Raw genomic sequence first — 54065 nt, forward strand, 5'->3', positions numbered from 1 at the left:
CCACTGCTCCACTACCACCATATTTGCCTGACAGATAGTCTTCGACGACGGCTCGCTTAAATTGCGCGCTGTGCTTGCTCATAAAAAACACCCCAAGTCGTTGGACGGTTGTCCAACTTTTGGGGTGCAGTTCACTCGACGAGCGGGTTTTTTTACGCCCTCGCGTATGAATTCGCATGACCGTCGTGCGAATTTGCAGCATGCGGCTTCGCTACAATCGACGCGTTTCCCACGAGGACGACATCGGCGCGAGCGGCCTGTACCCCGGCCCTCGCACGCACGAATCACATAAAGGAGAAGAATCATGGAGATGCAAGGCAATGTCTTTCTGATTACCGGCGGCGCGTCGGGACTCGGCGCGGCAACGGCGCGGGTGATCGCGGCGCAAGGCGGCAAGGTCGTGCTCGCCGACATGAACGAAGCGGCGGGCGAAGCGCTCGCGAAAGAGCTGTCCGGCGCGTTCGTCAAATGCGACGTGAGCCAGGAAAGCGATGGTCAGCGCGCCGTCGATACCGCGTCGAGCCTCGGCACGTTGCGCGGTCTCGTGAACTGCGCGGGCATCGCGCCGGCGGCGAAGACGGTCGGTCGCGACGGTCCGCATGCGCTCGACCTGTTCTCGAAAGTCGTTGCGGTCAACCTCATCGGCACCTTCAACATGATCCGGCTCGCGGCCGCCGTGATGTCGAAGAACGAAACCAACGATGCGGGCGAGCGCGGCGTGATAGTGAACACGGCGTCGGTCGCGGCATATGACGGGCAGATCGGCCAGGCGGCCTATGCGGCGTCCAAGAGCGGCGTGGCGGGCATGACGCTGCCGATCGCGCGCGATCTGAGCAAGAGCGGCATCCGCGTGATGACGATCGCGCCGGGGCTGTTCGAAACGCCGATGCTGCTCGGCATGCCGAAGGAAGTGCAGGACGCGCTCGGCGCGATGGTGCCGTTCCCGCCGCGTCTCGGAAAGCCGGACGAATACGCCATGCTCGTCAAGCAGATCTTCGATAACCCGATGCTCAATGGCGAAGTGATCCGTCTCGACGGCGCGATCCGCATGCAGCCGAAATGACGCTTCGGATGTGAAAACGGCGGGCTTCTTTCGAAGTCCGCCGTCCGCGTTCAGTCGCCGTTGTGCTGCGTGCGCTGCCGCAGCTCATGCAGCTCGGTTTCGACGACCGTCGCGTCCTCGGCATCCGGGCGCATCTCGATGTAACGCTGCAAATCTTCGAGCGCCGGCCGCAGATAATCCAGACGCGCATACGCGAAGCCACGATCGCGTACTTCCTCGATGCTGTTCGGCAATGCGATCACGAGCCGCTGCTGAACCGCGAGCAGACGCTGCCAGCGTTCCGTCTGCAAGTAGACGCCCTTCAGATTCCGCAGCATGCGCGCGACGATCTCGCGCCGCGTCGCGGGTTGCAACAGCACGCGCAGCGCGCTGCCGATCGATTCGCCCACGCGCTGCACATACGGCTCCAGCATCTCGACCATCTGCGCTTCGGAAAGCGTCTGACCGGTAGTCGGATCGAGCATCAGATCGTGGCCCGGCGTGGCGACGCGCAGCAGGAAATGCCCCGGAAACGACACGCCGCGCACCGGCAATCCGAGTTGCTCGGCCATTTCCAGATAGACCACCGCGAGCGAAATCGGAATGCCGCGACGCCGGCGCAGCACCACGTTCAGATGGCTGTTGTCGGGATCGTAGTAATCGTTGAGATTGCTGGAAAAACCCAGCTCGCGAAAGAAGTATCGATTGAGCGCATCGACTTTCTGCTTGACGCTTGCGTCCTCGGGCATGCGGCGGCGGGCGCGCACGACGAGTTCGTCGATCTCCGCGAGCGCGGCCTGCATGTCGAGATCGGGATACGCGTCCTGCGCGAGCGACAAAGCCGCTTCCGTGAGCGGAAGGCTGTCGTCATCCGCCATCAGCGAAGAAAAGTAGTCGAGGATACGCGTTGTCGTCATCAAAGCGTGCGTCTCTTGAAATAGGCGTACTTGAAGCCCATCGCGGACAGAATACCGAAATATAGCGCGGCGAACACGACGAGACTCGCGCCGAGCAGCGCGATGCGCAGGAACGGCGTCGCGCGCATGCCGATCCAGTCGAAATTGATCGTCACCCAATGCATCGCGCCCGCAAGAATCAGGCACGCGCCGATCAGTTGCACGAAAAAGCGCAGCCAGCCCGGCGACGGCTGGTAGATCTTGCGGCGGCGCAGGCCCGCGAACAACAGGAGCGCGTTGGCGAGCGCACCGAGGCCGATCGAGAGCGTCAGACCCGCATGCGAAAAAATCGGCACGAAGATGTAGTTGCTCACCTGCGTCATGATCAGCACGAAGACCGCGATCTTCACCGGCGTCTTGATGTCCTGCTTCGCATAGAAACCCGGCGCGAGAATCTTGATGAGGATGAGCCCGATCAGCCCGATCCCGTACGCCGCCAGCGCGCGGCCGACCATCACGACGGAATGGCTGTCGAACTTGCCATAGTGAAAGAGCGTCGCGGTGAGCGGCTCGGCGAAGAAGAAGAGCGCGATCGCGCTCGGCGCGGCCAGCAGGAACGTGATGCGCAGGCCCCAGTCGAGCAGCGCGGAGTATTCGTCGTTGTCGGCGTCGACGTGCGCTTTCGAGAGGCTCGGCAGCAGGATCGTGCCCAGCGCCGCGCCCAGCAGCGCGGTGGGAAATTCCATCAGGCGGTCGGCGTAGTTGATCCACGACACGGCGCCCGCCCCGATGTTCGACGCGATATTCGTGTTAATGATGAGGCTCAACTGCCCGACCGACACCGCGAACATGGCCGGGACCATCTTCAGCAGCACCCGCTTGACGCCCGGATGGGCGAGCGCGCGCCTGAAGTTCAACCCGACGCGCGGCGTCATGTCGATCTTCTTCAGGCCGGGCAGTTGCACGAGCAATTGCAGAACGCCGCCGACGATCACCGCGTAGGCGAGCGCGTAGACCGGCACCTTCAAATGCGGCGCCACGAACACCGCCGCGAAAATAAACGCGACGTTCAAGAGCACGGGGGCGAACGCGGGTAGCGAAAACTGCTTGTACGTGTTGAGCACGCCGGAGGCGAGCGTCGTCATCGAAATGAGGACGATGTACGGAAACATGATGCGCGTCATCTCGACGGCAAGCGTGTATCCGATGCCTTCGTGCCGGAGCCCGGACGCAACCGCATAGACGACCCAGCTCGCGCCCGCCATGCCGGCCAGCGACAGCACGACGAGAAACCACGTGAGCACGGTCGACATCGCGTCGACGAGCGCCTTGGTCGGATCGTGGCCCTTGCTGTTCTTGAACTCGGCAAGGATCGGGACGAACGCCTGCGCGAACGCACCTTCCGCGGAGAGGCGCCTCAGCAGGTTGGGGATGCGGAACGCGACATAGAACGCGTCGGTATAGAGACTGGCGCCGAAAGCTCGGGCGATCAGCGTTTCGCGGATCAGGCCGGTCACGCGCGACAGCAGCGTGAAGCCGCTGACCGTCAGGAGGGCTCGGAATAGATTCATGGGGCGCTTATTATACGGGCCACGTGCGGCGCGCCCATCAGACTGCGCTTGCTGCTGGCGGCCAATGGCGAAGGATTGACCAATTGCATCAAATCGCCCGGCGGCGGCGCAATCCACGCCGCGCTTGTCACGTCTCATATTCCCTTGCTATAATTTCCGGTTTCGAAGCTCCAAAAATCTGTTGGATTGCGTAGCTTCGCGTCTTTTCCGGCCCTGGCCGGCGATGTTTTAGAGGTTCTCGGGCAATCGTTCCCGGGATTTCAGATCAAAAGGCAGCGCGCTCGAGTGCCCGCGTCAGGGCTTTTCAAGGCCTTCGTCGGCCGCGCGCGCCGGACAAGTAACAGCAGAAACAGGACAAGGAAACCGTCATGGCAAATTCCGCTCAAGCTCGCAAGCGCGCCCGTCAGGCCGCCAAAGCAAACTCGCACAACTCGGCGCTGCGCTCGAAGTTCCGCACGGCCATCAAGGCAGTTCGCAAGGCTATCGACGCCGGCGATCAGGCCAAGGCCGCCGAAGTGTTCAAGTCGTCGGTCAAGACGATGGACATCATCGCGGACAAGAAGATCGTCCACAAGAACAAGGCCGCTCGCCACAAGAGCCGCCTGGCTGCAGCCATCAAGGGCCTGCAGGCCCCCGCTGCCCAGTAATTCCGGCTCGCTTCTGGCGGGCGCTCTCCGGTCATCATGAGTTTTCGTTGACGGAGCGTTCGCCGAAGCAGCTTCCTGTTTCCGCTGCGCAGTAACGAAAAAGCCCGCTTCGGCGGGCTTTTTTGCGTCTGCTCATACTTCGATGTTTCAGGGCTGTTGCTGCTGAGTCTGCGTGCCGTGATGCGGCGGCAGCTCGCACGCCTCGGTCACGAGCAGGTCATTGTCCTTTGCGAAGTTCAGCACGAAGTCGAAGGCCATCGGCTCGATGTCGCGCAGGCGCGAATCGACGATCACGACCTTGATGTCGCCGATCATCGTCGGACGCACGTAGATGGAATATTGCAGACGGGCGTTGGGCCCTTTCGCCTTGGGGCCGAATCCCGACATCACACCGCACAGGCGCTCGGACCAGTCGCTCGGCCGAAACTTCCTCCCGTTCTTGGTGATGCCCTGTATGAAGTATTCGGTAGGAGATGTTTCAGCCATGTAGAAATACCTTTTGACGGCCGGTGACGCGCACCGGGACGCACATGCCTGACGCAGGGAACCGCAATGGCAGGCGCAGGAAGCGCGCCGGGCGGTTTCGCGCGAGTCGATTCCGTTGGAACCGTCCGCGCCCGCGGCAAGAATGGCGGACTCGACAGCACTGGGCCATCCACCGCGAAATCGAAACGCGCAAAGTTACGCCGACCGGATTCTTGGAACCCTTCGCCGCAGATGCGCGTGAAACGGTGCTGAATGTTGCAGAACTGTTGAAACGAGCGAGCGCAATTATACAGCAGCGACCTCTTTTCCGCAGCGCACACAGACATCGGGCGCGTCCATTAGGGGCACTACGAAGTCATGGGTACGGCTTGCGCGCTCGCCATCGTCCTTTTGCCCAGCCTCGTCAAACATCGCAAAATCCTTTATGCTCAAATGCGATACCACTCACGACGGCGGCGCCGTCCGGCCCTGACGCCTGTTGGCGAAGCGGCCGGTTCGAAGCCGCCGCTTGCGTTTCATGACCGCCAAAAAAATTCGCCACTATCTTCAGTTCAAGGATTTTTCGCTCGACGACTACGAGTACGTGCTCGAACGCGCGCGCATCCTGAAGCGCAAGTTCAAGAACTACGAGACCTATCATCCCCTGCACGACCGCACGCTCGCGATGATCTTCGAGAAGAGTTCGACGCGCACGCGTCTCTCCTTCGAAGCGGGCATTTTCCAGCTCGGCGGCCACGCTGTCTTCATGAACACGCGCGACACGCAACTCGGCCGCGGCGAGCCGATCGAGGATTCGGCGCAGGTCATCTCGCGCATGGTCGACATCATCATGATCCGCACGTTCGGCCAGGACATCATCCAGCGCTTCGCCGAAAGCTCGCGGGTGCCGGTCATCAACGGGCTGACGAACGAATATCACCCGTGTCAGGTGCTCGCTGACATCTTCACGTTTTACGAGCATCGCGGTCCGATTCACGGCAAGACTGTCGCGTGGGTCGGCGACGCGAACAACATGCTCTACACATGGATCGAGGCCGCGCACATCCTCGGCTTCAAGTTGCGTCTCGCGACGCCGCTGGGCTACAAGCTCGATCCCGCGCTCGTCGCCGAGGAAAGTAAGCCGTTTTACGAAGAGTTCGACGATCCGAACGAAGCGTGTGCGGGCGCCGATCTCGTCACGACGGACGTCTGGACGAGCATGGGCTTCGAAGCCGAGAACGACGCGCGCATGAAGGCGTTCGCCGACTATTGCGTCGATGCGGAAATGATGGCGCGTGCCAATCCCGACGCGCTCTTCATGCACTGCCTGCCCGCGCATCGCGGCGAGGAAGTGAGCGCGGAAGTGATCGACGGCCCGCAGAGCGTGGTCTGGGACGAGGCGGAGAACCGTCTTCACGTCCAGAAGGCGCTGATGGAGTATCTCCTGCTCGGCAAGCTCAATCACTGAGCGGATACCGGGCAAAATTGGCGCCATCGATGATGAGCCGCGACGCCCGAAATGACGGAAGCGCGGCTTTTTTGCTTTAAAAAAGCGTTTTTTCCGCGCACTTCGATCACACGCAGGAAAAGGTCAACGGCTGGGTGCGCTGGAAGCTCTACGAGGGCAGCGTGTCGGTCGTCTCGCGCGATTCGAAGGAAACGCTGTTCGACAAGACCATCGCCCCTGCGCATGCGCATCGCGGAAAACGCACGCCACAAGCGCAGCGCGTAATTCGCCGGTCGCTGAATGTGAAAAAACCGCCGCACTTTCGTCCGGCGGTTTTGTCTGCGCATCGGGAATCAAAGGCAGACCGGTTCCATCTCCAGATCGACGCCGAAGCGCGCGAGCACATCGCGCTTGATGGCTTCGGCGAGTTCCAGCACTTGCGCGCCCGTCGCGCCGCCGCGATTCACGAGAACGAGCGCCTGACGGTCATGCACCGCAGCCCCGCCGATGCCGCGCCCTTTCCAGCCGCATTGGTCGATCAGCCAGCCCGCCGCGAGTTTCACTTGTCCGTCCGCCTGGCTGTATGAAACGACGCCGGGTTCGCGCTGTTTCAGCGTCTCGAATGCCGTCGCGCTCACGACGGGATTCTTAAAGAAGCTGCCCGCATTGCCGAGCACGGTCCAATCGGGCAGCTTGGCGCGGCGCACGGCGACGACCGCATCGAAAATAGCCTTTGCATCCGGTTTCGCCGCGGCTTCGAGCGCGCGCGCGACATCGGCATAGTCGGCGCGCGGCGTCCACGCTTTCGGCAACCTGAATACCACCGACGTGATCATGAAGCGCCCGCGCCCTGCCCGCTTGAAGAAGCTGTCGCGATAACCGAAGGCGCACGCGGCGCGATCGAAGTCCGCACGTTCGCCGCTCGCGAGTTCGACCGCGCTGAGCCGCTCGAAGCGCTCGCCCATTTCGAGCCCGTAAGCGCCGATGTTCTGAATCGGCGCCGCGCCGACCGTGCCCGGAATCAACGCGAGGTTTTCGAGGCCCGGCATGCCGTGTGCCAGCGTCCAGGCGACGAACCCATGCCAGTTCTCGCCCGCGCCGGCTTCGACGAGCCACGCATCGTCGTCTTCGCCGATCAAGCGTTTCCCGGTGATGCCGACGATCAGCGCGACGCCGTCGAAATCGCGCGTCAGCACGATATTGCTGCCGCCGCCGAGCACGAGTTGCGGCATGTTCGCGATGCGAGGATCGGTGGCGAGCGCGACGGCCGCGTCGACGGAATCGATGTGCATCGCATGACGCGCGCGCGCATCGAAGCCGAACGTGTTGTGGACGAGCAGAGAGAAATCGGAGAGAAGCTGGAGCGACATGAGCGAGGCGCGTCGGTAGAATGACGACAGGTCCGTGATTATAGCGATTGCGCGAGCCGCGCTTCCGCAGCGCGCTCGCCTCAATGAAGGAGAAAGACAGATGCCATCGTTTGACGTCGTCAGCGAAGCAAACATGATCGAAGTAAAGAACGCGATCGAGCAGTCGAACAAGGAAATCTCGACGCGCTTCGACTTTAAAGGCTCGGATTCACGCGTCGAGCAAAAGGAGCGCGAACTCACGCTCTACGCCGACGACGATTTCAAGCTCGGCCAGGTGAAGGACGTTCTGCTGAACAAGCTCGCCAAGCGCGGCGTCGACGTGCGTTTTCTCGACTACGGCAAGCAGGAGAAAATCGGCGGCGACAAGCTGAAGCAAGTCGTCACGGTAAAGAAAGGCGTGTCGGGCGATCTGGCGAAAAAAATCGTCAAGATCGTGAAGGACAGCAAGATCAAGGTTCAGGCGAGCATTCAGGGCGATGCCGTGCGCGTGCAAGGCACGAAGCGCGACGACCTGCAGAGCGCCATCGCGCTGCTGAAGAAGGAAGTCACGGACGCGCCGCTCGACTTCAACAACTTCCGCGACTGATTCGTTGCCGCGTAAGAAGTGAAAAAGCCGTTCCGGTTCGCGCCGGAACGGCTTTTTGCTTATTCGGGCGCTTGCGCCGCTTCCTTCTTTTCACCGATGCGGCTTTCCTTCCCCGCCAGCAACTTCGAGACATTGGCGCGATGCCGCCAGATGAGCAGCAGGCTCATTGCGAGGACGGCGAGCGAGATGCGGCTCGGTCCGAACAGGAATACCTGAAAGAACGGCGCGAACACGGCCGCGACGAGCGCCGCCAGCGACGAATAGCGGAAGAAGAACGCGATGATCAGCCAGGTGAGCAGCGTCGCGATACCGAGCGCCGGATGGATCGCGAGCAGCACGCCGGCCGCCGTCGCGACGCCCTTGCCGCCCTGAAATCGGAAGAAAACCGGGTATAGATGCCCGAGGAAAACCGCGATGGCCGCGAGCGCCGTGGCCGTGTTGATGCCGGCGCTGTCCCAGCCGAAGCTCGCACCGAAGTTCGCGACGATCCACACGGGCAGCCAGCCCTTGAACGCGTCGCCGATCAACGTAAGGATCGCGGCCTTCTTGTTGCCGGTGCGCAGCACATTGGTCGCGCCGGGATTGCCCGAGCCGTACGAGCGAGGATCGGCCAGTCCCATCGCGTGACTCACGACGACGGCGAATGAAATCGAGCCGATCAAATAGGACACGACGGCGACGATCAGAAAAATCATGGTGTCTTTTCAGTTGTGGCGAGAGCGGAACGCATTCTAATCGACGCTCGCGCACTGCACGGGCTTTGCGTCGAGCAATTCGGTCAGAACGGACGGCTTCAGGCTCACGAGATAGCCGCGCCGCCCGCCGTTCAGGTAGATCCGGTCGAGCTCCAGAATGCTCGATTCGACGTACACCGGCATCGCTTTCTTCGTGCCGAACGGCGACGTGCCGCCCACGAGGAAACCCGAATGCCGGTTCGCCACTTCCGGCTTGCACGGCTCGATGCGCTTCGCGCCCGTTTGCCGCGCGAGGTTCTTCGTGGACACGGTGCGGTCGCCGTGCATGAGGACGATGAGCGGCTTCGCGTGCTCGTCCTCCATCACGAGCGTCTTGACGACGCGATGCTCGTCCACGCCCAGTTGCCGCGCGGATTCCTCCGTGCCGCCGTGCTCGACGTAATCGTAGGGATGCTCGCCGAACTCGACCTTGTGACGGCGCAGAAATTGGGTCGCAGGCGTTTCGGACACATGTTTGGCTTTCGACATGGACGCATTGTAGCGGCGTGTTTCCCGCCTCACCATTGGCCATTCGGCCGAGTGTTCAGCAGCGTGCCGCCGTGGCACGATCGTTCGACAATGAAGCGATTTATCCGCGCGGATGATGCTCGCGATGCAGCTTCTGCAAACGCTCGCGCGCGACGTGCGTGTAGATTTGCGTCGTCGAGATGTCCGAGTGGCCGAGCAGCAATTGCACGACGCGCAAATCCGCGCCGTGATTGAGCAGATGCGTCGCGAACGCGTGACGCAGCGTGTGCGGCGAGAGCGGCGCATGCACACCGCCCTTCAACGCATGGCGCTTGATGATGTTCCAGAACTGCTGACGCGTCATGCCTTCGCCGCGCGCGGTCACGAAAAGCGCATCGGCGGAACGCGCGCCGAGCAGCGCCGCACGCGCTTCGCGCAGATAGCGTTCGAGCCAGGCGTGCGCCGTCTCGCCGAACGGGATCAGGCGCTCCTTCGAGCCTTTGCCCATCACGCGCACGACACCTTCGTTCAAGCCGACCTCGACCGTTTTCAGCGTCACGAGTTCGGTCACGCGCAGACCGCTCGCGTACATCAGCTCGAGCATCGTGCGATCGCGCAGGCCGAGCGGAGTCTCGACGTCGGGCGCGCCGAGCAGCGCTTCGACTTGCGCCTCGTTGAGCGTCGAAGGAAAGCGCGGAGGCTGCTTGGCCGAACGGAGCTTCAGCGTCGGATCGGAGGACACGCGGTGCTCGCGCAGCGCCCACGCGTAGTAGCGTCGAAAGACGGACAGGCGCCGGTTCGCGGACGTCGCCTTGTCGCCGCGGCGCGCGGCCATGTAGCCGTTCATGTCGGCTTCGGTGACGGCATCGATCGATGCGCCGCGCGTCGTGCCGAGCCATTCGGCGAACAGCTTGAGATCGCGCCGGTACGCTTCGAGCGAGTTTTTCGCGAGCCCGTGTTCGAGCCAGAGCGCATCGCAAAAGAGATCGATCGCGCCCTGACTCGCGGTCAGTTCCGGTTTTTGTATTGCTTCGGTCGTTGCGCTCGTCATGCGATCCGTACACCTTCATGCGCCAGCAGCCAGCGCTTCACGTTGCGATAAAAACCGTCGCCGGGATGATGCGCGAAGCCGCCGATCCCGCCCGATGCCACTACCCGGTGGCACGGTATCACGATCGGCAGCGGATTGGAGCCGCACGCCTGCCCTACCGCGCGAGGCACGCTGCCGATCTCGCGCGCGAGCTGGCCGTAGGTCCAGACATGCCCGGCCGAGATGGCGCTGATGCCCTGCCACACACGCTGCTGAAACACGGTGCCGCGGATCGCGAGCGGCAGGTCGAAATGCATCGACGGCGTGTCGAAGTAGCGGCGGATCTGCGCGGCGGCTTCCTGGGCGAGCGGCGTTCGCGGCTCGATGATGTCGACATCGCCGGGCAGATACACGATCTCGCGCACCGACTGCGCATCGGCGCGAATGCCCACTTTGCCGAACGGCGCGTCGATCACGGCATCGAACGAAATGCTCGTCATGATTGCTCCAGTGCCCACCGAACGTGTTCGCGGACGAGTTCGGACGGATCGTCCTCACGCGCCTCCAATGCGTCGACGATTGCCTGGCGTTCGCCCGCATCCAGCCCGGACGCGCGCAACGCATTGCCCATCGCGACCGCGATGTTGCGCAGCCAGCGCTCATGCCCGATGCGCCGGATCGCGCTGCCCTGCATGCGCGTGTCGAAATCCGCGGCGCTCCATGCAAACAGTTCGACGAGCGTCGCGCGATCGAGCCCATGCCGCACGTCGAAATCCGCGACGGGCGCGGCCTGCGCGAACTTGTTCCACGGACACACGAGCTGGCAGTCGTCGCAGCCATAGACGCGATTGCCGATCAGCGGACGCATGTCTTCGGGGATGCTGCCGTGCAGTTCGATCGTCAGATACGAGATGCAGCGCCGCGCATCCACGCGATACGGCGCGACGATCGCGCCCGTCGGACATGCGCCGATGCAGCGCGTGCACTGCCCGCAATGCGCGCCCTCGCGCTCGGGATGCGGATCGACGGGCAACGGGACATCGACGAAGATCTCGCCGAGAAAGAAAAGCGAGCCGGCATCGCGATCGAGCAGCAGCGTATGCTTGCCGCGCCAGCCGTTGCCCGCCTGCTGCGCGAGCGCGACTTCCAGCACCGGCGCGGAATCCGTGAACGCGCGATGCCCGAACGGCCCGATTTCCTTCTCGATGCGCTCGGCCAGTTGCTGAAGGCGATTGCGCATGACCTTGTGATAGTCGCGGCCGCGCGCATAGATGGAGACCATCGCCTGCGATGGCTTCGCGAGCCTCGACCATTCGATCGCGCGCCAGTCGTTCTTCTGACCATCGGCTGTCGCGACACTTTCATCGCCGGTTTTCGCGAGCGTTTGCGCCGGCAGATAGGCCATGCGCACGGTGATGACGCGTCGCGTTCCGGCCACAAGCTCGGCCGGTCTTGCGCGTTTCATCCCATGTATGGCCATATAATTCATTTCGCCGTGATAGCCTGCTTCGAGCCAATCAGTGAGGCCTTTCTCGGCATCCGCCAGGTCGATATCGCTGATGCCGACCGCACCGAACCCCAGCTCGCGCCCCCACACCTTGATGCGTTGCGCGAGTTCCGCCAGCGCGTTTTCATCGATATCGAAAACGCGAGGCTCTGAAACAGATTCAGCGGCAGCGTCGCAGGACGCGGTCGTGACTTCAACGGAATGTTCCGGCAATCGGTTCATCACGACATTTTACGAGCAATGCCCGAAAGCCCCGCACGAACGACGCAAGACCTTCCTCCCGCGCTTCTCGAACGCCGCTTCGACCTGCGCGACGAAGCCGCGACGCTCGCTTTCGGAGAACGCTTCGCGCACGCCATCGACACCACGCGCCTCTTTGCATCGCGGACTTCGTCTGAACGATTCCACGGTCTGCAGGTCCAGTTGATCGGGGACCTGGGCGCGGGCAAGACCACGCTCGTGCGCGCCACACTGCGCGCGCTCGGCCACGCCGGCCGCGTGAAGAGCCCGACCTATACGCTCGTCGAACCGTACTCGCTCGTCATCGAAAGCGGCCCGCTCGACGTTTATCACTTCGATCTCTATCGCTTCGCCGATCCGGCCGAATGGGCCGATGCCGGCTTCCGCGAATATTTCGATGCGGGCGCGCTGTGCCTCGTCGAGTGGCCGCAACAGGCGGGCGGCCTGCTCGGTGTGCCGGACCTCGTGTTCCAGCTATCGCTGCCGGGCGAGCACGGCTCGCCGTGCAATTCGAACGAAGAAGAAGGCCGCGTGCTGACCGCGCGGGCGTTCAGCGAAACAGGAAAGTCATGTCTCGAAAGATGTTGATCAAGCCATTTCATTCGATCGAAGCTGCGGCCCACGCGCCGCACAACTGGCGCCGCCGCCAGGTGCTGCGCGCAGGCGCCTCGACGCTCGCGCTCGCGCTCGTCGGACCGAAGCTCGCGCACGCAAGCAGCGTGCTCGGCGTGCGTGTATGGCCCGCGCGCGATTACACCCGTGTGACGATCGAATCGGACCAGCCGCTCCAGAACGCCAACCAGCTCTTGCAGGGACCGGACCGGCTCGTCGTCGATCTCTCCGGCATCGACCTCGATCAGTCGCTGCGGGATCTCGTCTCAAAGATCACGCCGAACGATCCGCAGATTCAGGCAGTGCGCATCGGGCAGTATCAGCCGCATGTCGTGCGCATGGTGTTCGACCTGAAAGGATCGGTGAAGCCGCAGGTGTTCACCCTGGGTCCCATCGGCAGCTATAAATACCGGCTCGTGTTCGACCTGTATCCGGCCGTCGCGCCCGATCCATTAATGGAACTGCTCGCCCAGACCGAGCGCAAGCAGGAGGCGCTCGACCGCGCGAATCCCAATCCGTCCGCGCCGCCGCCCGCCACGCTCGCCGGCCCGGCCACGCCGCAGAAACCGACGACGCCCGATTCCACCGACGAGTTCTTCCAGAAGTACGCGCAGAACGATGCGCCGGCAGGAACCGCACCGTCCGCGCCGCTCGCGCCGCCCGCGCCGAAGCCCGCCGCCAAGCCGCGCGTTCCGTCGCCGCCGGTCATCGCCCAGAAGGACGACGACAACGATCAATACACTTTCTCGGCGCCCAAGCAGGGCACCGGCACGACGCGCCTGCTCACGGTCGCGATCGATCCGGGTCACGGCGGCGAGGACCCCGGCGCGATCGGCGGCCAGGGCACGTACGAGAAGCACATTGCGCTCGACATCGCGAAGAAGCTGCGCGCGAAGATCGACGCCCAGCCCAACATGCGCGCGATGATGACCCGCGACGCCGACTTCTTCGTGCCGCTCAACGTGCGCGTGCAGAAGGCGCAGCGCGTCTCTGCCGACCTGTTCGTGTCGATTCACGCGGATGCGTTCACCTCACCGGACGCCCGCGGCTCGTCCGTGTTCGCGTTGTCGGAGCATGGCGCGTCGAGCGCGGCCGCGCGCTGGATGGCGGCCAAGGAGAACTCGTCGGATCAGGTCGGCGGCATCAACGTGAAGTCGCAGGACGCGAGCGTCAACCGCGCGCTCTTCGACATGTCGACGACCGCGCAGATCCGCGACTCGATGCGCTATGGCAGCTTCGTGCTGAATGAGATCGGCGGCATCAACAAGTTGCACAAGGGCTCGGTCGAACAGGCCGGTTTCGCCGTGCTGAAGGCGCCGGACATTCCGTCGATCCTGGTCGAGACCGCGTTCATCAGCAACCCGGACGAGGAAACGCGCCTGAACGACGACGCCTATCGCGACAAGATGGCCAACGCGATCATGAAGGGCATCAAGCGCTACTTCGCGGCGAATCCGCCGCTCGCGAAGAGCCGCATGACGTAAGGCGCGTGCCCTGCTCCGTTCAGCGCGCCGGCAAGAGTCGCTGGACGAGCCGGGCGCCGAACACGTTCACCACCAGTCCCGCCATCACGAGCGCCGCGCCGACCACTTGCGCGGCGCTCAGCCCCTCGCCGAGAAACACCGCGGCCGACGCGAGCCCGATCACCGGAACGAGCAGCGAAAACGGCGCAACGCTTCCCGCCGGGTAGCGCGCGAGCAACTTCCCCCACAGGCTGTAACCGACGATCGTCGCGATGAACGCGAGGTAGAGAATCGCGAACACGGAAACGAGCGGGATGGACGCGAGACTCGCCTCGATACGCGCCGGCCCTTCGAAGATCAGCGAGAGCGCGAGGAACGGCAGCGGCGGAATCAGGCTGCCCCACACGACGAGCGATAGCAGATCGACCTTGCCCATGCGCTTCGTCGCGACATTGCCGAGCGCCCACATCGCGGAAGCGGCGAGCGTGAAGAGAAAACCGGCGAGAGTCATCGCCTGGCCACCGCGCATGCCGATCAGCGCGAGCCCCGCCGCCGCGATCACGAGTCCGGCGACGTTCGCCGCGCGGATGCGCTCGCCGAGAAACATCGACGCGAAAATGAGCGTGAAAAACGCCTGCGCCTGTAAGACGAGCGACGCGAGTCCCGCCGGCATCCCCACATACATGCCGTAGAAGAGCAGTGCGAATTGCCCGAGGGAAATGGTGAGGCTGTAGGCGAACAGCCAGCGCAGCGGTATTTGCGGGCGTTTTACGAAGACCACCGGCACGGCGGCGAGCGCGAAGCGCAGCGCGCCGAGCAGCATCGGCGGCACACCGTGCAAGCCAAGTTTGATGACGACGAAATTGACGCCCCACGCGACAATGACCACCGATGCGATCAGCAAATCCTTAGGCGACATCACCCTTCCCCCGTCTCATGTGCGTCGTTGGCGAGCCGTAAAGTGTAGCGGAGCGTGTGGCGGCAGGCTTGTCAAAAGCTGCGCGGCGCGACGAAGGACGCAAAAAAGCGCCCGCGCCGGGCAAACGGCGCGAGCGCTTTCCTCGGAGTGTCGGAACGGGTCCTTACTTGCTCTGCCCTGTTTCCGTCCCAGAGTCATTGCCGGTTTCCGCGGCGGGCGTTTTTTTGGTCGACGTATGCGCCGACTGCTTGTGCATCTTGTGCTTCTTATGTGTCGTGGGGGCCGCCGAATTGTCGGTGGCCGCGCCAGCGGTATCGTTGCCCATCGCCGCCGACGAATTGCCCGACGAAGTTTGCGCGAATGCACCTGTCGCGGCGGTGGCGGTGAGAAGACCCGTGGTAATGGCGATCAACAGTTTGTTCTTGCTCATGGCGAAGCTCCTATCGAGGTTGCGGAAGTTGCGTGAAGCCGCACGCGTACTGAAAAGCGCGGCGACGTAAAAAACGAGAGCCTCGGCGGCACGTCTGCGCCGCGCGGCATCGGCCGGTAGAATCGACTCAGACACGCGCCATTCCGGCGCGCGATCTTCCCATCGGAACCTGCCATGCCTTCGCCGATCCGCGCATTGCTCAAGCCCCACGAACACGACGTCGGCGGCCTCATGGTGCGGCGCGTCCTGCCCGCGCTCGCGGCGCGCACCGTCGGACCCTTCATTTTTTTCGACCACATCGGTCCCGCAACGCTCGTGCCCGGCAAGGGACTCGATGTGCGCCCGCATCCGCATATCGGACTGGCGACGGTCACGTATCTGTTCGACGGCGCGATCATGCATCGCGACAGCGTCGGTTCGGTTCAGAAGATCGTGCCCGGCGACGTGAACTGGATGACCGCGGGCCGCGGCATCGTCCATTCCGAACGCACGCCCGATGAAGAACGCGCCTCCGGCCAGACGATGCACGGCATCCAGACGTGGGTCGCGATGCCGGTGGCGAGCGAGGACATCGAGCCTGCCTTCGAGCATCACGCGGCGTCCGCGCTGCCGCAAATCGAGCGCGACGGCGTCACGCTGCGCGTGATCGCGGGCACGGCGTTCGGCGCAAAAGCGCCCACTCGCACGTTCTCGCCGACGCTCTATGTCGCCGCGCAGTTCGCGGCCGGCAGCGCGATCACGCTCGACACCGAGCACGAGGAACGCGGCGTCTATCTCGTGAGCGGCGATTTGTCGATCGACGCCGAATCGCTGCCCGAACAGCAGATGGCCGTGCTCACGCCGGGCGCGGATGTGAAGCTGCACAGCAGGAGCGGCGCGGTCGCGATGCTGCTCGGCGGCGCGCTGCTCGACGGCTCGCGCTTCATCGAATGGAACTTCGTGTCCAGCTCGCGCGAGAAGATCGACGCGGCCAAGCTCGCATGGAGCGAGCAGCGCATGGGCCACGTGCCCGGCGAGACCGAGTTCATTCCGCTGCCGCCACAGCGCCGGGAAAATCGCGCGCCCGAGGCATGAGGCCTGCGTGCGCGCTTGAGAGTCACGCGGATCGTCCCTAACTGATTGGGATAGACCGCAAGCATTAGGAGAAAACGCATGGATACGACCCTCGCCACCTTCGAGCACGACGTCATCAACGCGTCGATGCTCGCGCCCGTTCTCGTTGATTTCTGGGCGCCCTGGTGCGGCCCGTGCAAGACACTCGGGCCGATGCTGGAGAAACTCGAAGCCGAAGCCGCGGGAAAGTGGAAGCTCGTCAAGGTGAACGTCGACGAAAATCAGGAGCTCGCCGCGCACTTTCAGGTGCGCAGTATTCCGCACGTGGTCGCGTTCGCGGAGGGCCGCCCGGTCGATCAGTTCATCGGCGTTCTGCCGGAAGGCCAGTTGCGTGCATTCCTCGACCGGCTCGTGCCTGAAGGCGCCGACGCCGAGCGTCACGCCGCGCAAACTGCATGGGCCGCGGGCAGGCGCAAGGAAGCGATCGACACGATCAAGGCCGCGCTCGCGCTCGATCCCGGTTACGACGACGCACGCCTCGACCTGATCGAATGGCTGATCGCGGAACGCCGCATCGACGAGGCGAAGGAAGAGGACAAGCTGCTATCGCCGAAGACGACGCAAGGCATCGATGCACGTTACAACGCGCTGAAGACCGAACTCGACGCCACCGATGCAGCAGCGGATCTGCCGCCCGCCGACGCGCTCATCGACGCGGTCAACGCGAACCCCGACGATCTCGAAGCACGCTTCGCGCTCGCCAATCGCCTGATCGCGGGCCGCGATTACGGCGGGGCGCTGGAGCATCTGCTCGCGATCGTCGTGCGCGATCGTGCCTTCATGGACGATGTCGGCCGCAAGACGATGCTTTCGGTGTTCGAGCTCGCCGCGAATCAGCCGGATCTCGTGTCGCAATGGCGGCGCAAGCTGAGCGCGGCGATCAACTGATCGTCGGCTTCAACGAAGAACGGCCAGCTATTAAAGCTGGCCGTTTTTCGTTTCAGGCCGCGCGCTTCGCCAGATCGCGCAGCACATGCGCGGCGGCCGCGAAGCCGAAGCTCGCCGTCACGCAGACGCTCGATCCGAAGCCCGCGCAATTGAGACCGACCGGCCCGGAATAGCCCGCGCCGGTTTCGAGATGCTCGGCGCCTTCGCTGATATCGCACGCGGGCGCTTCCGGATAGATCAGCGGTTCGTCCGAATACACCGCGCTCACCTTGAAACGCGCCTTCGGTCCCCGCGGAAAACCGTGCAGCTTGCGCAACTGGCCGCGTACTTTGGACAACAGCGGGTCCTGAATGGTGAGCGCGAGATCGTCGATGCGAATGCGCGTCGGGTCCAGTTGCCCGCCCGCGCCGCCGACGGTGATGAGCGCCTGCCTGCGCGCCACGCACCACGCGATGAGCGCGGTTTTGGTGCGCACGCTGTCGATCGCATCGACGACATAGTCGAAGCCGCTGCCGAGCGTCGCGTCGAAATTGCCGGGCTCGACGAAGTCCTCGATCTGCCGCACGTCGCAAGCCGGATCGATCAGCTTGATGCGCTCGGCCATAGCCGTGACTTTCGCCTTGCCGTAGTTGCCGTCGAGCGCGTGAATCTGCCGATTCGTGTTGCTTTCGGCGACATTGTCGAGATCGATCAGCGTCAGCTTTCCGACAGCACTGCGCGCGAGCGCCTCGGCGACCCACGAGCCGACGCCGCCGATGCCGATCACCGCGACATGCGCCCTTTCGAACGCGGCGAGCGCGGGCGCGCCGTACAGACGCGCGATGCCGCCGAAGCGTCGGTCGCGGTCGGCGACGTATGCGGCGGTCGGTGTGAGAGCAGTTTCGGTTGAAGCGTTCATGGCGTGCGTCGATAAGGCCGGGTACGTTGAAAGCAAGCTAAAAGCTCGCAAAATGCGGCGCCCGTTGTGCGGCGTCAATCAAGGCTTACAGGCGGCTGTCGAGTGCGCAAACCTGTGCGCTCGATCATGCAAAATGCGGGCGAATTGCGTATTCTGCCTTATCGAAACCTTGGACGTGATAGCTGCAAGCGCCGCACCCGCCGGCACGCAACAGGTCCAGGGGTTAATCAGGGCAAGATCGTTTCACCTTGGCTATACTGACCCGACTGTAGCGCTTGCATAAAAATGACGACTCTCGCAGACCTTCGCAAAAATTATTCGCGCGGCGCGCTCGATGCCACCGACGTCGACCCGAACCCGGTGAACCAGTTTCACACCTGGTTCGCCCAGGCGCTCGATGCGAAACTGCCCGAACCGAATGCCATGACACTTGCGACCGTCGATTCGCAAGGTCGTCCATCCGCCCGCATCGTGCTCATCAAGGGCGCCGATGAGCGCGGATTTGTTTTTTTTACCAATTACGATAGCCGCAAGGGCCGCGAGATCGCCGCCAATCCCGCGGCGAGCCTGCTGTTCCACTGGATCGAGCTCGAGCGCCAAGTGCGCATCGAGGGCCGCGTCGAAAAGACGAGCGATGAGGAGAGCGATGCGTATTACGCGTCGCGTCCGCTCGGCTCGCGCATCGGCGCGTGGGCATCGGATCAGAGCCAGCCGCTCGAAAGCCGCGAAGCGCTGGAAGCGCGCGAACGCGAGATGGTCGCCAGATACGGCGACGCGCCGCCGCGCCCGCCGCACTGGGGCGGCTATCGCCTCGTGCCCGATACCATCGAATTCTGGCAGGGACGCCCGTCGCGCCTTCACGATCGCATCGTCTATACGCGTGATGACGCGGGCGCGCCGTGGCGAATCATGAGACTCGCGCCGTAACGCGAGCACTGGCAGCAACCGAGATCGCAACGGCAACGAACATGAAGGCGGGAGCCTTCCCTTGATTTTCTTTAGCGCGGAGAAACAAGCATGTTCTGGGAGAAGAAGCTGACGCAGTGGGTTGAGGAAGTGCGCGACCGGGCCAATTTGCCTGCGCGGCTCGTGCTCTGGGATGGCCAGCAGCACGATTTCGGCCAGTTCGCCGCTCCTCGGGTGACGCTGCACGTGAAGAGCGCGACCGCGCTGCCTTATCTGCTCGAACCGAGTCTCGACAATCTCGGCGAAGCCTACGTCAAGGGCAAGATCGATATCGAGGGCAAGCTGTCCGACATCATCAACATCGGCTATTCGCTCGCGAAGAACACGGTGACGAGCGCAAGCAAGCTCGCCCGCGTGCGGCGCTACTTCAATCACTCGAAGACGTCGGACAAGAAGGCCATTCAGTACCACTACGATGTGTCGAACGAGTTTTACGCACTGTGGCTCGACAAGAACATGGTCTATTCGTGCGCGTACTTCGAGAACGGCGACGAAGACATCGACACCGCGCAGCTCAAGAAAATCGACCACATCCTCACGAAGATTCAGCTTCAGCCGGGTCATCGTCTGCTCGATATCGGCTGCGGCTGGGGCGCGCTCGTGATCCGCGCGGCGCAGAAGTTCGGCGCGAAATGCGTAGGTGTCACGCTCTCCGAGAACCAGTTCAAGCTCGCGACCGAGCGCGTCAAGGCGGCGGGGCTCGAAGATCGAATCGAGATTCGCCTGCAGGACTATCGCGACATCCCGGGGCAGTTCGACCGCATTACGAGCGTCGGCATGTTCGAGCATGTCGGGCGCAAGAATCTTGCGGGATACTTCGCGAGAATCCGCGATCTGCTCGTCGATGACGGCATCGCGATGAATCACGGCATCACGTCGTCTGATGCCGACAGCGGCGAGACTTCGCTCGGCGGCGGCGAATTCATCGACAAATACGTGTTCCCCGACGGCGAGCTGCCGCACATCAGCCTCGCGCTCGAAAGCATGCAGCGCGGCGGGCTGGAAGCGATCGACGTCGAAAGCCTGCGGCGGCACTACGCGCATACGCTCGACATCTGGGCCGACAGGTTCGAGGAAAACGCGGAGAAAGCGAAGAAGCTCGTCGACGATGAGCACTTCCGCATCTGGCGCGTGTACCTCGCGGGCTGCGCGTATGCGTTCGAGAACGACGACGTGTCGATCTATCAGGTGATCTGCCGCAAGGCGGGGCGAAGCGCGAAGACGCTGCCGTGGTCGCGGCGGTATATCTACGAGAAGGCGCTCTGAACCGCGAATCAATGCATATCGAAGCGGGGGAGCCGGAAGATCAGTTCGATCTTTTCGGCGTGCCTGCAAACGCTGCTTCGGCGGAGCCTGCGGAGGCACGAAAGCCGCCAAAGCCGTGCGGCGTGCTGCCCGCGCCCTTGCAGCCCGAACTCGAAGCCCTCGCGAAGCGCCTGCCGGATGCAATCCATCTCGGCACATCGACATGGTCGTTTCCGGGATGGCGCGGCATCGTCTATGGCGACGAGTACTCGAACACGAAGCTTTCCCGCGACGGTCTCAGCGCCTACGGCGCGCATCCGCTCCTGAAAAGCGTGTCGATCGACCGCTCGTTCTACGCGCCGCTGTCGCTCGCTGAATACGCGCGCTACGCATCGCAGGTGCCGGCGCACTTCCGCTTCATCGTCAAGGCGCCCGCCTCCGTCACCGATGCCTTCATCCGCGGGGAGCGCGGCACGCCGGACGCGGAAAACCCTGCGTTTCTGAACGCGCAGATTGCCATCGATGAATTCGTGACGCCATGCATCGGCGGTCTCGGCGCGAAAGCAGGCGCGCTCGTGTTCCAGTTCTCGCCGCTGCCCGAAGCGATGATCGTCGATCCGGCCAGTTTCATCGAACGGCTATCGGCGTTTCTGCAAGCGCTGCCGCCGCTCGAAGGCGAGTCTTGCTACGCGGTCGAGATCCGCGACGCGGTCATGCTCACGCCACGCTTCATCCGCGCGCTGCGCGAGGCGAACGTGCGCTACTGCATCGGCGTGCATGCGCGCATGCCGGACGTGCGCCGTCAGGCGAAGGCGCTCGCGTTGCTGGACGAAGAAGGAATGGGACCGTTCATCGCGCGCTGGAGTCTGCACAGCGGCTTTCGCTACGAACAGGCGAAGGCGAAATACGAGCCGTTCGACAAGATCGTCGATGAAGATCGCGGCACGCGTGAGGCGCTCGCCGAGCTGGCCGCGCGTTATGCCATCGCGGGCCAGCCGGTGGTGATCGCGGCGAACAACAAGGCGGAAGGCTCGGCGCCGCTCACGTGCTTCGAGCTCGCGCGCGGCATCGCGGAGGAATGCGAGCGCGCGCGGAGCGACTAGAAGCGCATCACGCCTTCAGGCGGTGCGCGAACTTCTTGCGAAATTTCGCGACCTTCGGCCCGACGACCGCCGCGCAGTAGCCCTGATTCGGATGCTGCGCAAAATAGTTCTGGTGATACGCCTCGGCCGGATAATAGTCGTCGGCGAGCGGCACGACTTGTGTGACGATCTTGCCGCCGTAGACATCCTCGCGCTGCAGTTCGTCGATGACGTCAAGCGCGATCTTGCGTTGCTCGTCCGAATGCGTGAACACGACCGAGCGATACTGCGTGCCGACATCGTTGCCCTGCCGGTTGAGCTGGGTCGGATCGTGCGTCGCGAAGAAGATCTCGAGAACTTCGCGATAACCGATGACCGATGGATCGAACACGACCTTCACCACTTCCGCGTGACCGGTTTCGCCATCGCAGACCTGCTCGTACGACGGATTCACAACTTTGCCGCCCGCATAGCCCGATTCGACCGACTCCACGCCCTGCACCGCGAGAAACACGGCTTCGGTACACCAGAAACATCCGCCGCCGAGCGTCGCGGTCTCAAGTCTCGCCTGTTGGATCATGCGCAACTCCTCATCAAGTGCATGCGGCCACGCCGCGGATCCTGCATATTGATGCGCCCGGCCGATTCTTCAATCTTCCGGACGCGATGAGTCGAGCTTACTGGGTTTGGCCGGGCGGCGCAGAAAGCCCCTTGCGGCGGAAAACTTGCTGCCGGAATACGGTCTGTTGGCGGTCGGCGACTGCCGATTCCGATAGAATCGACACAATTCTCCAGTTTTTACATGACTTCTGAAAAGGTTCTTCCGACTGAAGCGCGACGCGCGGCCGGCTCGGTAGCACACGACACACTCGACCGCCCATTTGCCTGCTCATCTGCCAAATGACACGCGCTAAAACCCCGAATTTCGACCCGAATGCGTTCCGCGCCGCGCTCGGGCAGTTTGCGACCGGCGTCACGGTCATCACGACGCGCACCGCGTCCGGCCAGTTGATCGGGATCACCGCAAGCTCGTTCAACTCGGTATCGCTCAATCCGCCGCTCGTACTGTGGAGCCTCGCGACGAAATCGGCGTCGATGCCAGTGTTCCGCGCGAACAGCCACTATGTGGTGAACGTGCTCGCGGCATCGCAGCTCGACCTGTGCCGGCGTTTCGCCACGGTCAAGGGCGACCGCTTCGCGGGCGTCTCGCACGCCGCCGGGGACACCGGCATGCCGGTGCTCGACGGCGCGCTCGCGTGGTTCGAATGCCACAACCGCAGCCGCTACGACGAAGGCGATCACGTGATCTTCGTCGGTGAAGTGGAGCGTTGCGGCGTGCGCGAAGACGCAACGCAAACCGCGCCGCTCGTCTTCCATGCCGGCGGCTTCCATACGCTGGGGCCGCTGGAATAAACGCTCAGGGCGTGTGCGCGCGTCCCGGCTGCTCGATCAGCGCGACCGGCACGCCCGCATCGTCCTTCATCGTCTGAAGCACGATGTTCGAGCGGATGTCGATCACGCCGGGCGCCTTGTAGAGCTTCGACAGAATGAAATCGGAGTAATGCTTGAGGTTGTGCGCAAGCACGCGCAGCACGTAGTGCGTGTCGCCGGTGACGACGAACGCGCCGACCACTTCCGGCCATTCGCGCACGGCCGCGGCGAACTTCTCGTGCCAGTTTTCCTGGTCGTTGCGCATCGAGACATGGACGAAGGCTTCCAGTTCGATGCCGAGCCGCTCGCGGTCGAGGCACGCGCGATAACTCGCGATCACGCCTTCCTCTTCCAGCAGGCGCATTCGGCGCAAGCACGCCGACGGCGATAGCGAAATGCGCTCCGCCAGGTCCAGGTTACTGATCCGTCCATCTTCCTGCAGTACCGCCAGAATTCGGCAATCCGTTGCATCGAGCGTGAAGCCGGTCATTTTTGAGTCCCCTAGCCCGTTTCATCGAATTATGTTCTAAGCGCGACACTTTTGGGTGGTTATTTCGCAAGCACCTTTCGAGATAACGCGACTATGATTTGACGCATCTTTACGATTTCTGTTAGGGCGCGTCATGACGCTTCTGGACATTTCCCCATCGATCGGCCCCGCCACGCCCGTCTGGCCGGGCGACACGCCGGTCGGCATCGAGCGGGTGTGGCGAATCGAGGCGGGCTCGCCCGTCAACGTTGCGCGGCTCACGCTGTCGCCCCACACCGGCGCGCACGCCGATGCGCCGCTCCATTACGATGAGCACGGCAAGCCGATCGGCGACGTCGCGCTCGATACGTACATCGGCGAGTGTCGCGTCCTGCACTGCATCGGTGCTTCGCCGCTCGTCACGCCGGAACACGTCGCCGCGCATCTCGACGGCGTCCCGGCGCGCGTTCTGCTGCGCACGTATGCAAACGCGCCGCTCCATGCATGGGACAGCGCCTTCGCCGCCGTCGCGCCGGAAACCATCGACTTGCTGGCCGAAAAAGGCGTGAAGCTCCTCGGCATCGACACGCCGTCGCTCGATCCTCAGGACTCGAAGACGATGGATGCGCACAAGCGTATCCGCGCCCACGGCATGGCGATCCTCGAAGGCCTCGTACTCGACGCCGTCGCGCCCGGCGACTACGAACTGATCGCCCTGCCGCTCAAATTCTCGACGCTCGATGCGAGTCCGGTTCGCGCCGTCCTGCGTCCGCTTTCCTGATGATCTTCAAATATATGGACTTTTCGATGAAACATCGTGACGAAGCCGCGGCGCTCGACCGCGACGATCCGCTCGCGCCGCTGCGCGAGCAGTTCGCATTGGCCGATGGCGTGATCTACCTCGACGGCAATTCGCTCGGCGTGCCGCCCAAAGCGTCCGCCTCACGCGCCGCCGACGTGATTTCCGCCGAATGGGGCGAAGGCCTGATCCGCAGCTGGAACACGGCTGGCTGGTTCGCGTTGCCCAAGCGTCTCGGCAACAAGCTCGCACCGCTGATCGGCGCGGGCGAAGACGAAGTCGTCGTGACGGACACGATCTCCGCGAATCTCTTCAAGATTCTGTCGGCCGCGCTCAAGCTCGCAAACGAGCGCGATCCGAAGCGGCGCGTGATCGTCTCCGAACGTTCGAACTTTCCGACAGATCTGTACATCGCGCAGGGTTTGATCGAGCAGCTCGATCGCGGTTACGAACTGCGCCTCGTCGACGATGCTTCGGAACTGCCGGCCGCGATCGACGAAAACACCGCCATCGCGATGATCACGCACGTCAACTACCGCACCGGCTACATGCATGACATGGCCGCGCTCACGCAGACCATTCATCGCGCGGGCGCGCTCGCCGTCTGGGATCTCGCGCATTCGGCGGGCGCGGTGCCGGTCGATCTGAACGGCGTCGGCGCGGACTACGCGGTGGGTTGCACGTACAAGTATCTGAACGGCGGCCCGGGCTCGCCCGCGTTCGTGTGGGTGCCGAAGCGCCATCAGAGCGCCTTCTCGCAGCCGCTCTCCGGCTGGTGGGGACACAGGAAGCCGTTCGAGATGGACCCGGTGTATCGCCCGGACGACGGCATCGGCCGGTTTCTTTGCGGCACGCAGCCCATCGTGTCGATGTCGCTCGTCGAATGCGGGCTCGACGTGTTTCTGCAAACCGGAATGCAGACGCTGCGTCGCAAGTCGCTCGCCTTGAGCGATCTGTTCATCCGGCTGGTCGAGGAACGCTGCGGCGAATTCCCGCTCTCCCTCGCGACGCCGCGCGAGCACGCGCAACGAGGCTCGCAGGCGAGTTTCGAGCACCCGAACGGCTATGAGGTGATGCAGGCGCTGATCGCGCGGGGCGTGATCGGCGATTACCGCGAGCCGCGCATTCTGCGCTTTGGCTTCACGCCGCTCTACACGCGCTTCGTCGATGTGTGGGACGCCGTCGATATCCTGCGCGACGTGCTCGCGACCGAAAGCTGGCGCGCGCCCGAATTCGCCGAGCGCGCATCGGTGACCTGAAAGGAGCGTCGACATGAGCAATACGCAAGGCTGCCCGTTCGGTCACGGCGCCGTGGAAACCACGCAGAACGAAGGTTGGCACGACGCCAAGCTCGATTTCGCCGATTCGATGAGCTACGGCGACTATCTCGGCCTCGATTCGATCCTGAACGCGCAGCATCCGCTCTCGCCGGATCACAACGAGATGCTGTTCATCGTGCAGCATCAGACGAGCGAGCTATGGATGAAGCTCGCGCTCTACGAATTGCGCGCGGCGCTCGCGGCCGTGCATCGCGATGAGCTGCCGCCCGCGTTCAAGATGCTCGCGCGCGTGTCGCGCATCTTCGAGCAACTTGTGCAGGCGTGGAACGTCCTCGCGACGATGACACCCTCCGAATACACCGCGATGCGCCCGTATCTCGGGCAATCATCGGGGTTTCAGTCGCATCAGTATCGGCAGATCGAGTTCATGCTCGGCAACAAGAACGAGCAGATGCTGAAGCCGCACGCGCATCGGCCGGAAATTCTCGAACAGGTGCGCGGGACGCTCGAGGCGCCCTCCTTCTACGACGAAGTGATCCGCCTGCTCGCCCGACGCGGCTTCGAGATCGATTCGAAGCGTCTCGAGCGCGATTGGACGCAGCCGACGACGCACGATCCGTCCGTCGAGGCGGCGTGGCTCGCGGTGTATCGCGATCCGTCGCATCACTGGGATCTGTACGAGATGGCGGAAGAGCTGGTCGATCTGGAAGATGCGTTCCGGCAATGGCGCTTCCGGCATGTGACGACGGTGGAGCGCATCATCGGCTTCAAGGGCGGCACAGGCGGCACCGCGGGCGCGTCGTATCTGCGCAAGATGCTCGATGTCGTGCTGTTTCCGGAGCTCTGGCACGTCCGGACGGTGCTCTGAGCCGTTACGCGAGACGCGCGGCGAGCGCCTTCAGCCTCGGGCCGATCGTCTCGCGGAAATACGCCTCGTCCATCGACGACGCCGGCCCGCTGCTCGACAGCACGAGCCAGCGCCCGTTGCGCAGGTCGCGAAAAGGTGCGGCGATGGCGTTGACGTCGTCGTGCCACTCGCGGAACGAATAACAGCAGCCGTCGCGCGCGAAATCGTCGATCGAGCGTCGGGCGGCATTGACGATTGCCGTGTCTTCGTTTTTCGCGAGTTCGTCGAACAGCGCCTCGCGCGCCGCCGGTTCCTGGACCGCGAGATACGCGCGGCCCATCGAGCTCGTGAGCATCGAGAGGCGCGAGCCGGGCGCAAGGCCGAGCGTCAACGCCGTCTCGCTGCGAATGGTTTCCAGATAGATCATGTCCAGGCCGTCGCGGCAACCGAGCGATACCGCCGCGCCGATCTCCCGCGCAAGCGCGCGCATGTGCGGGCGGGCGAGTTCCAGCGTGTCCGCGCCCGCGAGCAGCGTGAAGCCGAGCGACAGCACGCCCGTGTCGAGCGCGTATTTGCCCGCAGGTTCGTCGAAGCGCAGATAGCCGAGCGCCGTCAGCGTGTAGGCAAGACGATTGACGGTCGCCTTCGGCAGACCGGTGCGTTCGACGAAATCGCGATTGCCGAGCAGCGTCTCCCCGGGCCGGAACGCGCGCAGCACATCGAGCCCGCGTGCGAGCGCGACGACGAACTTGCGCTCGTCGATGTCCTCGGACGATAGATGACGCGAAGAAATCGGCGCTGAATTCCGGTTGGATTCGGCTGGCATCGGGTGATAAACTCGAAACTGGATTTGCAAAACATTGTTTCGCCTAGCGGAACTCATGTCAAGCGTCTCGCGCCAGCCGATTGTGGAAATGTGCACGCGCTTCCGGCGCTTTTCGATGAAATCAGGAGATAGCAGATGGCCGACGCCGCCCGATTCAACTGGGAAGATCCGCTCTTGCTGGATCAGCAACTGACCGAAGACGAACGCATGGTGCGCGACGCCGCGCGCGCTTACGCACAGGACAAGCTGCAGCCGCGCGTGATGCAGGCGTTTCGCGAGGAAAAGACCGATCCGGCGATCTTCCGCGAAATGGGCGAACTGGGTCTGCTTGGGCCGACGATCCCCGAGCAATACGGCGGTCCGGGGCTCAACTACGTCTGCTACGGCCTGATCGCGCGCGAAGTCGAGCGCGTGGATTCGGGCTATCGCTCGATGATGTCGGTGCAATCGTCGCTCGTGATGGTGCCGATCAACACCTTCGGCAGCGAGGCGCAGAAGGAAAAGTATCTGCCGAAGCTCGCGCGGGGCGAGTGGATCGGCTGTTTCGGTCTCACGGAGCCGAACGCGGGCTCCGATCCGGCGAGCATGACGACGCGCGCAAAGAAGGTGCAGAACGGCTTCTCGCTCTCCGGCACGAAGATGTGGATCTCGAACTCGCCGATCGCAGATGTGTTCGTCGTATGGGCGAAGCTGGAGGAAGACGGCCGCGACGAGATTCGCGGTTTTATCCTGGAGAAAGGCTGGAAGGGTCTGTCGGCGCCGGCGATTCACGGCAAGGTTGGCTTGCGCGCGTCGATCACCGGCGAAATCGTGATGGACGAAGTCGTCGTTCCAGAAGAGAACATGCTTCCGGACGTGCGCGGCCTGAAAGGTCCGTTCACCTGCCTGAACTCCGCGCGCTACGGCATCTCCTGGGGGGCGCTCGGCGCCGCCGAATCATGCTGGCACACCGCGCGGCAATACACGCTGGATCGCAAGCAATTCGGCCGCCCGCTCGCGGCCAATCAGCTGATCCAGAAGAAGCTCGCCGACATGCAGACCGAAATCACCCTCGGCCTTCAAGGCGTGCTGCGTCTTGGCCGCATGAAGGATGAAGGCACGGCGGCTGTCGAAATCACGTCGATCATGAAGCGCAATTCGTGCGGCAAGGCGCTCGATATTGCCCGGCTCGCACGCGACATGCTCGGCGGCAACGGCATCTCCGATGAATTCGGCGTCGCGCGTCATCTCGTGAATCTCGAAGTGGTGAATACGTACGAAGGCACGCACGACATTCACGCGCTGATTCTGGGCCGCGCGCAGACGGGCATCCAGGCGTTCTTCTGAAGGAGCTTAGTTCACGGTTGAGAAGGGCCGGCGCGCCGTGCGTCGGCCCTTTGTCTTTCTGCCGTTTGTAACTTTCGATAGGCGGCTGAAACTTTTACGGGTCAGATCGTATCCATCCCAATTGATGTCGATGTATTGACGAAGCACGAGCGGCTGGAACGGAACCTGCGTGAGTTTCGCCCGGAAGGCGTCACGCCTCCTCGTCAGCGGTCCCATCTTTGGTTACGATTCCGTAGCCTTACCGATTGGAGCCTTTCATGTCAGAAATCAATAAGGAGCGATTCATGTCGGATATCAAAACCGTACTCGCTGACGCCGAAGATCTCTTGAAACAAGCGGCGACCGCCACTGGTGAACGCGCTTCCGAATTGCGCGAGACAGCCCTTACGCGCCTGAAGCAAGCGAAGGAAAAAGCCGCCGACGCGCAGGTCGTCGTAATCGAGCGAGGCAAGAAAGCTGCACGCGCGACCGACGATTACGTCCACGAGCATCCGTGGGCGTCCATCGGCATTGCGGCGGGGCTCGGCATGGTGATCGGGCTTCTGATCAACCGCAAGTAGCCGCTGACTCGCCCCAATGGCCCGCGGATTGCTAATCTGCTCTTTGTCGCGGTCCCGGCTGGACTGAACCGCGAGCGCCTTGCTCGGGCGCGCGGCTCGACACTCGCACCGGCCGGCCGCTTCACGCGCCGACCGGAACCACAAAAAAGCGGCACTAACGCGCTTCTCGCATTCAAGCCATGACGACCGAACGGCCAACGCAGCAATCGTCCCCCGGACCGCTGCGACGAATTCTGAGCTCCGCCTTCGCCATCTTCGAGACGCGTCTTGAACTCATCGGCATCGAGCTTCAGGAGGAAAAGGAGCGGCTCATCGGCGTGCTTTTCCTCGGGCTCGCCGCCATGATGCTCGCGATGATGGCGCTCATCTCGCTCACGGTGCTGATCGCCATCTTCTTTTGGGACACGTATCGGTGGCAGGCGCTCGGCGGCATCACGCTCCTGTACGCGTTGATCGCGATTGCATGCGGTCTGCGCGCGCGCAGCAGCTTGCTCGATGCCCCGAACATGTTCGACGACACGCTCGCCGAATTCCGCAAGGACCGCGACACCTTCCGCTGATCTCCGCGCCCAATCCAAGCCATGAGCCAACACGACGATACCTTCAGGTCGCCCAGACGCGACAAAGCGAAAAAACTGCGCACGCCGCACATGCGCGCGCTGCGCAAGGAACTGCTGATCGCTCGCGCGGATGTCGAGCGCATGGAGTTGCGGCAAGCAACACATGATTTGCGTTCGTCCGTCACGCATTTCAGTTTTCTGCGCTTCCTGATGCCAGGCGGCGGCGCGCCACGATGGGGCAAGCGCCGCGCGTCTGCGGGCGGTATCGGCGGGTTGCTCGGTTCGCTGCTCGGCTCGGGCAATATCGGCGTGCTGCTCAAGCAGTATCCGATCGTCGGTTCCCTTGCGTCGCTCATTCTCACCAAGCCGGTGAGAACGAAGTTGCTGCGCAGCGCCAAGCCCGTGCTCAAATGGGGCGGTCTCGCGCTCGCCGGATGGGAAGGCTGGCGCATCTATCAGCAAATGAAGACCGCCGCGCCCGAGACCTCCACCAACGCCGTCGATCCGACAGTGTTCTGATTTCCCACTTCAACCTCTCGCCGCCCAGCAGGACGCGGACTGTACCGCATCGAGCGGCGTGGTCGAGCCGGGCGGGTGATTCCAGCGCAGTCCGGTCGCGTCGATGACGAAGGCGCCGCATGCATCGTCCTGCATGGCGCCGGGCGCAACAGGCGCGGCTTCGATGGCGTAACCGCCGTTAGTCGGCGATTCCGGCAGCACGGCGACGCTGTATACCGCCGTCCCGCCCGGAGGCGCTCTGTTGAAACCTGCGCCGAGCGTGATCGCCTCACCGCTTTCCGACGTTTGCGCAAGCCGCGTCGTTTCGACGAACTGGACTGCACGCACCAACGCCGACGCCGCATCGAGTCGATGCGCCTTCACCACGTGCGTTCGATACGCCGGAATGGCGAATGTCGCGATGATCGCGGCGACGCCCAGCGCGATCATCAATTCCAGAAGGCTGAAGCCCTTCTCGCTCATGCTTCCTTTCATGACGGCTCCTCAAAACGGCCTGGCGACGACGCGCCGCCAGTGCTGCGTGCTCGCGCCCTCGGCGATATCGATACGAAGCTGAAGCCACGCCTCGGAATCGGGGCTCGCGCCGAAACCGCGCGTAGTGACGAGATACGCCCCGCTCGCCCACGATTCGATCAGACATTGCGGCGCGCGGCGCGCGTACGGCCACACCGCGAACGGCGTGATCGCGGCGGCAGTCGGTCCCTCGAACGATGTCTTCGTACGCCATCGGGACGGTTCGTCCTTGAGCGACTGGCTCGCCGATGGCAGCGCGAGGGACAGCATCCGGCTGCATCGGATCAGCGCGCTTTCCGCTGCATGGAACGCCTGCGCGCGCTCGCGCGTCGCAACGGTCGCGCGGCCCGCCACGAGCGATGTCTGCAACCATGCGCTCGCCGTCACGAGCATCATTGCCGAGAGAATCAGGACGATCGGTAACGTAGCGCCGCGTGTTCGGGAACGTCGCTTCATTGCGGGCCTCCGGATGTCATCGCCGGCGAATTGCGTATCGCGATGCGCCGCCAGAAGACCTGACGAGCGCGGCCATCGTCGGCATAAGCAGGCGAGCCGTTGCAATCGACGTAGTTCGTTCGCCGCTTCGCGTTGGAGTTGAAGCCGCGTACCAAGACGCAAATGTCGGCGCCGTAGACATCGCGCCAGCGTTCGCGCGCGATGGCCGAAGCGTCCAATGCCGATGGCGAGTCCGCCCGCCAATACACGACACGCATCCGTTCGATGCCTTCGACGATCGGCTGGGGCTGCCGGCCGCCGCACTCGCAGTAAAGCTCGGGCTCGCCGCTCGAAGTGCTGGCCTTCACGTAAAAGCGATTCGTGACGATGGCGTGGGCGATGGTCTGGCCGATGCAGTCCGTTGGCACGCCACCGCTCGACGGCCATGTGGATACGGCATCGGCGGCGTAGCGAATCTGGATGCCGTCCGAATGACTGGCCAACGACTCGCACAATGCTCCCGACTCCGCGCCGACCACGCGGCCTTGCGCGCAACCGAATATCGGTGCTTCGACAGTCGCGTCCGGGCCAGACGCGAAACCGGCCATTTGGAGCTGCTGTCCCAGCATGTCCAGCGCGGTCGGTCCGGCGTCCTGGATGCGTGCGGCGTCGGTGGCACGATCGAACGCGGCGCGCTGCCCGCGATAGAGCGACAGCGACGCGGTCACGATCAACATGCCTAGCGCGAGCGCGATCGTCATTTCGAGAAGCGTATGACCGCTCGACGGGAAGGCGCGTGAGGTCATCGCGCGAACGCCATTGCAATGCACGATGTGAACGGCTTTGCCTGCGGCTCGGGACACGGGTCGGACCGATCTTCCGCGCGCCAGCTCACCGTCGCGATGCGCACGCCGTCGGCCCGATCGGACACCGCGACATCGCCCGCGGGCAGCATCGACGACGCCCTCGCCTGCCATTGCGACACGATTGGCGCTCGGTCGGCATCGCTGCGAATGCCTTCCGCGACCGAATCGGCGATCAGCGCCGCGCGTTCCCGCAGCAACGCCGCCCGCTCACCGCGCGCGAGCGCGCTTTGCACCGCGACGAGCCCAAGCGCGCTCACCGCCGTGAGCGTCAACGCGATCATCACTTCGATCAGCGAATCGCCTCGTTGCGCGCCCTTCATGCCGACGCTCCGCAACCGCCCTGCGTGATGCACGCCCGGCCGCCCGCCGCGAGCCGTACGCATCGACGCGACGCGGGATTCGCGGCGGCATCGGCGCCGCGCGGACCGAGTTCGAAGCTGCGAAATCCGCCGATCATTTGTCCGGAGGGCGGTGTGAAAGACAGTTCGGTCGATGTCCCGGCGATAGCGACCGACGTCATCGCGGGCTGCATGCGCAGAAGCGTCGAAACGCCGTCGCGATCGACGAACACACCCCATCCGCACGACCAGTCAGTAACGCCGGCATCGCAGCTTCGCCCCGCCGCCAGGCAATGACGCGACGGGTCGATGCGGCACAGCGTGACGCGTGCGCCGCGTTTTATGGATTCGGCACGGGCAAGCGAAATCGCGGAAAAGAGCGAGCGCGCCCGCGCATCGACCTGATCGCGCACCTGCCACGCGACGAACGACGGCGCGGCGAACGTCGCGAGGATCGCCATCACGGCGAGCACCACGCACAGTTCGACGAGCGTGAAACCTTGATTTGAAGCGCTGATCATCTGCAATCCTTAATCGATAGATTCGAGCCGAAAGACGCAATCTAGCGAGAAGGAATGCACGCCGCCATCAGCCGATTGGACGAGTGTTCACGCCATTCGATGCCCGGCACACTGCGCGAGCGAACGGCAGGAATTCAGGCTTGGGAGGGAATAAATGCGGAAAGGATCAGCGCTTGCGCGAGCTCGATTTCTTCGGCGCGGCGCGCCGGAATTCTTCGAGCACGTCTTCGAATTCGGAGACGTCCTCGAAACGCTTGTAGACGGAAGCGAAACGCACGTAGGCGATGGTATCGAGCTGTCGCAACTCGTTCATGACGAGTTCGCCGAGGCGTTCGCTCTGCACTTCACGCTCGCCGCTGCCGAGCAACTGATACTCGATGCGGGACGCGGCGGCGTCGATCGCATCGGCGGCGACCGGGCGCTTTCTCAGCGCAAGCTGCATGCTCGCGACGATCTTGCGACGGTCGAACTCTGTGCGGCTGCCGTCCTTCTTGACGACGGTCGGCAGCGCCAGTTCGACGCGCTCATATGTGGTGAAGCGCTTGTCGCATGCGGGACAGCGCCTTCGCCGCCGAATGGCGGCGCCATCCTCCGACACGCGAGAATCCACGACCTGTGTATCTTCGTGTCGGCAGAATGGGCAGCGCATCGGCGTTGGGCTCGCGAATTAACGGTAGACCGGGAAACGCTTGGTCAGATCGGCCACCTGCGCACGCACGCGCTCGATCGTCGCCTGGTCTTCCGGATTGTCGAGCACGTCGGCGATCAGGTTGCCGACGATCTCAGCTTCCTTCGTGCCGAACCCGCGCGTGGTCATCGCGGGCGAGCCGAGGCGCACGCCGCTCGTGACGAACGGCTTTTCCGGATCGTTCGGAATGGCGTTCTTGTTGACTGTGATGTGCGCGGCGCCGAGCGCGGCTTCCGCAGCCTTGCCGGTGATCTTCTTCGCCCGCAGATCGACGAGCATCACGTGGCTTTCCGTGCGGCCCGACACGATGCGCAAGCCGCGCTTCACGAGCGTTTCCGCAAGCACGCGCGCGTTGTCGATCACGGCCTGCTGATACGTCTTGAACTCCGGCGACAGCGCTTCCTTGAACGCGACGGCCTTCGCGGCGATCACGTGCATGAGCGGGCCGCCCTGGATGCCCGGGAAGATCGCAGAGTTGATCTGCTTCTCGAATTCGGCCTTCATCAGGATCACGCCGCCGCGCGGGCCGCGCAGGCTCTTGTGCGTGGTGGTGGTGACGAAATCTGCGTGCGGCACCGGGTTCGGATACACGCCCGCTGCGACGAGACCCGCGTAGTGCGCCATGTCGACCATGAAGTAAGCGCCGACGCTCTTCGCGATCTTCGACAGACGCTCGAAGTCGATGCGCAACGCGAACGCCGACGCGCCCGCGACGATCAGCTTCGGCTTGTGCTCCTTGGCGAGCGCTTCGGTCTTCTCGTAGTCGATGTCTTCGGCCGCGTTCAGCCCGTAGCTCACGACGTTGAACCACTTGCCCGACATGTTGACCGGCGAGCCGTGCGTCAGGTGACCGCCTTCGGCGAGGCTCATGCCCATGATCGTGTCGCCCGGCTTGAGCACGGCGAAGAACACGCCCTGATTGGCTTGAGAGCCGGAGTTCGGCTGCACGTTCGCCGCTTCGGCCCCGAAGAGCTGCTTCACGCGGTCGATCGCGAGCTGCTCGACGATGTCGACATACTCGCAGCCACCGTAGTAGCGCTTACCGGGATAGCCTTCGGCGTATTTATTCGTGAGTTGCGAGCCCTGTGCGGCCATCACGGCCGGGCTCGTGTAGTTTTCCGACGCGATCAGCTCGATGTGATCTTCCTGGCGACGGTTTTCCTGCTCGATCGCCTTGAGCAATTCGGGATCGACATTGGCGAGGGTACTTTCGGCTCTGTCAAACATACGTTTTCCGTGAGATCAAAACAGGTTGACCGGATCGCGCGTACGCCACGTTTGAAGCAGACGCAAAAGGCGCTGGAAACCGATGGAGTCCAGGCGCGACGGATAGAGGATGAATCCGGTTTCGCGGAACGGACAGCCACCGGCAACGCAGCGACGGCGTGCGGATCTCAGCTGCCCAGGCGAACGGCAAAACGACGCTCCGCGCTTCCTGGTGGGTCGCTCCACCTTGAATCCGAAGATTCTATCGCCAGTCACGCGGGGTTTGAGCGTTGTAGTGTAATGGGCGGGCATGCTTTAGGCAACCGGCTTCCCGACCATTTCCCGGCACGAATCGACCTGTTTAAAGCACGATCGTTCGCGTGCGTAGTTGCTTGCCGCGCCGCATCAATGGAAGTACCCTTTGCGCCGTCGACGGACGCGCTCCCGGCGCGTTTCGGCTTTATCCATCTCATCCCGTTCGGAGCCCGCTCATGATCGTTTTTGTCACCGGCGCGTCTGCCGGATTTGGCGCCGCCATTGCGCGCACTTTCGTGAAAGGCGGCCATCGCGTGATCGCCGCCGCGCGCCGCAAGGAGCGGCTCGTCGCGCTGTCGAACGAGCTCGGCGACGCGCTCCTGCCGGTCGAGCTCGACGTGCGCGACGAAACCGCGGTGCGCAACGCCGTCGCGTCGCTGCCGGAAACGTTCGCCCAGATCGATGTGCTCGTGAATAACGCCGGTCTCGCGCTCGGTCTCGAGCCCGCGCAACGCGCGAATCTCGACGACTGGAAGAACATGATCGACACGAACTGCACAGGCCTCGTGACCGTCACGCACGCGATCCTCCCGGGCATGATCGAGAGGAATCGCGGCCATGTGTTCAATATCGGATCGGTGGCGGGCACGTATCCGTACATCGGCGGCAATGTGTATGGCGCGTCGAAGGCGTTCGTGCGGCAGTTCAGCCTGAATCTCCGTTCGGACGTCGCCGGCACGGCGCTGCGCGTGACCGACATCGAACCGGGGCTGGTCGGCGGCACTGAATTTTCCAACGTGCGCTTCAAGGGCGACGACAGCAAGGCCGCGACCGTCTACAAGGACGTGCAGGCGCTCACACCCGAGGACATCGCCGATGCGATCTACTGGATCGCGACGCGCCCGGCGCACGTCAATATCAACGCGATCGAGATGATGCCGATCGCCCAAACCTTCGCACCGTTGCAAATTCACCGCGGCTGATTCGGGGATTTGCCTAAGGATTTGGCAGTCGTGCTTCCGGTTCCGGTAAAATGCCGCCGATGAATATTTGTCAAAAAGCAAGCCGGAGCGTGCTCGAGCGCCTCCGCGCGAGCGGAGCGGCGCAAAGGTGAGTGATCCGTTGACTTTCGAATGGCCGGTTCGGGTGTATTACGAGGACACCGACGCCGGCGGCATCGTTTTCTACGCGAACTACCTGAAGTTCTTCGAGCGGGCGCGCACCGAATGGCTGCGCGCGTGCGGCATTGACCAGCAGCGCCTCGCGGATTCGAACGGCATTGTGTTCGTCGTGAGACGCACGTCTGTCGATTATTCGTCGCCGGCGCGTCTGGATGACGTCATTCGCGTCGTGAGCCGCATCGAGCGGCTCGGCCGTGCGTCGGTGGATTTTCATCAGGAAGCGTGGCGCGATGGCGTTCTGCTCGCGAGCGGCGACATTCGTATAGCGTCGGTGAATCGCGCGTCGGTTCGTCCAGCCGCGATTCCCGATGCCGTACTCGACGGATTGAAACGCGGCCCGCACGCCACGCTCGTCACCGCGTCATGAGGCGCGAACCCGGATCGAGCCTGAACGATGAACTCATCGCATCCCGAAGCGAACCAAGGGCATCGGGAACAGAGGAAGCACTAACGACCACGAGCCTGCCACGGCGCGGCTTTCGTTTGATTCACATCCTTTTCACGAAAGCATGACGCTTTGACCGGACGTCCCTTTCGGGACGTAACAGCGGACCTTTATGAACAATACACAAGACCTGTCGATCATTTCTCTCGTCATTCACGCGAGCCTGCTCGCGCAGGCCGTGATGGCGCTGCTGCTGCTCCTCTCGCTGCTGTCGTGGACCTTCATTTTCCGCAAGTGGTTTGCCATTCGGCGCGCGCGCGCGCAAACCGAGCGTTTCGAGCGCGATTTCTGGTCGGGCGGCGACCTGCAGGCGCTCTATCAGAGCGCGGCGAACAACCGTCACACCATCGGCGCGCTCGAGCGTATCTTTGAATCCGGCATGCGCGAATTTCTGAAGGGCAAGGAGCGCCGCATCACCGACCCCGGCGCGATCCTCGACGGTTCCCGCCGCGCGATGCGCGCCGCCTTCCAGCGCGAAATGGACGTGCTCGAGGCGAATCTCGCGTTTCTCGCTTCGGTCGGCTCGGTGAGTCCGTATATCGGTCTCTTCGGCACCGTCTGGGGCATCATGAACTCCTTCCGCGGACTCGCCAACGTGCAGCAGGCGACGCTCGCGAACGTGGCGCCGGGCATCGCCGAGGCGCTCGTCGCAACCGCGATCGGCCTCTTCGCCGCGATCCCGGCCGTGGTCGCATACAACCGTTACGCGCACGATATCGATCGCCTGGCGATCCGTTTCGAGACCTTCATCGAAGAGTTCTCCAACATCCTGCAGCGTCAGGCGCACTAAGCAAGGAGTCGCGATGGCAGGCCCCATTCGTTCCAGCATGCGCGGCAGTTCGCGCCGCGCAATGTCCGACATCAACGTCGTGCCGTATATCGACGTGATGCTCGTGCTGCTCGTCATCTTCATGGTGACGGCGCCGCTCGTTTCGCCGTCCATCATCAATTTGCCGACCGTCGGCAACGCGCAACCGCAGGAGCAGCAGCCGCCGCTCGTCATCAACATCAAGGCGGACGGCAGCATGAACGTCCGGTACAAGGAAGACGGCGGCGCGACGCAGGAGCAGAAGATGACGAAGGAAGAGCTGAATACCTTCGTGCTCAATCGTCAGGAGTCGCATCCGGATCAGCCCGTCGTGATCGCGGCGGACAAGACCGTGAAGTATGAAGTCGTGATGAACGTGATGTCCGATATGAAGGCGCGCGGCGTGAAGCGCGTCGGATTGCTCGTCAAATCGCAATGACCCTTTTGCACAGGCAGACACGCGCATCGTCCGCGCGACCGATTCGCCCGCCGCGCGAGCGTGGCACGGGCAAGGCGTTCGCGCTCGCGGCGTTGATGCACCTGCTGCTCGGCTGGCTGCTGTACCACGGCATCAACTGGCAGAACAACACGCCCGCGGGCTCGGAAGCGGAGATCTGGACAGAGATTCCGGATACGTCCACACCGACGCCCCGCCCCGCCCCGCCACCGCCTGCGCCAGTGAAGGTGCAGCCCGCGCCGCCGCCCGCGAAGGACGAGGACGCGGACATCGCGTTGCAGGAGAAGAAGCGCAAGCAGCAGGAAGCGGCCGCGCGTGAGGCGCAGCTCGCGGAGCAGCGCCGTCAACAGGAGCAGGCGCGTCAGGAAGCGGAAGAAAAGCGTCAGCAGCAACTCGCTGCGCAAGCCGCCGCCCAGAAGGCGATGCAGGACAAACAGAAGCAGATCGAGCAGCAGCGTCAGGCCGAACTGCAAAAGCAGCAACAGAAGGCGCAGCAGGACAAGCAGCGCCAGCAACAGCAGGCCGAAGCGCAGAAGCAGGAACAGCTCAAGGAGCAGAAGGAACAGCAGCAGGAAGCCAAGGCGAAGGCCGATGCCCAAGCGAAGGCCAAGGCTGAAGCCGACGCGAAAGCGAAGGCGGCGGCGCAGGCGAAAGCCAAGGCCGATGCGGAATCGAAGGCCAAGCTCGACGCCGAGCGCAAGGCTCGCCTCTCGCAACTGCAAGGTCAGTTGGGCGGCGGTACGGCGGGCAGCGGCGAAGGGCTCGCCAAGAGCGGCACGGGCAAGGGCGCGGGCGGCAATGCAACCTCGCCGGGATACGCCGAGAAGGTGCAGCGCCGCGTGCGGCCGAACATCCATTGGGGCGGCGAAACCGCCGGGCTTGAAACGGTTGTTTCAGTCCGCTGCTCACCGACGGGCACACTGCTATCCGCATCCATCACCCGTTCGAGCGGCAACGAGCAATGGGACGCGGCGGCGTTGCGTGCAGTACAGAATTCCGACCCCATGCCCGTCGATATCGACGGCAAGGCGCCCGGCTCATTCACGATCACGCTGCGCCCGGCCGGAGGCTGATCCAGTGCTCGCGCGATCGACATGAGAGCCGCTTTGGGTGGGAACGAATTGTGCGAGCGCGGGTCTGTTCTGCAGTCCGCGGACACTTGAAAACGCTTTTATCTGGAACCTATACAGCATGAGTTTGATGACGAAGCTTGGCCTGAAAACGCTGGTCGCATCCTGCCTGATCGCAGCCGGCACCGCCGCACACGCCCAGTTGAACGTACTCGTGACCGGCGTCGGTTCGACCCAGTTTCCGATCGCGACAGCCAATTTCGCCAATGAAGCGAGTTCGCCGCAGCAGGTCAGCGCGATCATTCGCCAGGATCTGCAGAGAAGCGGCAAGTTCACGAATATCGACGCGGGCGGCACGCCGGTGTCGGAGACCGATTCGGTCGATCTCGGCGCCTGGAAGGCAAAAGGCGCAGATGCGTTCGTGTCGGGCAGCGTGAACAAGCTGCCGAACGGCCAGTACGAAGTGCGCTTCCGTCTCTACGACACCGTCAAGCAGCAGAATCTGGGCGGCCTGTCGCTCGTCAGCGCCGAAAGCGGCCTGCGCATGAGCGCGCACAAGATCGCGGACTACATCTATGCGAAGCTGCTCGGCGGCCGCGGCGTGTTCGCGACGCGTCTGTCCTATGTGATTCAGACGGGCGGCCGTTATCAATTGCAGATTTCGGATTCGGACGGACAGGACGCGAAGATCGCGCTTTCCAGCCCGGAGCCGATCATCTCGCCGGCGTGGTCGCCGGACGGCACGAAGGTGGCATACGTGTCGTTCGAAAAGAAGAAGCCGGTGGTGTACATCCACGACCTGCCGACGGGACGTCGCGTGGTCGTGTCGAATCAGAAGGGCAACAACAGTGCCCCGGCGTGGTCGCCCGATGGCCGCAAGCTCGCGGTCGCGCTCTCGCGCACCGGCAACACGCAGATTTTCGAAGTCAACGCAGACGGCTCCGGCCTGCGCCGTCTGACACAAGGCAGTTCCATCGACACCGAGCCGTACTACTCTCCTGATGGCAACTCGATTTATTTCACGAGCGATCGCGGCGGCCAACCGCAGATCTACAAGATGCCGGCGGCGGGTGAAAGCGCCGGCGCGGCCCAGCGGGTCACGTTTGCAGGCGCGTACAACACGAGCCCGCGCGTGAGTCCGGACGGCAAGCAACTTGCGTACATTTCGCGCACTGGCGGCGGCTTCAAGCTGTATCTGCAGGACCTCGCGTCCGGCACGGCGACGGGGCTGACCGACACGACGCATGACGAATCGCCGAGCTTCGCGGCGAATGGTCAGTACATCCTCTACGCCACCCAAGTGAACGGACGTGGCGTGTTGGCAGCCGTTTCGACCGACGGTCGTACGCGGCAAGTCTTGTCCGTACAGGGCGGTGTGGTGCGCGAGCCGTCCTGGGGTCCGTTCATGCAATAAGTCCAGCAATAACGTTTCACAAACAACGTTCAGCTACAACACAAGGAGAGGTACCATGATGTCGAAACTTCGTATCGGCCTGGCAGTTGCGATGGTCGGCGCATTGGCGGCGTGTCACTCGGGCGTGAAGCTCGATGAAGGCCAGAACAAAGGTGCAGTCGGCACGCAGCCGAACCCGACGGACGTAAAGCAGGTCAACATCGACCCGCTGAACGACCCGAACAGCCCGCTCGCGAAGCGCAGCATCTATTTCGACTTCGACAGCTATGCCGTGAAGGACGACTATCAGCCGCTGCTGCAACAACACTCGTCGTACCTGAAGAGCCATCCGGAGCGTCACGTCCTGATCCAGGGCAACACCGACGAGCGTGGCACGAGCGAGTACAACCTGGCGCTCGGCCAGAAGCGTGCGGAAGCCGTGCGTCGCGCAATGTCGCTGATGGGCGTCGCCGATTCGCAGATGGAAGCCGTGAGCCTCGGCAAGGAAAAGCCGACGGCGACGGGTCACGACGAATCGTCGTGGGCACAGAACCGCCGTGCGGACCTCGTGTACCAGCAGTAATCAACTTAACGTAACCAGTCACGGGTGAGTCGCCCTATGTTGTATCGCTTTCCCTTGCTGCGCATGGCCGCAGCCGCGTGCGTACTCGGTTCGACGATGCTGAGCGTGCCCGCGCACGCCGGCGTCTTCGACGACAACGAAGCGCGTAAAGCCGTGCTCGACCTGCGCACGAAAACTGACAGCCTGTCCAGTCAGTTGCAGGCGGCACAGCGCACGATCCTCGATCAATCGAACCGTATCGACCAGCTCAATCAGCAGGTCGCGACGCTTCGCGGCCAGAACGAGGATCTGGCCAACCAGGTCGGAACCCTGCAGAAGCAGCAGAAGGACTATTACGCCGATCTCGACACGCGCTTGAAGAAGTTCGAGCCGCAGCAGGAGACGATCGACGGCATGACCGGTTCTGTGCAGCCTGGCGAGACGGAAGCGTTCAACGCAGCGTCGACTCAATTCCGTAACGGTGACTACAAGAATGCCGCGGCGTCCTTCAAGGCATTCGTGGTGAAGTATCCGCAGAGCCCGTATCAGCCCACTGCCCGTTACTGGCTCGGCAATGCGCTCTACGCTCAGCGCGACTACAAGGGATCGACGGCGATCTGGCAGGATCTGGTGAAGAGCTACCCGACGCATCCGCGAGCGCCCGAGGCATTGCTCGCAATCGCGAACAACCAGATCGAGCAAGGTCAGAAGGCGGCTGCCAAGCAGACGCTTCAGCAGATCATCTCGCAGTACGCCGGTACGGAAGTCGCGCAGACCGCGCAAAGCAAGATGTCGCAGGTGAAGTAAGCGAAGCGTCATCGTTTCGCGCCTCTCGAGGAGAATGCCCGCGCGCAACGAAGCCGCGGGCGTTTTTCTTTCGAGAATCAGGCTCTTCTTCGATGAACCTGGTTGACGGTTCTCCGAATTTGAGATTATAATTTTGCCTCTTTCGGGTCGTTAGCTCAGCTGGTAGAGCAGCGGACTTTTAATCCGTTGGTCACAGGTTCGAATCCCGTACGGCCTACCAAGTATCAGGTAAGAAGCCCAGTCATTGCGACTGGGCTTTTTGCTTTGCACGCCCGATTCGTCTCTACGGTCATCGAGACACAAATTGTCTCAACCCTTCCTATAATCGGAGTCATTCCCGCCACGTTCCAGCGCCATGACCTCCAGCCTCGATGAAGCCATTCTCCGCGTGCTGCCCACCGAACGGGACGCAACCGCCTGGCTCTCGACGCCCGAAATCCGCAGGCGTCTCGAAGAGCGCGGCCATCGCGTCGGGTACACGAAGAAGGTGCAGCGCCATCTGACCGCGCTGGAAGCCGATGCGCGTGTCGTGTCGATGCTCAACGGCCGCGAACTGCTCTGGCAGCGCAAGCCGTGGCTGCACGGGTTGCAGGAAGGCGTCAGCGGGCTGATGAGCGCGTCGGAAGCGGTGGCGTTTCACATCCTTCAGCGCTTCGCGGGCAACAAGCTGCCGAACGCCGTGACGCGCGACATCGATCCGCTCTTCAAGGCTGCCGAATCGCGGCTGTCGCAGGAAAAGGCGGACAGCCGCATTTATCGCGCGTGGGCGGACAAGATCGATTCCGTCGATGGCGCCTTCACGCTGATTCGCCCGAAGCTGCGTCCGGAGATCTTTCAGACTGTCGCGACCGCTACGTTCTTCGAGCGGGAACTGCTCGTGCAATATCGCCCGGCGTACAAGGCGGAGCAACAGCCCGAACAAGGCAACGATCCGAAGACGAAGACACTCTGGCCGCTTGCGCTCGTCGAATCGGCCGGCGTGATGTACATGGTCGCGCAAGACCCGAATCGCGCGCCGCGTCCGGAGAAAGGCGAAACGGAATGGACGCGCGCGCTCTACCGGCTCGATCGCATCCGCTCGGTGGCGGAGTCCGGCGAATCCTTCACGTACCCCGAAGACTTCAAGCTGCGCAAATACATCGAGACGCAGCAGGTGTTCGACTTCCTGCCCGAGCCGCCGGCGCTGCTCGAACTCGCCTTCGAAGGCAACGCGGGTAATCAGTTACGCGAATCGCCGATGTCGAAGGATCAGCAAATCGACACCCTTCCCGATGGCCGCATGAAAGTCACGGGCACCGTGACGCCGAGTCTCAAGCTGCGCTGGTGGCTACGCGCGCTGGGCGCGGGCGTCGAGATTCTCGCGCCGCAAGGTCTGCGCGATGAATTCGCGGAAGACTATCGCAAGCTCGCGAGCCGCTATGTTCAGGCAGACCCGCAATGAACGACGCCGCGCACTTCGAGCAGGCAAGTGAATGGATTCGTCATGCCGATGGCCTGCTGATCACCGCGGGCGCGGGCATGGGCGTCGACTCCGGGCTGCCGGATTTTCGCGGTCCGGAAGGCTTCTGGCGCGCGTACCCGGCGTTGCGGCATCACGGCTTTTCGTTCGAGGAGATGGCAAATCCCGAAGGCTTCGTGCGGCATCCGCGGCTCGCGTGGGGCTTTTATGGGCACCGACTCGCGCTGTATCGCGCGACCGCGCCGCATGACGGCTTCCATGTGCTGAAGCGCTGGGCCGCGCGCATGCCGCACGGCGCGTTCGTCTTTACGAGCAATGTCGATGGCCAGTTCCAGCGCGCGGGCTTCGCGCCCGAGCGCGTGGCCGAGTGTCACGGCGCGATCGATTCGCTGCAATGCATTGACGCTTGCACGAACGACATCTGGTCCGCCGAGGGCTTCGATCCGATCGTCGACGAGGCGCGCTGCGAGCTCGTCAACGACATGCCGCGCTGCCGGCATTGCGGCGCGCTCGCGCGTCCGAACATCCTCATGTTCGGCGACTGGAACTGGATCGGCACGCACACCGCGCAACAGGAGCAAAGGCTGGCCGCCTGGCTTCACGGCGTGACGAGCTTCGTGGTCGTCGAGCTTGGCGCGGGGCGCGCGCTGCCGACGGTCCGGCGCTTCAGCGAGCGCAACGGACCGCGCGTGATCCGCATCAATCCACGCGAGCACGCGATTGCGCCGGGCTTGGGCGTAGGCATCGCCGGCGGCGCGCGCGAGACGCTGATGCGGCTCGACCGCATGCTTCAGCCCATATAACGCACGTTGACCTGCGGCCCGAACACGTCGCGCACGATATCGACCAGATGGTCGTGATGGCTCAGGAAGATCACCTGCGTGCGTTTGGCGATCTGCGCGAGCACGCGCAGGCCGGCACGCGCGCGGCCATCGTCGAAATTGATGAAGAGATCGTCGGCGACGAACGGCAACGCCGACGCCTTCTCGCCATGTTCTTCCAGCGCCGCGAGCCGCAGCGCGAGATAGAGCTGATCGCGCGTGCCTTCGCTCATCCCGGCGATGTCGACATGTTCGCCGCTCGCGCGGATCGCGGACAGCGCCATCGGCTGTCGATCGTAGTCGACGACGAGCCGCGAGAACGTTCCAAGCGTGAGCTCGGAGAAGATCGTGCTCGCGCGTGAGAGCATCGGGCCCTGACGGCGCTCGCGATAGCGGTCGATCGCCCACTTGAGCAGCGTCGAAGCCGTCTCGACCTTCACGAAGCGTTCGGCGGCATCGGCCATCGCGGCGAGCGCTTCCTGGCGCTTCGCTTCGGCGCGCGCCGCATTCGCTTCGCCTGCAATGGCGTCGAGTTCCCGGCGTGCGGCATCGAGCGCGGTTGCGGTGTCGGTCGCGATTTTCACGGACTCGGTGAGCGCCGCGCCGATACGCGACAGCTCCGCCTGCACGTTCGGCATGTCCGCGCCCTCCACTTCCGCGACGAGCTCGTCGGGCGACAGGCCATCGCCGCCCTTGATGAGCGCGGCGCGCGCGTCGTCCACATCGGCGATCAGCTCGCGCTTTTTCTGCGACTGAACGATCAACGCCTGGAGCACGTCGGGCGTATCGACGCCGGCGAGATCGTAGAGCGGACGCAGCATGGCCTTCGCTGCTTCCACGTCGGCGCGGGCGTGGCTCACCTGTTCGCTCGCCGACGCATGCTCCTTCTTCAAGCGCTTCAGTTCGGCGTGTGCGGCAGACGCGCGATCGAGGCGTGCCGACAGCTCCGTCGCGATCGCGTTCGCATCGAATGTTGCGAGCGATTCGTCGAGTTCGCGCGCGAGTTGCGATGCCTCGGCGTCGAGTGCGGCGAGTTCGGCGCGCTTGGCGTCGATCTGTCCGCTGCGGATGGTTTCGATCTGCGTCAACTGCTCGCCGATCCTCTTCACGATCTCGATGGCCGCTTCGGCCGCCGCCTGCGAATCCGCCACATTCGCGAAACCCGCTTTCGCGATCGCCTCCGACCACTCGCGTTGCCAGCGCTCGAATGCTTCGCGAGCCGCTTTCGCAGCGCCTTGCCGCGCGATGCGCTCGGCGTGCGTTTCGTCGAGTTGCGTCGAGAGATGACGCCGCTTCATCGCCGCCTCGTCGATCGCGCCGATGTGCGTCTCCGCCACGTCGCATAACATGTCGAGATCGGCGCGCGCGTCGGTCTGTGCGCCCGCTTCCGCGAGATGTCGCGCGAGTTCGTCGCGCCGCGCGTCGGAATCGGCGGATTCGCGCGCGAGTTCTTCGGTGCGCGCATCGAGCGCCTGCGCCGCCGCCAGCGCCTTGTCGCGCGATGCGATCCATGACGGCGCTTCGTCGAGCGACATGTCCGCGATATGCGAATGCGCGGCGAGCGCGCGCCACGCGTCGTCGAATGTCGTCAGCGCCGATTCGGCTTCGCGCGCGCTCTGTTCGCGCCGCGCGAGCGTCGATTCTTCGCTCGCGACACGGCGCTTCAATGCCGCAAGCTGCGTCGCGTAACCGACAGAGCCGAGCTGACGATCGGCCAAGCCATCCGCAGAATGCATCGCAGTTTCGAAGCCGGATGCGGCGTCATCGAGCGCCAAGTCGCCGGACTTGATCGCATGCCACGCCGCATCGCGCGACGCGCGTGCTTCGCGCACCTGATCGCCCGTCACGACATCGTGTGTTTCGACCAGATCGTCGAGCTCGGTGCGGGTGACGTGGAGCGTGTCCTGCCCTTCCTTCGCGCGATCGGCCGCGAGCGTCAGCCGCGCGACCAGATCCTGCCGTTCCGCGCGCAGTGCGGCGAGGCGCTCGGCTGTCGGGAGCGACAGCGCCTTCAATTCGTCGATGGAGCGTGACCATCGGCCGAGCGACGCCATGTTCGCGTCGAGCAGTTGCTTCGCGTCGCGCTTCGCGTCTTCGAGGCGCTTCATCGCCGCGCTCTTGTCGCGATATTTCTGCGCCGCGCGCAACGCGGCACGCAGACCCGGCGACACATCGCCGGCCGCGATCGCCGCCAGCTTCGATTTCAGCGTATCGATCTGCGCCGCGCATTCGTCGGCTGACTGTTCAGCGTTGCGCGCGGCGAGTTCGAGTTCGCCGCGCTCCAGCATCAGACTCGTGACCGTTTGCAGCGCGAGCGCGCCCGGCATTGCGCGGCGCGTGCCCGCCTCGTCTTGCGGCCACCCGAGTTGCGTGCCGTCCCGTGCGACTTGCTTCAGGCGCATCGCGACTTCCTGTTCGAGCCGCGCGATTTCGCTCGCGTGATTCGCGCAGCGCTGTCCCGTGGCGTCGAGGGCACGAATGCGCCCCTGCGCGGCGAGAAGCGCATGATCGATATGGACCGCGCCCAGATCCGCCTGCAACTGTTCGGCTTTTTTCGCGTATACGTCGAGCGCGCTCTGCGCGGCCGCGTGCCGCTTCAGCGCGCTTTGCAACGTCGCTTCGGCGTTCGCGGGCAGATCGACGACATCGCCCAGTTCGCGCAATTCCGCTGCCTTCTCGCGCCACACGTTCATATACGGTGCAACGCGCCTCACCCGTTCGAGCTTGCCGCGCTGTGCTTCGAGTTCCGCGCGGCGCGCGTCCTGCTCGCGGCGCCTTTCTTCCGTTTCTTCAACGGCGCCATGCGCGCGCGTCCACTTCGCGGTGCGCACGCTGGCCAGTTTCAGTTCGTCGGTGGCTTCGTCGTATTGCTTACGGTGGATGTTGTACGCACAGCCTGACTTGCGCTTCGCCCACAGGCCGTCGGCTTCTTCCGCGAGACGCTGGCGCACGTCGCCCAGGCTTGCGATACCCGCCGCAGACTGAAACAGAACCTGCCCGACATCGCTCGATGCATCGAGAATGGCGTCGCCACCGCGCCGAAGCGCCTCGTGATTCAGACAGTACATCTGCTCGAAGAAGCCCTTGTCGGCCGCGCCGAGAAACGCTGCCAAAGCGTCGGCGGGCAGCGCGTCGCCGTTCGGCGCATTCAGCGACGACTTGCGGCTCTTCGTGCGATGAAACGCGAACGTCTCGCCGCTCGTTTCGATCGACGCACCGAGCCGCAGATCGCTTTGCGGATGCACGAACGCGAGCGGCGAGCTGTGCGGCATGCCGAAGAGCAGCTCGGAAATGGCGTTCTTGATGGTCGATTTGCCGGCCTCATTCGGACCGACGACGAAGTGGAAATCAAGTTCCACCGCCGGAAACTCGACGGCGTGATCGGTGAACTTGCCGTAGCGGATGAGTTCGAGCTTGCCGATGCGCATGGCTTACTCCGCGTCCGACAACTGCGCGATCAGCCCCGAGCGCACTTCGCCGACGAGCCTCGCGAGTTCGCCGTTGCGCACTTGCTCAAGTTCGGGCACCGACTTATGCAATTCGCTCGGCGCTTGCGCGGCCAGCGCGATGAGCCGTTCCCTCAGCATGCTCAAAAACTCAGGGTCCGATTCGGCTTCGATCAGAAGGCCGTGAAGATCGGCGAGCGCATCGGTGCGGCCGGTTGCCGGTTCGCTGCGCGCGAGCGGCTCGGTCGCGATCTTCACTTTTTCGAGCCACAGCCGGTCGTGGCTGATCGCCGCGATCTGCGCGAGCACTTCCACGCGCAGTTGCGTCGCCAGTCCGAACAGCTCGCCGTGCGCCTGTGTCGCGCCGGTGATCGTCACGCGCACCGCGTGCGGCACCGACGACACGGAAGACTCGACGAGCGCTTCGAGCTCACGCCCGACAGCCAGCGCGACTTCATCGAGCGTGCTTGCCTGCGATACGTCCACCGTCACGGATTCCCAACGCAGCACGTCGATGAAAAGCCGCTCGACGCTCACCTCCTCCGTATCCGACACCGTGACGATCACCGCGCCGCGCCTGCCCGTCTCGCGGATATTGCGCCCTTGCAGATTGCCCGGAAAAACGATGGTCGATGCGTCCTGCCACATCGCGTAATCGTGCACGTGACCGAGCGCCCAGTAGTGATATTCCTTCGCGTGCAATTCGGCGACGGAGCACGGCGCGTAGCTCGCATGCATCGAGCCGCCCTCGAGCGCCGTATGCAGCACGCCGATATTGAAATACCCCGCGACAGGCGACGGATACGCGGTGACGAGATTCGTCGTGACCGCCTTTTCCTTGAAGCTGTGACCGTGCAACGCGACCTTCAGATCGTCGATGCGAAACGTCTGCGGCTTTCTCGTCGAGAACGTGTGGACGTTGTCGGGCAATCGGAGTTGACTCGTCATCTCGCTCTCGGCGTCGTGATTGCCGAAGAGCACGTAGACCTGAATGCCCGCGCGACGCAGCCGGCCCATTTCGCGGCAAAAGAAGATGCCCGTGTTGTGATCGCGCCAGGTGCCGTCGTAGAGATCGCCTGCGATCACCATGAAATCGACCTGTTCGTCGATCGCCGCCGACACGAGCTTCGAGAAGGCCTCGCGCGTGGCGTTGCGCAGCATGTCCGCGGGTGCGTCCGCGTAGGCGGAAAGGCCGTGCAACGGGCTGTCGAGATGGATGTCCGCCGCGTGAATAAAGCGCATGCTGTCTTCCCTTGAAGGATGTCTTTTCTGTCCCGCACCGATGGGGACGACGATCGTAGCAGCCGATCCGGACACATAGCGTCCCGATCGACGTTGCGTGTTCGGGACGCCGAATGTCCCTTCCCGCTCGCAGAATCGGCCGCTCGGATTCAACGCGACACGAGGATAACGATGAACGAAACACTCGAGCGGCACGCCACGATCACGAGCCCTTACACGCTCAGGAATGTCGATGCCGCGATCGGGCATCTGGAGCGCGTGCTGTCGGCGGAAGGTGCGAATTCGCTGTTCGGCCAGACCTACTGGCGCACGCGCGTGCAACAGGTGAGCGCGACGCGCGGCTTGCAACGCGAACAGCGCGCGCGACTTGAACGGCTGATGAAATTGCTGACGGATGGCGGCTGCGTTCAGACCTTCGCGCGCTGAACCGCCTGCGCCAGCGCGACGAATTCCGCCACCGGCACTTCTTCGGCGCGGCGCGTGAGATCGAAGCCGAGGGCGTCGAAATCGATCGTGTCGCGATACGCGCCCAAGTTGTTTCGCAGCACCTTGCGGCGTTGCGCGAACGCGGCCTTCACGACGTCGCTCAATACGGTTTCGTCGACCTCGGGCAACTCGTGCGGTGCGAAAGGAATCATGCGCACGATCGCGGAATTCACCTTCGGCGGCGGATTGAACGACTGGGGCGGCACGTCGAGAAGCTTGTCCATCACGTAGCGGTATTGCAGCATCACCGAGAGACGCCCGTAATCCTTGCTCGCGGGCTCGGCGATCATGCGGTCCACCACTTCGTCCTGCAACATGAAGTGCTGGTCGATCACCTTGTGCGCAAACGTCGTCAGGTGAAACAGCAGCGGACTGGAAATGTTGTACGGCAGATTGCCGACGATGCGCAGCGTCGGCTTTTCGTTGTCCTCGCCTTCGAGCGCGAGCGACGCGAAATCGAAATCGAGCGCATCGGCGGAATGCACGACGAGCCTGTCGCCGAAACGCTTTTCCAGACGGCCGATCAGATCGCGATCCAGTTCGACCGCATGCAGCGGCGACTCGGGCGTGGCGAGCCGCGCGATCAGCGGCTCGGTGAGCGCCGCGAGGCCCGGCCCGATCTCCACCATGCGCTCGCCGCGTTTCGGCGCGATCACATCGACGATAGAATCGATCACGCCCTGATCGACTAGGAAGTTTTGCCCGAAGCGCTTGCGCGCGAAATGGCCTTGATGTTTGGTCGACATACTCGTTTGAAGGAAGCGGCGCGCGGCGCCGGATCACGCCGCGCGCGTGTGACGCTTGTGACGCGCCATCGTGACGGCGGCGTCGATCGCGGCGATCATGCTGCCCGGATCGGCGCGGCCGGTGCCCGCGAGATCGAGCGCGGTGCCGTGATCCACCGACGTGCGGATGATCGGCAAGCCGAGCGTTACGTTGATGCCCTCGCCGAACGTCGCGTACTTCAGCACCGGCAAGCCTTGATCGTGGAACATCGCGAGCACGCAATCGGCGCCTTGCAGATAGCGCGGCTGGAACAGCGTGTCGGCGGGATACGGTCCGGGCGCGTCGATGCCGAGCGTGCGCGCGCGTTCGAGCGCAGGCGTGATGACGTCGATTTCCTCGCGGCCCAGATAACCGTTCTCGCCCGCGTGCGGATTGAGACCGGTGACGAGAATGCGCGGCGCGGACAAACCGAAATGCGCGCGCAGATCGTGATCGATGATCGTGAGCGTCTCGACGAGGCCATCGATGGTCAGCGCCGCGGACACATCCTTCAGCGGCAAATGCGTGGTCGCGAGCGCGACGCGCAACGGACGCTCGCTCGACCCCGCCAGCATCATCACGACGCGCGGCGTGTTCGTGCGCTCGGCGAGGTATTCGGTATGGCCGGTGAAGGGAACGCCGGCATCGTTGATGGTGCTCTTTTGCAGCGGCGCGGTGACGATGGCATCGAACCGGCCGGAAACAGCGCCGTCGATGGCGGCATCGAGCAGACCCAGCACATAGCGCCCGTTCGCCGCATTCAGTTTGCCCGGTTCGGCGGGCACGGCGAGCGCGTGATGCTCGATCTCGACCGCGCCGTGCGACGCTTGCCAGCCCGCGCCGGCGCGCGCTTCGAGCAGCGCACGGTCGCCGAGCACCGTGAAGTGCGCCGACGGCCAGCGCTCGCGCGCCTGCCTGAGTGCCGCCGCCGTCAGTTCCGGGCCGACGCCCGCCGGCTCGCCAGTCGTAATGGCGATGGCGAGCGGTCGGGCGTCGGCGGTGCTCATGCTGTTACTGCTGCTGGGCAGCGATGCCCTTGTATTGCACGTACGCGGTGTCGCGCAGTTCGCGCAGCCAGTCGGAGTACGCCTGCTCGGCTTTGCGTTGGCCGATCGCCTGACGCGCGATGTCGAGCTGCTGCGACGCCGATCCTTCCGCTTCGCGGCGACCGAGCACCTGAATCAGGTGATAGCCGTACTCGCTGCGCACCGGATCGCTGACCGCGCCGTCCTGGAGATTGTTCATCGCCCGCTCGAACTCGGGCACCGTCTCGCCCGGGCTGATCCAGCCGAGATCGCCGCCTTGCGACGCCGAGCCGTCCTGCGAATACGTACGCGCGAAGTTGGCGAAATCGCCGCCCGACGCGACTTGCTGCTTGATGTCGAGCAGCTTCTGGCGCGCGGCTTGTTCGGACATGCCGTCCGACACGCGCAGCAGGATGTGGCGCACGTGCGTCTGCACGAGCTTGGGCGCATCGGCGGCGGTGCCTTGGCTCGCGCGGCGATCCACCAGCTTGATGATTTCGAAGCCGCCGTCGGTGCGCAAAAGCGTGGGGACGACCTGGCCCGGACGCAACGTCGAAACCGCGTTCACGATACCCGCCGGCAACGTGCCGGGCGTACGGAAACCGAGATCGCCGCCCTTGCTGGCGTCGGTGTCCTGCGAATTCTGCTTGGCGAGTTTGGCGAAATCCTCGCCGCCTTGCGCCTGCTTGAGCACGGCGTCGGCCTGAGCCTGGACCTTCGCGACTTCGCTGTCAGGCGCATCCGAGGGCAGCTTGAACATGATGTGCTGAAGGCGCAGATCACTCGTATTGCGCGCGCCCGGACCGCGCTGACTGGCGATGTAGTTCGCCACTTCGCCGTCGGACACGGTGATTTTGCTATCGACTTCCTTCTCACGCAGCTTCGAGAGCGTCAACTCCGTGCGCGCGTCGCGCGTGAAGGTGGACCAGGGCACGCCCTGCGCTTCGATGCGGGCGCGGTACACGTCGAGCGTCATCTGATTTTGCTGCGCGAGACGCGCGAGCGTGCGGTTGACGGTGGCGTCGTCGATGACGATGCCGTCTTCCTTCGCCTTCTGAAGCTGAATGCGCTCGAGCACCATCTGATCGAGCACTTGCCGCTGCATCTGGTCCGCGGGCGGCACCGGCGCGTTCTGCTGCTGAAGACGCTTGGCGATGAGCGCCGTGCGCTCTTCCAGCTCGCGCCGGGTGATGACGCCGTCGTTCACCACCGCGACGACGGAATCGGCGACCTGCGTATTGCGATTCGACAACGCCTGCGCACCGGCCGGCGAACTCAGGATCAGCGCGCCAGTCAGCACGCCCGCTGCAATTGCCATCGATCGAAACATATTCACGTTTGCCACAGATACTCCATCAAATACAGGCTTCACCCGTTCGTGTCCTGCTTGTACATGCTGCTCTGCGCGGCCCTTGGCGCCGCTCTTCACTGCCGTCGCCGGATGCCGCGCGCGGACGCCCGTTCCTGCCTTACTCGTAATCGCTGTACCGGGAGAGCGGCGGTGCCGCCGGCGGCGGCGGCTGATAACCCTGAACGCTCGCGCGGAACGCGCTCACGAGGCCGTTGTCGACGTTCGACAGACCCTTGAACGTCAATTGCGCGAGCACGCGCGTACCCGACGAAGGCTGGCCCTGCGTGTTCACGCCGTTGGCATAGCGCTGCATGCCGAAGCCGAACGCCCAGCAGTCGGCATCGTACTGGAAGCCCAGAAGCCCGTCGACGAGACGATGGCTCGCGAGATCGTAATTTACGCGGCCGACGGCGTAGAGGCGATTCGTGAGCGGCCACTCAGCCGACAACAGGATCTGGTTGATCGGCTCGTTCACCAGCGTGGTCTGGTTCGAACGCGTGTAGCGGTAGCCGATGTTGATTACCCTGCGCTCCGCCGGACTGAACGCAAAACCGATGCTCGAGCGCACGAGCTGGTTGTTGTCCACATTATATTGGAACGCCGTTTCCGAGGCGAAACCAGCGCCCAGCTTGATGGCGGCGCCCGCGATCAGGTCCGAGTGCTTCGCCTGGTCGGGCAACTGGCCCGGCGTGATGGTGACGCGCTGGCTCTGGAAATAGTACTGTTGCGCGATGACGAAACGCGCGCGCTCGTCGCCCGTCGCCGGATTGATGAAGCGCGTCGTCAGGCCGGCCGTAATGCGGTTCGCATCCGCGATGCGGTCGTTGCCGACGAAGGTGTTCGGCGTGTAGATCTCGGCCAGGCCGAAGTCGGCTTCGGCGGTATCGAAAATCGGCGCGAAGTCCTGATTGTGATACGGCGTGTAGACGTAGTAGAGCCGCGGTTCCAGCGTCTGGATGTAATCCTGGCCGAAGAGCCGCACCGAGCGGTCGAACACGAGCCCCGTATCGAAGCTGAGGGTCGGAATCGACTCGGTGAAATTCTTGGGCTGCCCCGCCACCGGCGGCGACGAGCCCGCAACCTGGGTCGTCGCGATGTGGCTCAGATCGTACGACGCGAAGTGCCATTGCACCTTCGGCGTGACGAAATAGCCCGGCGCATTGATCCCGTAACTCAGGTACGGGTTGAAGTACAGGCGGTTGCCGTCGGTGGCGCCATCGGTCGTGATCGTGAAGCGCGTCGCGTCCAGTTCCGCGCCGTAGTCGAAGCCGCCGACGTTGTACTTGTTGTACTGAACGTTCACCTGCGGCTCGCGCGCATAGGGCGGAACCGACGGCTGCAGCGTCTGCCAGCGCTGTTCGCGCGCGAGGACGGACCACGGGCCGTTGTTATACGTGAGCCCCGCTTCCTGCTGATACAGGAGCTGCGTGCCGTTCAGGAACTGATTCGACGCGTTGCCCAGGTCTTCCGGATATTGATCGTCCGAAACCTTGTTGTAATTGACGTAGCCGCCGAAGCCGTTGCCGAAGTTCTGGCGGTGCTGCCAGAAGATCGCGTAGCGGTTCGTGTGCGTCACCCGGTCGTTCGGCAGATAGTCGCCGGTAAACGAGCCCGAGTAGGTCGGCGACAGGTAGCGGTAGGTCGCTTCGCCCAGCACGCCGCGCTTCGTCATGATGCGCGGCGTGACGG

General features: G+C 63.6%; 59 protein-coding genes, 1 tRNA gene, 1 pseudogene and 1 riboswitch (1 of these 62 running past the window's edge). Of the genes and pseudogenes, 32 read left to right on the forward strand and 29 right to left on the reverse strand.

What is annotated here, in order from left to right; all coding sequences use genetic code 11:
- A partial coding sequence (locus NCS58_RS11840) for a hypothetical protein (RefSeq protein ID WP_250538494.1) occupies positions 1–202 on the reverse strand: 202 nt, incomplete at its 3' end.
- Positions 203–304: 102 nt separating this feature from the next.
- Between NCS58_RS11840 and NCS58_RS11845 the strand changes: the two genes are divergently transcribed.
- Positions 305–1063, forward strand: a complete 759-nt coding sequence (locus tag NCS58_RS11845; RefSeq protein ID WP_061119389.1) for a 3-hydroxyacyl-CoA dehydrogenase — start codon at positions 305–307, stop codon at positions 1061–1063.
- Positions 1064–1113: 50 nt separating this feature from the next.
- On the opposite strand, the gene NCS58_RS11850 is transcribed toward NCS58_RS11845, so the two are convergent.
- Both NCS58_RS11850 and murJ read right to left on the reverse strand, forming a co-directional pair.
- Complete coding sequence (locus tag NCS58_RS11850) at positions 1114–1959, reverse strand: SirB1 family protein (RefSeq protein ID WP_061119390.1); 846 nt, start codon at positions 1957–1959, stop codon at positions 1114–1116.
- Entirely contained in the window at positions 1959–3509 is a 1551-nt protein-coding gene (gene murJ, locus NCS58_RS11855) for a murein biosynthesis integral membrane protein MurJ (protein WP_061119391.1), read from the reverse strand. The genes NCS58_RS11850 and murJ overlap by 1 nt, the downstream gene beginning before the upstream one ends.
- A gap of 368 nt (positions 3510–3877) precedes the next feature.
- Between murJ and rpsT the strand changes: the two genes are divergently transcribed.
- Positions 3878–4156 (forward strand): 30S ribosomal protein S20, encoded by a 279-nt coding sequence (gene rpsT / locus NCS58_RS11860; protein WP_061119392.1) that lies wholly within the window; start codon positions 3878–3880, stop codon positions 4154–4156.
- Between the two features lie 147 nt (positions 4157–4303).
- Here rpsT and NCS58_RS11865 read toward each other — a convergent pair whose 3' ends face one another.
- A complete protein-coding gene (locus tag NCS58_RS11865; protein ID WP_061119393.1) occupies positions 4304–4642 on the reverse strand; it encodes a DUF3579 domain-containing protein in 339 nt (112 codons plus the stop codon).
- 517 nt (positions 4643–5159) lie between these two features.
- On the opposite strand from NCS58_RS11865, the gene argF reads away from it, so the two are divergent.
- Together argF and NCS58_RS11875 are read left to right on the forward strand one after the other, a co-directional pair.
- The gene (gene argF / locus NCS58_RS11870; protein WP_061119394.1) at positions 5160–6089 is read left to right on the forward strand and encodes an ornithine carbamoyltransferase; all 930 of its coding nucleotides are present in this window, start codon (positions 5160–5162) and stop codon (positions 6087–6089) included.
- 104 nt (positions 6090–6193) lie between these two features.
- Positions 6194–6353 (forward strand): annotated as a pseudogene (locus NCS58_RS11875) (argininosuccinate synthase); the annotation flags it as partial.
- Positions 6354–6421: 68 nt separating this feature from the next.
- Here the strand turns inward: NCS58_RS11875 and murB are convergent.
- Positions 6422–7438, reverse strand: a complete 1017-nt coding sequence (gene murB / locus NCS58_RS11880; protein WP_250538495.1) for a UDP-N-acetylmuramate dehydrogenase — start codon at positions 7436–7438, stop codon at positions 6422–6424.
- Between the two features lie 100 nt (positions 7439–7538).
- Here murB and NCS58_RS11885 point away from each other — a divergent pair, with 100 nt between their 5' ends.
- Positions 7539–8024: a YajQ family cyclic di-GMP-binding protein gene (locus NCS58_RS11885; RefSeq protein WP_250538496.1), complete on the forward strand. Its 486-nt coding sequence runs from the start codon at positions 7539–7541 to the stop codon at positions 8022–8024.
- A 59-nt stretch (positions 8025–8083) separates the two neighbouring features.
- Here NCS58_RS11885 and plsY read toward each other — a convergent pair whose 3' ends face one another.
- The 5 genes from plsY to queG form a co-directional block, all read right to left on the reverse strand.
- Complete coding sequence (gene plsY, locus NCS58_RS11890) at positions 8084–8719, reverse strand: glycerol-3-phosphate 1-O-acyltransferase PlsY (RefSeq protein ID WP_250538497.1); 636 nt, start codon at positions 8717–8719, stop codon at positions 8084–8086.
- A gap of 36 nt (positions 8720–8755) precedes the next feature.
- Positions 8756–9247 (reverse strand): Cys-tRNA(Pro) deacylase, encoded by a 492-nt coding sequence (gene ybaK, locus NCS58_RS11895; RefSeq protein WP_250490282.1) that lies wholly within the window; start codon positions 9245–9247, stop codon positions 8756–8758.
- 100 nt (positions 9248–9347) lie between these two features.
- Positions 9348–10277 carry a site-specific tyrosine recombinase XerD gene (gene xerD / locus NCS58_RS11900; protein WP_061119399.1) on the reverse strand — a complete coding sequence of 310 codons (930 nt, stop codon included), beginning with the start codon at positions 10275–10277 and terminating at the stop codon, positions 9348–9350.
- Complete coding sequence (locus NCS58_RS11905; protein ID WP_250538498.1) at positions 10274–10756, reverse strand: methylated-DNA--[protein]-cysteine S-methyltransferase; 483 nt, start codon at positions 10754–10756, stop codon at positions 10274–10276. Before NCS58_RS11905 ends, xerD begins: the two co-directional genes overlap by 4 nt.
- On the reverse strand, positions 10753–11985 hold the full coding sequence (gene queG / locus NCS58_RS11910; protein WP_061119401.1) for a tRNA epoxyqueuosine(34) reductase QueG: 1233 nt from the start codon (positions 11983–11985) through the stop codon (positions 10753–10755). The genes NCS58_RS11905 and queG overlap by 4 nt, the downstream gene beginning before the upstream one ends.
- 18 nt (positions 11986–12003) lie before the next feature.
- Here queG and tsaE point away from each other — a divergent pair, with 18 nt between their 5' ends.
- Together tsaE and NCS58_RS11920 are read left to right on the forward strand one after the other, a co-directional pair.
- A complete protein-coding gene (gene tsaE / locus NCS58_RS11915; RefSeq protein ID WP_061119402.1) occupies positions 12004–12591 on the forward strand; it encodes a tRNA (adenosine(37)-N6)-threonylcarbamoyltransferase complex ATPase subunit type 1 TsaE in 588 nt (195 codons plus the stop codon).
- Positions 12573–14099, forward strand: coding sequence for an N-acetylmuramoyl-L-alanine amidase (locus NCS58_RS11920; protein WP_061119403.1), 1527 nt, complete (start codon positions 12573–12575; stop codon positions 14097–14099). The genes tsaE and NCS58_RS11920 overlap by 19 nt, the downstream gene beginning before the upstream one ends.
- A gap of 19 nt (positions 14100–14118) precedes the next feature.
- On the opposite strand, the gene NCS58_RS11925 is transcribed toward NCS58_RS11920, so the two are convergent.
- Both NCS58_RS11925 and NCS58_RS11930 read right to left on the reverse strand, forming a co-directional pair.
- Positions 14119–14997 carry an EamA family transporter gene (locus NCS58_RS11925; RefSeq protein WP_061119437.1) on the reverse strand — a complete coding sequence of 293 codons (879 nt, stop codon included), beginning with the start codon at positions 14995–14997 and terminating at the stop codon, positions 14119–14121.
- 163 nt (positions 14998–15160) lie between these two features.
- The gene (locus NCS58_RS11930; RefSeq protein ID WP_250477044.1) at positions 15161–15562 is read right to left on the reverse strand and encodes a hypothetical protein; all 402 of its coding nucleotides are present in this window, start codon (positions 15560–15562) and stop codon (positions 15161–15163) included.
- 39 nt (positions 15563–15601) lie between these two features.
- On the opposite strand from NCS58_RS11930, the gene NCS58_RS11935 reads away from it, so the two are divergent.
- Together NCS58_RS11935 and trxA are read left to right on the forward strand one after the other, a co-directional pair.
- Entirely contained in the window at positions 15602–16501 is a 900-nt protein-coding gene (locus NCS58_RS11935; RefSeq protein ID WP_250538499.1) for a pirin family protein, read from the forward strand.
- Positions 16502–16579: 78 nt separating this feature from the next.
- Positions 16580–17428 carry a thioredoxin gene (trxA, locus tag NCS58_RS11940; protein WP_250490287.1) on the forward strand — a complete coding sequence of 283 codons (849 nt, stop codon included), beginning with the start codon at positions 16580–16582 and terminating at the stop codon, positions 17426–17428.
- A 52-nt stretch (positions 17429–17480) separates the two neighbouring features.
- On the opposite strand, the gene NCS58_RS11945 is transcribed toward trxA, so the two are convergent.
- The gene (locus NCS58_RS11945; protein ID WP_250538500.1) at positions 17481–18326 is read right to left on the reverse strand and encodes a ThiF family adenylyltransferase; all 846 of its coding nucleotides are present in this window, start codon (positions 18324–18326) and stop codon (positions 17481–17483) included.
- A 285-nt stretch (positions 18327–18611) separates the two neighbouring features.
- On the opposite strand from NCS58_RS11945, the gene pdxH reads away from it, so the two are divergent.
- The 3 genes from pdxH (at position 18612) to NCS58_RS11960 (ending at position 21640) form a co-directional block, all read left to right on the forward strand.
- Positions 18612–19253, forward strand: coding sequence for a pyridoxamine 5'-phosphate oxidase (gene pdxH, locus NCS58_RS11950; RefSeq protein ID WP_061119408.1), 642 nt, complete (start codon positions 18612–18614; stop codon positions 19251–19253).
- Positions 19254–19343: 90 nt separating this feature from the next.
- On the forward strand, positions 19344–20558 hold the full coding sequence (locus NCS58_RS11955; protein ID WP_250477048.1) for a cyclopropane-fatty-acyl-phospholipid synthase family protein: 1215 nt from the start codon (positions 19344–19346) through the stop codon (positions 20556–20558).
- An 11-nt stretch (positions 20559–20569) separates the two neighbouring features.
- Positions 20570–21640, forward strand: a complete 1071-nt coding sequence (locus NCS58_RS11960) for a DUF72 domain-containing protein (RefSeq protein ID WP_250490288.1) — start codon at positions 20570–20572, stop codon at positions 21638–21640.
- A gap of 7 nt (positions 21641–21647) precedes the next feature.
- On the opposite strand, the gene msrA is transcribed toward NCS58_RS11960, so the two are convergent.
- Positions 21648–22199, reverse strand: coding sequence for a peptide-methionine (S)-S-oxide reductase MsrA (gene msrA / locus NCS58_RS11965; RefSeq protein WP_250477050.1), 552 nt, complete (start codon positions 22197–22199; stop codon positions 21648–21650).
- Positions 22200–22519: 320 nt separating this feature from the next.
- On the opposite strand from msrA, the gene NCS58_RS11970 reads away from it, so the two are divergent.
- Positions 22520–23032 carry a flavin reductase family protein gene (locus tag NCS58_RS11970; protein ID WP_061119412.1) on the forward strand — a complete coding sequence of 171 codons (513 nt, stop codon included), beginning with the start codon at positions 22520–22522 and terminating at the stop codon, positions 23030–23032.
- A 4-nt stretch (positions 23033–23036) separates the two neighbouring features.
- On the opposite strand, the gene NCS58_RS11975 is transcribed toward NCS58_RS11970, so the two are convergent.
- Positions 23037–23540, reverse strand: a complete 504-nt coding sequence (locus tag NCS58_RS11975) for an Lrp/AsnC family transcriptional regulator (RefSeq protein WP_061119413.1) — start codon at positions 23538–23540, stop codon at positions 23037–23039.
- A 133-nt stretch (positions 23541–23673) separates the two neighbouring features.
- On the opposite strand from NCS58_RS11975, the gene kynB reads away from it, so the two are divergent.
- Genes kynB through kynA form a run of 3 tightly spaced genes read left to right on the forward strand, consistent with a single transcriptional unit; the run spans position 23674 to position 26466 of the window.
- Positions 23674–24300 (forward strand): arylformamidase, encoded by a 627-nt coding sequence (kynB, locus tag NCS58_RS11980; RefSeq protein WP_250490289.1) that lies wholly within the window; start codon positions 23674–23676, stop codon positions 24298–24300.
- A 26-nt stretch (positions 24301–24326) separates the two neighbouring features.
- Positions 24327–25577: a kynureninase gene (kynU, locus tag NCS58_RS11985; protein WP_250477052.1), complete on the forward strand. Its 1251-nt coding sequence runs from the start codon at positions 24327–24329 to the stop codon at positions 25575–25577.
- Positions 25578–25590: 13 nt separating this feature from the next.
- On the forward strand, positions 25591–26466 hold the full coding sequence (gene kynA, locus NCS58_RS11990) for a tryptophan 2,3-dioxygenase (protein ID WP_061119415.1): 876 nt from the start codon (positions 25591–25593) through the stop codon (positions 26464–26466).
- Positions 26467–26470: 4 nt separating this feature from the next.
- On the opposite strand, the gene NCS58_RS11995 is transcribed toward kynA, so the two are convergent.
- A complete protein-coding gene (locus tag NCS58_RS11995) occupies positions 26471–27271 on the reverse strand; it encodes an IclR family transcriptional regulator (protein ID WP_250538501.1) in 801 nt (266 codons plus the stop codon).
- A gap of 135 nt (positions 27272–27406) precedes the next feature.
- Between NCS58_RS11995 and NCS58_RS12000 the strand changes: the two genes are divergently transcribed.
- The 4 genes from NCS58_RS12000 (at position 27407) to NCS58_RS12015 (ending at position 30236) form a co-directional block, all read left to right on the forward strand.
- Positions 27407–28597: an acyl-CoA dehydrogenase gene (locus NCS58_RS12000; RefSeq protein ID WP_250538502.1), complete on the forward strand. Its 1191-nt coding sequence runs from the start codon at positions 27407–27409 to the stop codon at positions 28595–28597.
- A gap of 257 nt (positions 28598–28854) precedes the next feature.
- Entirely contained in the window at positions 28855–29157 is a 303-nt protein-coding gene (locus NCS58_RS12005; RefSeq protein WP_016346183.1) for a YqjD family protein, read from the forward strand.
- Positions 29158–29336: 179 nt separating this feature from the next.
- The gene (locus NCS58_RS12010) at positions 29337–29717 is read left to right on the forward strand and encodes a phage holin family protein (RefSeq protein WP_061119418.1); all 381 of its coding nucleotides are present in this window, start codon (positions 29337–29339) and stop codon (positions 29715–29717) included.
- A 21-nt stretch (positions 29718–29738) separates the two neighbouring features.
- On the forward strand, positions 29739–30236 hold the full coding sequence (locus NCS58_RS12015; RefSeq protein WP_250538503.1) for a DUF3318 domain-containing protein: 498 nt from the start codon (positions 29739–29741) through the stop codon (positions 30234–30236).
- A 9-nt stretch (positions 30237–30245) separates the two neighbouring features.
- Here NCS58_RS12015 and NCS58_RS12020 read toward each other — a convergent pair whose 3' ends face one another.
- The 7 genes from NCS58_RS12020 to glyA all read right to left on the reverse strand — a co-directional run bounded on the left by NCS58_RS12020 (position 30246) and on the right by glyA (position 34824).
- The gene (locus tag NCS58_RS12020) at positions 30246–30710 is read right to left on the reverse strand and encodes a type IV pilin protein (RefSeq protein WP_061119420.1); all 465 of its coding nucleotides are present in this window, start codon (positions 30708–30710) and stop codon (positions 30246–30248) included.
- A gap of 9 nt (positions 30711–30719) precedes the next feature.
- Positions 30720–31205: a hypothetical protein gene (locus tag NCS58_RS12025; protein ID WP_061119421.1), complete on the reverse strand. Its 486-nt coding sequence runs from the start codon at positions 31203–31205 to the stop codon at positions 30720–30722.
- The gene (locus NCS58_RS12030; protein WP_250538504.1) at positions 31202–31990 is read right to left on the reverse strand and encodes a PilW family protein; all 789 of its coding nucleotides are present in this window, start codon (positions 31988–31990) and stop codon (positions 31202–31204) included. The genes NCS58_RS12025 and NCS58_RS12030 overlap by 4 nt, the downstream gene beginning before the upstream one ends.
- Positions 31987–32370: a prepilin-type N-terminal cleavage/methylation domain-containing protein gene (locus NCS58_RS12035; protein WP_061119423.1), complete on the reverse strand. Its 384-nt coding sequence runs from the start codon at positions 32368–32370 to the stop codon at positions 31987–31989. Before NCS58_RS12035 ends, NCS58_RS12030 begins: the two co-directional genes overlap by 4 nt.
- The gene (locus NCS58_RS12040; protein WP_250538505.1) at positions 32367–32909 is read right to left on the reverse strand and encodes a GspH/FimT family pseudopilin; all 543 of its coding nucleotides are present in this window, start codon (positions 32907–32909) and stop codon (positions 32367–32369) included. Before NCS58_RS12040 ends, NCS58_RS12035 begins: the two co-directional genes overlap by 4 nt.
- A 166-nt stretch (positions 32910–33075) precedes the next feature.
- Positions 33076–33558 carry a transcriptional regulator NrdR gene (gene nrdR, locus NCS58_RS12045; RefSeq protein WP_061121281.1) on the reverse strand — a complete coding sequence of 161 codons (483 nt, stop codon included), beginning with the start codon at positions 33556–33558 and terminating at the stop codon, positions 33076–33078.
- Between the two features lie 18 nt (positions 33559–33576).
- Entirely contained in the window at positions 33577–34824 is a 1248-nt protein-coding gene (glyA, locus tag NCS58_RS12050; protein WP_061121282.1) for a serine hydroxymethyltransferase, read from the reverse strand.
- 166 nt (positions 34825–34990) lie between these two features.
- Positions 34991–35089: riboswitch (ZMP/ZTP riboswitch) on the reverse strand.
- A gap of 205 nt (positions 35090–35294) precedes the next feature.
- Here glyA and ydfG point away from each other — a divergent pair.
- The 11 genes from ydfG (at position 35295) to NCS58_RS12105 (ending at position 44043) form a co-directional block, all read left to right on the forward strand.
- Positions 35295–36041 carry a bifunctional NADP-dependent 3-hydroxy acid dehydrogenase/3-hydroxypropionate dehydrogenase YdfG gene (gene ydfG, locus NCS58_RS12055; protein WP_061121283.1) on the forward strand — a complete coding sequence of 249 codons (747 nt, stop codon included), beginning with the start codon at positions 35295–35297 and terminating at the stop codon, positions 36039–36041.
- A 127-nt stretch (positions 36042–36168) separates the two neighbouring features.
- Entirely contained in the window at positions 36169–36606 is a 438-nt protein-coding gene (ybgC, locus tag NCS58_RS12060; RefSeq protein WP_250477064.1) for a tol-pal system-associated acyl-CoA thioesterase, read from the forward strand.
- A 190-nt stretch (positions 36607–36796) separates the two neighbouring features.
- The gene (tolQ, locus tag NCS58_RS12065) at positions 36797–37474 is read left to right on the forward strand and encodes a protein TolQ (protein ID WP_061121284.1); all 678 of its coding nucleotides are present in this window, start codon (positions 36797–36799) and stop codon (positions 37472–37474) included.
- Positions 37475–37487: 13 nt separating this feature from the next.
- Positions 37488–37931, forward strand: a complete 444-nt coding sequence (tolR, locus tag NCS58_RS12070) for a protein TolR (protein WP_061121285.1) — start codon at positions 37488–37490, stop codon at positions 37929–37931.
- Positions 37928–39022, forward strand: a complete 1095-nt coding sequence (gene tolA / locus NCS58_RS12075) for a cell envelope integrity protein TolA (RefSeq protein WP_061121286.1) — start codon at positions 37928–37930, stop codon at positions 39020–39022. The genes tolR and tolA overlap by 4 nt, the downstream gene beginning before the upstream one ends.
- A gap of 118 nt (positions 39023–39140) precedes the next feature.
- Positions 39141–40433, forward strand: coding sequence for a Tol-Pal system beta propeller repeat protein TolB (tolB, locus tag NCS58_RS12080; protein WP_061121287.1), 1293 nt, complete (start codon positions 39141–39143; stop codon positions 40431–40433).
- Between the two features lie 55 nt (positions 40434–40488).
- A complete protein-coding gene (gene pal / locus NCS58_RS12085) occupies positions 40489–40995 on the forward strand; it encodes a peptidoglycan-associated lipoprotein Pal (protein ID WP_008342807.1) in 507 nt (168 codons plus the stop codon).
- 36 nt (positions 40996–41031) lie between these two features.
- On the forward strand, positions 41032–41781 hold the full coding sequence (gene ybgF, locus NCS58_RS12090) for a tol-pal system protein YbgF (protein ID WP_250477072.1): 750 nt from the start codon (positions 41032–41034) through the stop codon (positions 41779–41781).
- A gap of 144 nt (positions 41782–41925) precedes the next feature.
- Positions 41926–42001, forward strand: a tRNA-Lys gene (locus NCS58_RS12095).
- A 135-nt stretch (positions 42002–42136) separates the two neighbouring features.
- On the forward strand, positions 42137–43222 hold the full coding sequence (locus tag NCS58_RS12100) for a YafY family protein (RefSeq protein ID WP_250538506.1): 1086 nt from the start codon (positions 42137–42139) through the stop codon (positions 43220–43222).
- Positions 43219–44043, forward strand: a complete 825-nt coding sequence (locus NCS58_RS12105; protein WP_250538507.1) for a Sir2 family NAD-dependent protein deacetylase — start codon at positions 43219–43221, stop codon at positions 44041–44043. The genes NCS58_RS12100 and NCS58_RS12105 overlap by 4 nt, the downstream gene beginning before the upstream one ends.
- Here NCS58_RS12105 and NCS58_RS12110 read toward each other — a convergent pair.
- Positions 44031–47489 carry a YhaN family protein gene (locus NCS58_RS12110; RefSeq protein ID WP_250538508.1) on the reverse strand — a complete coding sequence of 1153 codons (3459 nt, stop codon included), beginning with the start codon at positions 47487–47489 and terminating at the stop codon, positions 44031–44033. The two genes, NCS58_RS12105 and NCS58_RS12110, sit on opposite strands and share 13 nt — an antisense overlap.
- Before the next feature lie 3 nt (positions 47490–47492).
- Positions 47493–48749, reverse strand: a complete 1257-nt coding sequence (locus NCS58_RS12115; protein ID WP_250538509.1) for a DNA repair exonuclease — start codon at positions 48747–48749, stop codon at positions 47493–47495.
- A gap of 171 nt (positions 48750–48920) precedes the next feature.
- On the opposite strand from NCS58_RS12115, the gene NCS58_RS12120 reads away from it, so the two are divergent.
- Positions 48921–49175, forward strand: a complete 255-nt coding sequence (locus NCS58_RS12120) for a hypothetical protein (RefSeq protein WP_250477069.1) — start codon at positions 48921–48923, stop codon at positions 49173–49175.
- On the opposite strand, the gene rsmA is transcribed toward NCS58_RS12120, so the two are convergent.
- From rsmA to NCS58_RS12140, 4 genes are all read right to left on the reverse strand, one after another.
- The gene (gene rsmA / locus NCS58_RS12125; RefSeq protein WP_250538510.1) at positions 49157–49981 is read right to left on the reverse strand and encodes a 16S rRNA (adenine(1518)-N(6)/adenine(1519)-N(6))-dimethyltransferase RsmA; all 825 of its coding nucleotides are present in this window, start codon (positions 49979–49981) and stop codon (positions 49157–49159) included. The two genes, NCS58_RS12120 and rsmA, sit on opposite strands and share 19 nt — an antisense overlap.
- Before the next feature lie 33 nt (positions 49982–50014).
- Positions 50015–51007 (reverse strand): 4-hydroxythreonine-4-phosphate dehydrogenase PdxA, encoded by a 993-nt coding sequence (gene pdxA, locus NCS58_RS12130; RefSeq protein ID WP_250477071.1) that lies wholly within the window; start codon positions 51005–51007, stop codon positions 50015–50017.
- Between the two features lie 4 nt (positions 51008–51011).
- Entirely contained in the window at positions 51012–52355 is a 1344-nt protein-coding gene (locus tag NCS58_RS12135) for a peptidylprolyl isomerase (RefSeq protein WP_250490306.1), read from the reverse strand.
- Positions 52356–52494: 139 nt separating this feature from the next.
- Positions 52495–54065, reverse strand: the 3' portion of a protein-coding gene (locus NCS58_RS12140; RefSeq protein ID WP_250538511.1) for an LPS-assembly protein LptD. It continues 820 nt past the right edge of the window; the window shows 1571 of its 2391 coding nt (coding positions 821–2391); its start codon lies off the right edge, out of view — the gene reads right to left on this strand; its stop codon occupies positions 52495–52497.

Origin of the sequence: Caballeronia sp. INML3B (genome assembly GCF_023631305.1) — a bacterium.
Lineage (GTDB): Bacteria > Pseudomonadota > Gammaproteobacteria > Burkholderiales > Burkholderiaceae > Caballeronia > Caballeronia turbans.

Excerpts from the sequence above, each read along its gene's own strand:
- NCS58_RS12100 (WP_250538506.1), top strand. The coding sequence starts at position 42,137 with ATGACCTCCAGCCTCGATGAAGCCATTCTCCGCGTGCTGCCCACCGAA.
- trxA (WP_250490287.1), top strand. The coding sequence starts at position 16,580 with ATGGATACGACCCTCGCCACCTTCGAGCACGACGTCATCAACGCGTCG.
- NCS58_RS12040 (WP_250538505.1), bottom strand. The coding sequence starts at position 32,909 with ATGATCAGCGCTTCAAATCAAGGTTTCACGCTCGTCGAACTGTGCGTG.
- NCS58_RS11905 (WP_250538498.1), bottom strand. The coding sequence starts at position 10,756 with ATGACGAGCATTTCGTTCGATGCCGTGATCGACGCGCCGTTCGGCAAA.
- glyA (WP_061121282.1), bottom strand. The coding sequence starts at position 34,824 with ATGTTTGACAGAGCCGAAAGTACCCTCGCCAATGTCGATCCCGAATTG.
- queG (WP_061119401.1), bottom strand. The coding sequence starts at position 11,985 with ATGAACCGATTGCCGGAACATTCCGTTGAAGTCACGACCGCGTCCTGC.
- NCS58_RS12010 (WP_061119418.1), top strand. The coding sequence starts at position 29,337 with ATGACGACCGAACGGCCAACGCAGCAATCGTCCCCCGGACCGCTGCGA.
- NCS58_RS11935 (WP_250538499.1), top strand. The coding sequence starts at position 15,602 with ATGCCTTCGCCGATCCGCGCATTGCTCAAGCCCCACGAACACGACGTC.
- NCS58_RS12110 (WP_250538508.1), bottom strand. The coding sequence starts at position 47,489 with ATGCGCATCGGCAAGCTCGAACTCATCCGCTACGGCAAGTTCACCGAT.
- NCS58_RS12105 (WP_250538507.1), top strand. The coding sequence starts at position 43,219 with ATGAACGACGCCGCGCACTTCGAGCAGGCAAGTGAATGGATTCGTCAT.
- tolB (WP_061121287.1), top strand. The coding sequence starts at position 39,141 with ATGAGTTTGATGACGAAGCTTGGCCTGAAAACGCTGGTCGCATCCTGC.
- NCS58_RS11850 (WP_061119390.1), bottom strand. The coding sequence starts at position 1,959 with ATGACGACAACGCGTATCCTCGACTACTTTTCTTCGCTGATGGCGGAT.
- pal (WP_008342807.1), top strand. The coding sequence starts at position 40,489 with ATGATGTCGAAACTTCGTATCGGCCTGGCAGTTGCGATGGTCGGCGCA.
- NCS58_RS11995 (WP_250538501.1), bottom strand. The coding sequence starts at position 27,271 with ATGCCAGCCGAATCCAACCGGAATTCAGCGCCGATTTCTTCGCGTCAT.
- tolA (WP_061121286.1), top strand. The coding sequence starts at position 37,928 with ATGACCCTTTTGCACAGGCAGACACGCGCATCGTCCGCGCGACCGATT.
- ybaK (WP_250490282.1), bottom strand. The coding sequence starts at position 9,247 with ATGTCGAAAGCCAAACATGTGTCCGAAACGCCTGCGACCCAATTTCTG.
- NCS58_RS11920 (WP_061119403.1), top strand. The coding sequence starts at position 12,573 with ATGTCTCGAAAGATGTTGATCAAGCCATTTCATTCGATCGAAGCTGCG.
- rpsT (WP_061119392.1), top strand. The coding sequence starts at position 3,878 with ATGGCAAATTCCGCTCAAGCTCGCAAGCGCGCCCGTCAGGCCGCCAAA.
- NCS58_RS11955 (WP_250477048.1), top strand. The coding sequence starts at position 19,344 with ATGTTCTGGGAGAAGAAGCTGACGCAGTGGGTTGAGGAAGTGCGCGAC.
- NCS58_RS11885 (WP_250538496.1), top strand. The coding sequence starts at position 7,539 with ATGCCATCGTTTGACGTCGTCAGCGAAGCAAACATGATCGAAGTAAAG.
- NCS58_RS11945 (WP_250538500.1), bottom strand. The coding sequence starts at position 18,326 with ATGAACGCTTCAACCGAAACTGCTCTCACACCGACCGCCGCATACGTC.
- NCS58_RS12035 (WP_061119423.1), bottom strand. The coding sequence starts at position 32,370 with ATGAAGGGCGCGCAACGAGGCGATTCGCTGATCGAAGTGATGATCGCG.
- tolR (WP_061121285.1), top strand. The coding sequence starts at position 37,488 with ATGGCAGGCCCCATTCGTTCCAGCATGCGCGGCAGTTCGCGCCGCGCA.
- NCS58_RS12015 (WP_250538503.1), top strand. The coding sequence starts at position 29,739 with ATGAGCCAACACGACGATACCTTCAGGTCGCCCAGACGCGACAAAGCG.
- NCS58_RS12000 (WP_250538502.1), top strand. The coding sequence starts at position 27,407 with ATGGCCGACGCCGCCCGATTCAACTGGGAAGATCCGCTCTTGCTGGAT.
- NCS58_RS12030 (WP_250538504.1), bottom strand. The coding sequence starts at position 31,990 with ATGACCTCACGCGCCTTCCCGTCGAGCGGTCATACGCTTCTCGAAATG.
- NCS58_RS12120 (WP_250477069.1), top strand. The coding sequence starts at position 48,921 with ATGAACGAAACACTCGAGCGGCACGCCACGATCACGAGCCCTTACACG.
- pdxA (WP_250477071.1), bottom strand. The coding sequence starts at position 51,007 with ATGAGCACCGCCGACGCCCGACCGCTCGCCATCGCCATTACGACTGGC.
- kynU (WP_250477052.1), top strand. The coding sequence starts at position 24,327 with ATGAAACATCGTGACGAAGCCGCGGCGCTCGACCGCGACGATCCGCTC.
- tsaE (WP_061119402.1), top strand. The coding sequence starts at position 12,004 with ATGCCCGAAAGCCCCGCACGAACGACGCAAGACCTTCCTCCCGCGCTT.
- NCS58_RS12115 (WP_250538509.1), bottom strand. The coding sequence starts at position 48,749 with ATGCGCTTTATTCACGCGGCGGACATCCATCTCGACAGCCCGTTGCAC.
- NCS58_RS11970 (WP_061119412.1), top strand. The coding sequence starts at position 22,520 with ATGACACGCGCTAAAACCCCGAATTTCGACCCGAATGCGTTCCGCGCC.
- NCS58_RS11845 (WP_061119389.1), top strand. The coding sequence starts at position 305 with ATGGAGATGCAAGGCAATGTCTTTCTGATTACCGGCGGCGCGTCGGGA.
- argF (WP_061119394.1), top strand. The coding sequence starts at position 5,160 with ATGACCGCCAAAAAAATTCGCCACTATCTTCAGTTCAAGGATTTTTCG.
- xerD (WP_061119399.1), bottom strand. The coding sequence starts at position 10,277 with ATGACGAGCGCAACGACCGAAGCAATACAAAAACCGGAACTGACCGCG.
- NCS58_RS11865 (WP_061119393.1), bottom strand. The coding sequence starts at position 4,642 with ATGGCTGAAACATCTCCTACCGAATACTTCATACAGGGCATCACCAAG.
- NCS58_RS11975 (WP_061119413.1), bottom strand. The coding sequence starts at position 23,540 with ATGACCGGCTTCACGCTCGATGCAACGGATTGCCGAATTCTGGCGGTA.
- tolQ (WP_061121284.1), top strand. The coding sequence starts at position 36,797 with ATGAACAATACACAAGACCTGTCGATCATTTCTCTCGTCATTCACGCG.
- pdxH (WP_061119408.1), top strand. The coding sequence starts at position 18,612 with ATGACGACTCTCGCAGACCTTCGCAAAAATTATTCGCGCGGCGCGCTC.
- ydfG (WP_061121283.1), top strand. The coding sequence starts at position 35,295 with ATGATCGTTTTTGTCACCGGCGCGTCTGCCGGATTTGGCGCCGCCATT.
- kynB (WP_250490289.1), top strand. The coding sequence starts at position 23,674 with ATGACGCTTCTGGACATTTCCCCATCGATCGGCCCCGCCACGCCCGTC.
- murJ (WP_061119391.1), bottom strand. The coding sequence starts at position 3,509 with ATGAATCTATTCCGAGCCCTCCTGACGGTCAGCGGCTTCACGCTGCTG.
- NCS58_RS12005 (WP_016346183.1), top strand. The coding sequence starts at position 28,855 with ATGTCAGAAATCAATAAGGAGCGATTCATGTCGGATATCAAAACCGTA.
- NCS58_RS12025 (WP_061119421.1), bottom strand. The coding sequence starts at position 31,205 with ATGAAGCGACGTTCCCGAACACGCGGCGCTACGTTACCGATCGTCCTG.
- NCS58_RS11960 (WP_250490288.1), top strand. The coding sequence starts at position 20,570 with ATGCATATCGAAGCGGGGGAGCCGGAAGATCAGTTCGATCTTTTCGGC.
- kynA (WP_061119415.1), top strand. The coding sequence starts at position 25,591 with ATGAGCAATACGCAAGGCTGCCCGTTCGGTCACGGCGCCGTGGAAACC.
- nrdR (WP_061121281.1), bottom strand. The coding sequence starts at position 33,558 with ATGCGCTGCCCATTCTGCCGACACGAAGATACACAGGTCGTGGATTCT.
- rsmA (WP_250538510.1), bottom strand. The coding sequence starts at position 49,981 with ATGTCGACCAAACATCAAGGCCATTTCGCGCGCAAGCGCTTCGGGCAA.
- NCS58_RS12020 (WP_061119420.1), bottom strand. The coding sequence starts at position 30,710 with ATGAAAGGAAGCATGAGCGAGAAGGGCTTCAGCCTTCTGGAATTGATG.
- msrA (WP_250477050.1), bottom strand. The coding sequence starts at position 22,199 with ATGATCCAACAGGCGAGACTTGAGACCGCGACGCTCGGCGGCGGATGT.
- murB (WP_250538495.1), bottom strand. The coding sequence starts at position 7,438 with ATGTCGCTCCAGCTTCTCTCCGATTTCTCTCTGCTCGTCCACAACACG.
- ybgF (WP_250477072.1), top strand. The coding sequence starts at position 41,032 with ATGTTGTATCGCTTTCCCTTGCTGCGCATGGCCGCAGCCGCGTGCGTA.
- NCS58_RS12135 (WP_250490306.1), bottom strand. The coding sequence starts at position 52,355 with ATGTTTCGATCGATGGCAATTGCAGCGGGCGTGCTGACTGGCGCGCTG.
- plsY (WP_250538497.1), bottom strand. The coding sequence starts at position 8,719 with ATGATTTTTCTGATCGTCGCCGTCGTGTCCTATTTGATCGGCTCGATT.
- NCS58_RS11925 (WP_061119437.1), bottom strand. The coding sequence starts at position 14,997 with ATGTCGCCTAAGGATTTGCTGATCGCATCGGTGGTCATTGTCGCGTGG.